Origin of the sequence: Caldibacillus thermoamylovorans, from assembly GCF_000751775.1 — a bacterium.
GTDB lineage: Bacteria > Bacillota > Bacilli > Bacillales > Caldibacillaceae > Caldifermentibacillus > Caldifermentibacillus hisashii.
This window is the reverse complement of record NZ_CCRF01000079.1, coordinates 1-57,122: the sequence shown is the minus strand read 5'-3', so window position 1 is coordinate 57,122 and position 57,122 is coordinate 1. Positions and strand designations below refer to the sequence as shown.

64 protein-coding genes, 2 pseudogenes and 1 riboswitch (1 of these 67 running past the window's edge) are annotated in these 57,122 nt (G+C 38.4%); of the genes and pseudogenes, 48 read left to right on the top strand and 18 right to left on the bottom strand.

From position 1 onward, the window contains the following. From BT1A1_RS13700 to BT1A1_RS13630, 15 genes are all read left to right on the top strand, one after another. Positions 1–157, top strand: the 3' end of a protein-coding gene (locus BT1A1_RS13700) for an ABC transporter substrate-binding protein (protein ID WP_034772225.1). The gene continues 809 nt to the left of window position 1, outside the view; only the last 157 of its 966 coding nucleotides appear in the window; the start codon falls outside the window, past its left edge; its stop codon occupies positions 155–157. Further along, a complete protein-coding gene (locus tag BT1A1_RS13695; protein ID WP_034772223.1) occupies positions 123–1,181 on the top strand; it encodes a FecCD family ABC transporter permease in 1,059 nt (352 codons plus the stop codon). Before BT1A1_RS13700 ends, BT1A1_RS13695 begins: the two co-directional genes overlap by 35 nt. Then, positions 1,178–2,656: an adenosylcobinamide amidohydrolase gene (locus tag BT1A1_RS13690; RefSeq protein ID WP_034772221.1), complete on the top strand. Its 1,479-nt coding sequence runs from the start codon at positions 1,178–1,180 to the stop codon at positions 2,654–2,656. Before BT1A1_RS13695 ends, BT1A1_RS13690 begins: the two co-directional genes overlap by 4 nt. After that, positions 2,653–3,636 (top strand): adenosylcobinamide-phosphate synthase CbiB, encoded by a 984-nt coding sequence (gene cbiB, locus BT1A1_RS13685; protein WP_034772219.1) that lies wholly within the window; start codon positions 2,653–2,655, stop codon positions 3,634–3,636. Before BT1A1_RS13690 ends, cbiB begins: the two co-directional genes overlap by 4 nt. Then, positions 3,593–4,678, top strand: a complete 1,086-nt coding sequence (cobD, locus tag BT1A1_RS13680; protein WP_034772217.1) for a threonine-phosphate decarboxylase CobD — start codon at positions 3,593–3,595, stop codon at positions 4,676–4,678. The genes cbiB and cobD overlap by 44 nt, the downstream gene beginning before the upstream one ends. Further along, a complete protein-coding gene (locus BT1A1_RS13675) occupies positions 4,648–5,232 on the top strand; it encodes a bifunctional adenosylcobinamide kinase/adenosylcobinamide-phosphate guanylyltransferase (RefSeq protein ID WP_034772214.1) in 585 nt (194 codons plus the stop codon). Before cobD ends, BT1A1_RS13675 begins: the two co-directional genes overlap by 31 nt. A 66-nt stretch (positions 5,233–5,298) precedes the next feature. After that, on the top strand, positions 5,299–6,090 hold the full coding sequence (gene cobS, locus BT1A1_RS13670; RefSeq protein WP_034772212.1) for an adenosylcobinamide-GDP ribazoletransferase: 792 nt from the start codon (positions 5,299–5,301) through the stop codon (positions 6,088–6,090). A gap of 105 nt (positions 6,091–6,195) precedes the next feature. Continuing rightward, entirely contained in the window at positions 6,196–6,621 is a 426-nt protein-coding gene (locus BT1A1_RS13665) for a bifunctional adenosylcobinamide kinase/adenosylcobinamide-phosphate guanylyltransferase (protein ID WP_034772211.1), read from the top strand. 16 nt (positions 6,622–6,637) lie between these two features. After that, the gene (locus BT1A1_RS13660) at positions 6,638–7,225 is read left to right on the top strand and encodes a cob(I)yrinic acid a,c-diamide adenosyltransferase (protein WP_034772210.1); all 588 of its coding nucleotides are present in this window, start codon (positions 6,638–6,640) and stop codon (positions 7,223–7,225) included. Continuing rightward, a complete protein-coding gene (locus BT1A1_RS13655; protein ID WP_034772209.1) occupies positions 7,222–7,701 on the top strand; it encodes an ECF transporter S component in 480 nt (159 codons plus the stop codon). The genes BT1A1_RS13660 and BT1A1_RS13655 overlap by 4 nt, the downstream gene beginning before the upstream one ends. 12 nt (positions 7,702–7,713) lie before the next feature. Continuing rightward, a complete protein-coding gene (locus BT1A1_RS13650; protein ID WP_034772208.1) occupies positions 7,714–8,427 on the top strand; it encodes a hypothetical protein in 714 nt (237 codons plus the stop codon). A 187-nt stretch (positions 8,428–8,614) separates the two neighbouring features. Continuing rightward, positions 8,615–8,851, top strand: a complete 237-nt coding sequence (locus BT1A1_RS13645) for an indolepyruvate ferredoxin oxidoreductase subunit alpha (protein WP_034772207.1) — start codon at positions 8,615–8,617, stop codon at positions 8,849–8,851. Positions 8,852–9,131: 280 nt separating this feature from the next. Continuing rightward, positions 9,132–9,917, top strand: coding sequence for an amino acid ABC transporter substrate-binding protein (locus tag BT1A1_RS13640; RefSeq protein ID WP_051989138.1), 786 nt, complete (start codon positions 9,132–9,134; stop codon positions 9,915–9,917). Positions 9,918–10,070: 153 nt separating this feature from the next. Next, positions 10,071–10,730, top strand: a complete 660-nt coding sequence (locus tag BT1A1_RS13635) for an amino acid ABC transporter permease (RefSeq protein ID WP_034772206.1) — start codon at positions 10,071–10,073, stop codon at positions 10,728–10,730. A 14-nt stretch (positions 10,731–10,744) separates the two neighbouring features. Next, on the top strand, positions 10,745–11,488 hold the full coding sequence (locus BT1A1_RS13630) for an amino acid ABC transporter ATP-binding protein (RefSeq protein ID WP_034772205.1): 744 nt from the start codon (positions 10,745–10,747) through the stop codon (positions 11,486–11,488). 155 nt (positions 11,489–11,643) lie between these two features. Here the strand turns inward: BT1A1_RS13630 and BT1A1_RS13625 are convergent, their stop codons facing one another. Both BT1A1_RS13625 and BT1A1_RS13620 read right to left on the bottom strand, forming a co-directional pair. Further along, positions 11,644–12,360 carry an anti-sigma factor gene (locus tag BT1A1_RS13625; RefSeq protein WP_231553338.1) on the bottom strand — a complete coding sequence of 239 codons (717 nt, stop codon included), beginning with the start codon at positions 12,358–12,360 and terminating at the stop codon, positions 11,644–11,646. Next, the gene (locus BT1A1_RS13620; RefSeq protein ID WP_034772201.1) at positions 12,360–12,941 is read right to left on the bottom strand and encodes an RNA polymerase sigma factor; all 582 of its coding nucleotides are present in this window, start codon (positions 12,939–12,941) and stop codon (positions 12,360–12,362) included. The genes BT1A1_RS13625 and BT1A1_RS13620 overlap by 1 nt, the downstream gene beginning before the upstream one ends. Before the next feature lie 226 nt (positions 12,942–13,167). On the opposite strand from BT1A1_RS13620, the gene BT1A1_RS13615 reads away from it, so the two are divergent. Genes BT1A1_RS13615 through BT1A1_RS13605 form a run of 3 tightly spaced genes read left to right on the top strand, consistent with a single transcriptional unit; the run spans position 13,168 to position 16,314 of the window. After that, complete coding sequence (locus tag BT1A1_RS13615) at positions 13,168–14,337, top strand: COG1470 family protein (RefSeq protein WP_034772200.1); 1,170 nt, start codon at positions 13,168–13,170, stop codon at positions 14,335–14,337. Positions 14,338–14,339: 2 nt separating this feature from the next. Continuing rightward, positions 14,340–15,305 (top strand): ABC transporter ATP-binding protein, encoded by a 966-nt coding sequence (locus BT1A1_RS13610; RefSeq protein ID WP_034772198.1) that lies wholly within the window; start codon positions 14,340–14,342, stop codon positions 15,303–15,305. Between the two features lie 13 nt (positions 15,306–15,318). Then, complete coding sequence (locus tag BT1A1_RS13605) at positions 15,319–16,314, top strand: ABC transporter permease (protein ID WP_034772303.1); 996 nt, start codon at positions 15,319–15,321, stop codon at positions 16,312–16,314. A 137-nt stretch (positions 16,315–16,451) separates the two neighbouring features. On the opposite strand, the gene BT1A1_RS18765 is transcribed toward BT1A1_RS13605, so the two are convergent. The 3 genes and pseudogenes from BT1A1_RS18765 to BT1A1_RS18760 form a co-directional block, all read right to left on the bottom strand. After that, positions 16,452–16,613 (bottom strand): hypothetical protein, encoded by a 162-nt coding sequence (locus BT1A1_RS18765; protein WP_156103242.1) that lies wholly within the window; start codon positions 16,611–16,613, stop codon positions 16,452–16,454. Then, positions 16,586–16,789 (bottom strand): annotated as a pseudogene (locus BT1A1_RS17995) (transposase); the annotation flags it as partial. The gene BT1A1_RS18765 and the pseudogene BT1A1_RS17995, both read right to left, overlap by 28 nt. Positions 16,790–16,826: 37 nt before the next feature. After that, entirely contained in the window at positions 16,827–16,991 is a 165-nt protein-coding gene (locus BT1A1_RS18760) for a hypothetical protein (protein ID WP_156103241.1), read from the bottom strand. Positions 16,992–17,085: 94 nt separating this feature from the next. On the opposite strand from BT1A1_RS18760, the pseudogene BT1A1_RS19345 reads away from it, so the two are divergent. Both BT1A1_RS19345 and BT1A1_RS13600 read left to right on the top strand, forming a co-directional pair. Continuing rightward, positions 17,086–17,193 (top strand): annotated as a pseudogene (locus BT1A1_RS19345) (ABC transporter permease); the annotation flags it as partial. Positions 17,194–17,456: 263 nt separating this feature from the next. Further along, positions 17,457–17,909, top strand: coding sequence for a YwnF family protein (locus BT1A1_RS13600; protein ID WP_051989137.1), 453 nt, complete (start codon positions 17,457–17,459; stop codon positions 17,907–17,909). Positions 17,910–17,972: 63 nt separating this feature from the next. Here BT1A1_RS13600 and BT1A1_RS13595 read toward each other — a convergent pair whose 3' ends face one another. From BT1A1_RS13595 to BT1A1_RS13580, 4 genes are all read right to left on the bottom strand, one after another. Next, positions 17,973–18,227 (bottom strand): DUF1450 domain-containing protein, encoded by a 255-nt coding sequence (locus BT1A1_RS13595; RefSeq protein ID WP_034772197.1) that lies wholly within the window; start codon positions 18,225–18,227, stop codon positions 17,973–17,975. Positions 18,228–18,397: 170 nt separating this feature from the next. Beyond that, the gene (locus tag BT1A1_RS13590) at positions 18,398–19,513 is read right to left on the bottom strand and encodes an AI-2E family transporter (RefSeq protein ID WP_034772195.1); all 1,116 of its coding nucleotides are present in this window, start codon (positions 19,511–19,513) and stop codon (positions 18,398–18,400) included. Positions 19,514–19,781: 268 nt separating this feature from the next. Next, positions 19,782–20,120, bottom strand: coding sequence for a spore coat protein (locus BT1A1_RS13585; protein ID WP_034772193.1), 339 nt, complete (start codon positions 20,118–20,120; stop codon positions 19,782–19,784). Positions 20,121–20,149: 29 nt separating this feature from the next. Then, entirely contained in the window at positions 20,150–20,428 is a 279-nt protein-coding gene (locus tag BT1A1_RS13580) for a hypothetical protein (RefSeq protein ID WP_034772192.1), read from the bottom strand. Between the two features lie 397 nt (positions 20,429–20,825). Between BT1A1_RS13580 and BT1A1_RS13575 the strand changes: the two genes are divergently transcribed. The 21 genes from BT1A1_RS13575 (at position 20,826) to yunB (ending at position 43,373) form a co-directional block, all read left to right on the top strand. Further along, on the top strand, positions 20,826–23,210 hold the full coding sequence (locus BT1A1_RS13575) for a 3-hydroxyacyl-CoA dehydrogenase/enoyl-CoA hydratase family protein (protein WP_034772191.1): 2,385 nt from the start codon (positions 20,826–20,828) through the stop codon (positions 23,208–23,210). A gap of 121 nt (positions 23,211–23,331) precedes the next feature. Continuing rightward, the gene (locus tag BT1A1_RS13570; protein ID WP_034772189.1) at positions 23,332–24,507 is read left to right on the top strand and encodes an acetyl-CoA C-acetyltransferase; all 1,176 of its coding nucleotides are present in this window, start codon (positions 23,332–23,334) and stop codon (positions 24,505–24,507) included. 83 nt (positions 24,508–24,590) lie between these two features. After that, on the top strand, positions 24,591–26,375 hold the full coding sequence (locus BT1A1_RS13565) for an acyl-CoA dehydrogenase family protein (protein ID WP_034772182.1): 1,785 nt from the start codon (positions 24,591–24,593) through the stop codon (positions 26,373–26,375). A 278-nt stretch (positions 26,376–26,653) separates the two neighbouring features. Continuing rightward, the gene (locus BT1A1_RS13560; RefSeq protein ID WP_034772179.1) at positions 26,654–27,016 is read left to right on the top strand and encodes an arsenate reductase family protein; all 363 of its coding nucleotides are present in this window, start codon (positions 26,654–26,656) and stop codon (positions 27,014–27,016) included. Positions 27,017–27,224: 208 nt separating this feature from the next. Further along, on the top strand, positions 27,225–27,611 hold the full coding sequence (gene gcvH, locus BT1A1_RS13555; RefSeq protein ID WP_034772176.1) for a glycine cleavage system protein GcvH: 387 nt from the start codon (positions 27,225–27,227) through the stop codon (positions 27,609–27,611). Positions 27,612–27,881: 270 nt separating this feature from the next. Then, positions 27,882–28,229, top strand: a complete 348-nt coding sequence (locus tag BT1A1_RS13550; protein ID WP_034772173.1) for a toprim domain-containing protein — start codon at positions 27,882–27,884, stop codon at positions 28,227–28,229. A gap of 33 nt (positions 28,230–28,262) precedes the next feature. Next, on the top strand, positions 28,263–28,568 hold the full coding sequence (locus tag BT1A1_RS13545) for a thioredoxin family protein (RefSeq protein ID WP_034772299.1): 306 nt from the start codon (positions 28,263–28,265) through the stop codon (positions 28,566–28,568). A gap of 186 nt (positions 28,569–28,754) precedes the next feature. After that, positions 28,755–29,084 carry an SCP2 sterol-binding domain-containing protein gene (locus BT1A1_RS13540; protein WP_034772172.1) on the top strand — a complete coding sequence of 110 codons (330 nt, stop codon included), beginning with the start codon at positions 28,755–28,757 and terminating at the stop codon, positions 29,082–29,084. Positions 29,085–29,350: 266 nt separating this feature from the next. Then, positions 29,351–29,460: riboswitch (SAM riboswitch) on the top strand. Between the two features lie 144 nt (positions 29,461–29,604). After that, complete coding sequence (locus BT1A1_RS13530) at positions 29,605–30,630, top strand: methionine ABC transporter ATP-binding protein (protein WP_034772167.1); 1,026 nt, start codon at positions 29,605–29,607, stop codon at positions 30,628–30,630. After that, positions 30,623–31,291, top strand: a complete 669-nt coding sequence (locus BT1A1_RS13525) for a methionine ABC transporter permease (RefSeq protein ID WP_034772165.1) — start codon at positions 30,623–30,625, stop codon at positions 31,289–31,291. The genes BT1A1_RS13530 and BT1A1_RS13525 overlap by 8 nt, the downstream gene beginning before the upstream one ends. Positions 31,292–31,308: 17 nt before the next feature. Beyond that, positions 31,309–32,160, top strand: coding sequence for a MetQ/NlpA family ABC transporter substrate-binding protein (locus BT1A1_RS13520; protein ID WP_034772155.1), 852 nt, complete (start codon positions 31,309–31,311; stop codon positions 32,158–32,160). Between the two features lie 528 nt (positions 32,161–32,688). Beyond that, on the top strand, positions 32,689–33,468 hold the full coding sequence (gene sufC, locus BT1A1_RS13515) for a Fe-S cluster assembly ATPase SufC (RefSeq protein ID WP_034772153.1): 780 nt from the start codon (positions 32,689–32,691) through the stop codon (positions 33,466–33,468). A 30-nt stretch (positions 33,469–33,498) separates the two neighbouring features. Beyond that, positions 33,499–34,809 carry a Fe-S cluster assembly protein SufD gene (sufD, locus tag BT1A1_RS13510; RefSeq protein WP_034772151.1) on the top strand — a complete coding sequence of 437 codons (1,311 nt, stop codon included), beginning with the start codon at positions 33,499–33,501 and terminating at the stop codon, positions 34,807–34,809. Next, on the top strand, positions 34,809–36,038 hold the full coding sequence (locus tag BT1A1_RS13505) for a cysteine desulfurase (protein WP_034772149.1): 1,230 nt from the start codon (positions 34,809–34,811) through the stop codon (positions 36,036–36,038). Before sufD ends, BT1A1_RS13505 begins: the two co-directional genes overlap by 1 nt. Further along, positions 36,028–36,468, top strand: coding sequence for a Fe-S cluster assembly sulfur transfer protein SufU (gene sufU, locus BT1A1_RS13500; RefSeq protein ID WP_034772147.1), 441 nt, complete (start codon positions 36,028–36,030; stop codon positions 36,466–36,468). The genes BT1A1_RS13505 and sufU overlap by 11 nt, the downstream gene beginning before the upstream one ends. A gap of 59 nt (positions 36,469–36,527) precedes the next feature. Next, positions 36,528–37,925: a Fe-S cluster assembly protein SufB gene (sufB, locus tag BT1A1_RS13495; protein ID WP_034772145.1), complete on the top strand. Its 1,398-nt coding sequence runs from the start codon at positions 36,528–36,530 to the stop codon at positions 37,923–37,925. Between the two features lie 267 nt (positions 37,926–38,192). Next, positions 38,193–39,275 carry a 3-phosphoserine/phosphohydroxythreonine transaminase gene (gene serC, locus BT1A1_RS13490; protein ID WP_034772142.1) on the top strand — a complete coding sequence of 361 codons (1,083 nt, stop codon included), beginning with the start codon at positions 38,193–38,195 and terminating at the stop codon, positions 39,273–39,275. Between the two features lie 12 nt (positions 39,276–39,287). Continuing rightward, the gene (locus BT1A1_RS13485; protein WP_034772140.1) at positions 39,288–40,457 is read left to right on the top strand and encodes a phosphoglycerate dehydrogenase; all 1,170 of its coding nucleotides are present in this window, start codon (positions 39,288–39,290) and stop codon (positions 40,455–40,457) included. Positions 40,458–40,715: 258 nt separating this feature from the next. Continuing rightward, positions 40,716–42,101: a bifunctional metallophosphatase/5'-nucleotidase gene (locus tag BT1A1_RS13480; RefSeq protein WP_034772138.1), complete on the top strand. Its 1,386-nt coding sequence runs from the start codon at positions 40,716–40,718 to the stop codon at positions 42,099–42,101. A gap of 62 nt (positions 42,102–42,163) precedes the next feature. Continuing rightward, on the top strand, positions 42,164–42,463 hold the full coding sequence (locus BT1A1_RS13475) for a YunC family protein (RefSeq protein WP_034772126.1): 300 nt from the start codon (positions 42,164–42,166) through the stop codon (positions 42,461–42,463). 70 nt (positions 42,464–42,533) lie between these two features. Further along, positions 42,534–43,373 (top strand): sporulation protein YunB, encoded by an 840-nt coding sequence (yunB, locus tag BT1A1_RS13470; RefSeq protein ID WP_051989135.1) that lies wholly within the window; start codon positions 42,534–42,536, stop codon positions 43,371–43,373. A 163-nt stretch (positions 43,374–43,536) separates the two neighbouring features. On the opposite strand, the gene BT1A1_RS13465 is transcribed toward yunB, so the two are convergent. The 6 genes from BT1A1_RS13465 to BT1A1_RS13440 form a co-directional block, all read right to left on the bottom strand. Then, complete coding sequence (locus BT1A1_RS13465) at positions 43,537–44,244, bottom strand: ABC transporter ATP-binding protein (protein ID WP_034772124.1); 708 nt, start codon at positions 44,242–44,244, stop codon at positions 43,537–43,539. After that, positions 44,237–45,034, bottom strand: coding sequence for an ABC transporter ATP-binding protein (locus tag BT1A1_RS13460; protein WP_197057104.1), 798 nt, complete (start codon positions 45,032–45,034; stop codon positions 44,237–44,239). The genes BT1A1_RS13465 and BT1A1_RS13460 overlap by 8 nt, the downstream gene beginning before the upstream one ends. After that, a complete protein-coding gene (locus BT1A1_RS13455; RefSeq protein WP_176458905.1) occupies positions 45,015–45,974 on the bottom strand; it encodes a branched-chain amino acid ABC transporter permease in 960 nt (319 codons plus the stop codon). The genes BT1A1_RS13460 and BT1A1_RS13455 overlap by 20 nt, the downstream gene beginning before the upstream one ends. An 11-nt stretch (positions 45,975–45,985) precedes the next feature. Further along, a complete protein-coding gene (locus tag BT1A1_RS13450) occupies positions 45,986–46,864 on the bottom strand; it encodes a branched-chain amino acid ABC transporter permease (protein ID WP_034772121.1) in 879 nt (292 codons plus the stop codon). A gap of 166 nt (positions 46,865–47,030) precedes the next feature. Beyond that, positions 47,031–48,230: an ABC transporter substrate-binding protein gene (locus BT1A1_RS13445; protein WP_034772119.1), complete on the bottom strand. Its 1,200-nt coding sequence runs from the start codon at positions 48,228–48,230 to the stop codon at positions 47,031–47,033. 292 nt (positions 48,231–48,522) lie between these two features. Further along, the gene (locus BT1A1_RS13440; RefSeq protein WP_244996661.1) at positions 48,523–49,512 is read right to left on the bottom strand and encodes a M23 family metallopeptidase; all 990 of its coding nucleotides are present in this window, start codon (positions 49,510–49,512) and stop codon (positions 48,523–48,525) included. Between the two features lie 173 nt (positions 49,513–49,685). On the opposite strand from BT1A1_RS13440, the gene BT1A1_RS13435 reads away from it, so the two are divergent. The 3 genes from BT1A1_RS13435 (at position 49,686) to BT1A1_RS13425 (ending at position 51,417) form a co-directional block, all read left to right on the top strand. Continuing rightward, complete coding sequence (locus tag BT1A1_RS13435; RefSeq protein ID WP_034772117.1) at positions 49,686–49,961, top strand: YutD family protein; 276 nt, start codon at positions 49,686–49,688, stop codon at positions 49,959–49,961. Positions 49,962–50,046: 85 nt separating this feature from the next. Further along, positions 50,047–50,487, top strand: coding sequence for a DUF86 domain-containing protein (locus BT1A1_RS13430; protein WP_034772115.1), 441 nt, complete (start codon positions 50,047–50,049; stop codon positions 50,485–50,487). A gap of 165 nt (positions 50,488–50,652) precedes the next feature. Beyond that, entirely contained in the window at positions 50,653–51,417 is a 765-nt protein-coding gene (locus BT1A1_RS13425; RefSeq protein WP_034772113.1) for a TIGR01457 family HAD-type hydrolase, read from the top strand. A 93-nt stretch (positions 51,418–51,510) separates the two neighbouring features. Here the strand turns inward: BT1A1_RS13425 and BT1A1_RS13420 are convergent, their stop codons facing one another. After that, positions 51,511–52,014 carry a phosphatidylglycerophosphatase A family protein gene (locus tag BT1A1_RS13420; RefSeq protein ID WP_043988675.1) on the bottom strand — a complete coding sequence of 168 codons (504 nt, stop codon included), beginning with the start codon at positions 52,012–52,014 and terminating at the stop codon, positions 51,511–51,513. Positions 52,015–52,154: 140 nt separating this feature from the next. On the opposite strand from BT1A1_RS13420, the gene yutH reads away from it, so the two are divergent. Together yutH and BT1A1_RS13410 are read left to right on the top strand one after the other, a co-directional pair. Next, positions 52,155–53,156, top strand: a complete 1,002-nt coding sequence (yutH, locus tag BT1A1_RS13415) for a spore coat putative kinase YutH (protein WP_034772107.1) — start codon at positions 52,155–52,157, stop codon at positions 53,154–53,156. 96 nt (positions 53,157–53,252) lie between these two features. After that, on the top strand, positions 53,253–54,242 hold the full coding sequence (locus tag BT1A1_RS13410) for a 2-hydroxyacid dehydrogenase (protein ID WP_034772104.1): 990 nt from the start codon (positions 53,253–53,255) through the stop codon (positions 54,240–54,242). A 71-nt stretch (positions 54,243–54,313) separates the two neighbouring features. Here the strand turns inward: BT1A1_RS13410 and BT1A1_RS13405 are convergent, their stop codons facing one another. Beyond that, positions 54,314–54,544, bottom strand: coding sequence for a NifU family protein (locus BT1A1_RS13405; protein ID WP_034772103.1), 231 nt, complete (start codon positions 54,542–54,544; stop codon positions 54,314–54,316). A 285-nt stretch (positions 54,545–54,829) separates the two neighbouring features. Between BT1A1_RS13405 and BT1A1_RS13400 the strand changes: the two genes are divergently transcribed. Next, positions 54,830–55,153 carry a YuzD family protein gene (locus BT1A1_RS13400; RefSeq protein WP_034772101.1) on the top strand — a complete coding sequence of 108 codons (324 nt, stop codon included), beginning with the start codon at positions 54,830–54,832 and terminating at the stop codon, positions 55,151–55,153. A gap of 94 nt (positions 55,154–55,247) precedes the next feature. Here the strand turns inward: BT1A1_RS13400 and BT1A1_RS13395 are convergent, their stop codons facing one another. Then, a complete protein-coding gene (locus BT1A1_RS13395) occupies positions 55,248–56,315 on the bottom strand; it encodes an NAD(P)/FAD-dependent oxidoreductase (protein ID WP_034772100.1) in 1,068 nt (355 codons plus the stop codon). A 325-nt stretch (positions 56,316–56,640) separates the two neighbouring features. Here BT1A1_RS13395 and BT1A1_RS13390 point away from each other — a divergent pair, with 325 nt between their 5' ends. Continuing rightward, the gene (locus BT1A1_RS13390; RefSeq protein ID WP_034772098.1) at positions 56,641–57,003 is read left to right on the top strand and encodes a HesB/IscA family protein; all 363 of its coding nucleotides are present in this window, start codon (positions 56,641–56,643) and stop codon (positions 57,001–57,003) included. The last annotated feature ends 119 nt before the right edge of the window (positions 57,004–57,122 follow it).

Below are 57,122 nucleotides of genomic sequence, written 5' to 3'. Positions count from 1 at the left end.
ACAAGTGCTCAGTCGAGAAGGATGGGAACAAGTGAAAGCTGTAAAAAATTCCCAAGTAGTCGATGTTAATTCCGATATGGTCACTCGTTCAGGTCCACGTCTCGCTGAAGGGGTAGAGGAAATTGCAAAAGCAGTTTATCCGGAAATTTTCCAATAAGAAACCTTTTGCGTATATGGCAGCATCCATCCTTTTGGTTGCTGCCATTCTCATCGGTATTTCAATCGGTACTGTAACGGTTCCGATTGGTGATATTGTCAAAATTATCGGATCACGTCTTTTTAATATATCGCATGTAAATGTCGATCCGATGTATACAACAATCGTTTGGAATATTCGCTTTCCCCGTGTCGTTTTAGCGGGATTGGTTGGTGCGTCCTTGGCCATTGCAGGAGCCGCCTTTCAAGGGTTATTAAAAAACCCGTTAGCTGATCCTTACACGCTCGGTGTTTCATCCGGGGCTTCGGTTGGTGCTGTTTTGACTATCTTTTTGCATATCACTATCCCTGTCATCGGTTCATATACGCTGCCGTTTCTAAGTATTTTATTTGCCCTAATAACCATTATTGCTGTCCTTATTTTTGCAAAAAGAATTGATCGCTCAATGAAAGTCGAAACGATTATTTTAACAGGTGTGATTTTTAGCTCCTTTTTAAGTGCTTTTATATCCTTGATGATTGCTTTGACAGGGGATGAACTTCGGCAAATTGTCAGCTGGCTAATGGGAAGCGTTTCGATGAGAGGTTGGGAATATATTCAGATTATTTTACCGTTTTTTCTTATCGGCTCGTTTCTATTACTTATGAATGGAAATGAACTAAATGCGATGTCCTTTGGTGAAGAGAGGGCGCAGCATTTAGGGGTAAATGTAAAAAGGCGGAAAATGCTTGTATTAACAGCGGGCTCAATTTTAACCGGGGCAGCTGTTGCGGTATCGGGAACAATTGGTTTTGTTGGTTTAGTCATCCCCCATTTAACAAGATTACTGTGGGGACCTGATCATAAGCATTTATTACCATTATCGATGTTAACCGGAAGTGCTTTTTTAATATTAGCGGATCTTACGGCAAGAACCGTCATTTCACCGACAGAGCTTCCCATTGGTGTGATTACATCTTTAATCGGCGCTCCGGTATTTGCTGCCATTTTAATCCGAAACAAAAGGAAAGGAGGGGAAAGATGACGTCCATAAAGGTTGAAAATCTATTCGGCGGGTATAGTGGCGAACCTGTTTTAACAGATGTTTCATTTACTGTTGAACAGGGAGAATTTTTCGGGATATTAGGTCCAAATGGCAGTGGGAAAACGACATTATTAAAAATGATCAGTGGAGTTTTGCCATTTTTAAAAGGAAGTATTTTTGTTGGGGACCGATCTATCCAATCATTTTCAGCAAAAGAGCTTGCCCAAGTTATTGCTGTTCTGTCGCAACATTCTTCACAGGCTTTTTCTTATACGGTCAAGGAGACGGTCGCACTTGGCAGATATGCGCATAAAAAAGGCTTATTTCAAACATGGAGTCAAAAAGATGAAGAAGTGGTTCAGGAAGTGATGCAATGGACCGGTATTGAAAAATTTCAAGAGCAATCACTTGAGTTTTTATCTGGCGGAGAAAAACAGCGGGTTTTTTTGGCACAAGCACTTGCTCAAGAACCGGAAATTTTGCTGTTGGATGAACCGACAAATCATTTGGATTTATCCTACCAAAAGGATTTATTGGATTTATTGCACAAGTGGACGAGGGAAAAAGGGTTGACGATTATTTCGATTTTTCACGATATTAATTTAGCCGGCCTGTATTGTGACCGTATATTGCTCTTGGAAGACGGAAAGGTCATCAAAAACGATACACCAAAAGATGTTTTGACGGAAAATACGATTCAACAAGTGTTTAAAACGAAAATTGAAATGCACCAGCATCCTAAAGTGCCGGCCCCGTTGATGGTTTTACTGCCGGATGATGCTTTAGAAAATGGTGGGACGGAAGAAGTAACGGAGAATCATGTCGGTGTTTTCGATGACTACATTTTGCTCCAATCCCCTATGATGTTAAAAACAATGTCCTCCGGCGTTATTGGCTCCGGTATTGGATGGTACAATACTTTTATCAATCGGTATGTTGATAAATCATATCATTCAAGAAACTATCGTGAAGAATTAAAACGTTTTGTTGTGGAAGAAGGTTTGGACCCGTCAAATACGGTTGGGATGATGACGGCGGTGAAGATGGAAAATGTTCAATACAAACAATACCTCGACAAGGACTTTTCCATACTAGTGGTTGTCACAGCCGGGGTCGGCAATGCAGTGGATGTATCGAGAAGTGTCGAACATCCTTTTGTTTATCGACCGGGAACAATCAATACGTGGATCATTGTCAATGGCAGATTATCTGAAGAGGCATTTATCCAATCCATCATAACGGCAACAGAAGCAAAGGTAAAGGCGCTGGCTGAATTGCAAATTCCCGACCAAGAGACAGGAACCATTGCGACCGGGACCTCAACCGACAGTATTTTAATTGCCGCGACACAAAAGGGAAAATACCAAGAGTTTGCCGGGACGATTACCCCCCTCGGAAAGTTGATTGGAAAAGGTGTATATGAGTGTACACTTGAAGCAATCCAAAAGAGCTTAAAACGGAGTCCCGACCTATGATTATCCAGCATGTATCTGCAATCACACTCGCTTATATTATTGATCGTATCGTCGGTGATCCACCTAGCTGGCCGCATCCGGTCAAATGGATGGGCTCGCTCATTTCCTTGTTGGATAAACATTGGAACCGAGGTAAGGCCCGGAAATGGAAAGGTTTCGCAATGGTGGTTCTTATTCTATTTCTTGTGCTTCTTGTTACATCCTGTATTACCTTTATTGCCTACCGCATCCATATCGTGGCGGGAGTTTTGATGGAAGCTGTTTTAATCTCAACAACAATTGCTCAAAAAGGATTACAAGATGCGGCTTTAGAAGTGTACCGGCCGTTACAAGATCATCAATTGGATGAAGCACGGAAAAAACTTTCCTATATTGTCGGCCGGGATACGAATCAGTTGGATGAACGTGAAATTACCCGGGGTGCGGTGGAAACGGTCGCAGAAAATACTAGTGATGGGGTAACAGCACCGATGTTTTGGGCTTTTGTTGGGGGTGCCCCGCTTGCTTTTGTTTATCGTGCTGTTAATACATGTGATTCAATGGTTGGGTATAAAAATGATCGCTACCATGAGTTTGGGTTTGCTTCAGCCAAACTTGATGATCTGATGAATTGGATTCCGGCCCGATTAACCGGAATGCTTATGATATTGGTCAATAAAACTTTGCAAGGGAGTAAAAAAGAAGCATGGCAACTTTTATTTCGGGATGCCGGAAACCATCCAAGTCCGAATAGTGGATGGTGTGAAGCAGCGGCTGCGGCACTTCTTGGCGTGCAACTCGGCGGACGGAATACATATAAAGGTGTTGTTTCCCGGCGTGCGCTCATAGGGAACCCGCTTCGTCCACTAACAAGTAACGATATTATTGAAACGATAAAAATTTTAAAAAGAACTTCCCTTGCGTTTTTAATACTATTATGGGTTGGAGGTGTTTTCATTGAATTGGCCAACACATGGTTCCAATCCGCATTATTTATATAAAGCGGCAGGAATCCGGCAACCGGCACAGATATATGATTTTAGTGCAAATATTAATCCCCTTGGTCCACCGAAGTCGCTTCGGGAAGATTGGGATGATTTTTTTCAAGAAATTATTTACTATCCTGATCCAAAAGCAACATCTTTAAGAACAAGGCTTGCTGAACAGGAAGGGCTGCATAAAGACCAAGTAATCATAGGCAATGGTGGGGCGGAAATCATTTCGCTGATTGGAAAATGGCTTACAGGAAAACGAGTTATGATTATTGAACCATCCTTTTCGGAATATGAACAGACATGCCGGGTAAATGAATGTTCGATTTCTTATTTTTTTATCGATCATAACGGAAAAATTGATGTGCCTCATCTATCTGAAGCACTGACTGATCAAGACGCTTTATTTCTTTGTAACCCGAATAATCCAACCGGAATTTATTTTGAAAAACAAGTGATTGAACAGATATTGACGATCTGTTCCGAGAAGAAATGTTATTTGATTGTTGATGAAGCCTTTTATGATTTTGTTGATGCATATCAATCACTCGTTCCTTTGTTAAATCAGTTTCCGAATTTGATCTTGATTCGGTCAATGACAAAGATGTATGCCATACCGGGGGTAAGATTAGGTTATATGATGGCTGATGCGGAAATCGTTCAATCCCTCCAAAATCAGCAATCCCATTGGAGCGTGAACGGGATAGCCTTAAAAGCGGGCGAACGATGCCTTGATGAAAAACATTATGTTGAACAAACAAGACTATTTGTAAGAAAAGAGCGGGAAAGACTGTTTCGTAATTTTCGAAAACACCGGTTTGATTTTCTTCCATCGGCGGTCAATTTTTATTTGCTAAGAGATCCAAGCATGGAGGATCAATCTACTTTCTTCCAATTTTTATTAAAAGAGGGAATTGTTCCGAGACATACATATAATTTCCCGGGAATAGAAGGCAAGTGGTTGCGTTTTGCCATACGCAGTGAAAAAGAGAACGATATCCTGCTTGAGGTGATGGAAAAATGGCGAGCGATTCATCAATCATCTTTATAACAGGCGGAGTTCGGAGCGGAAAAAGCCGTTTTGCCGAAAAAACCGCTGCAACATGTTGGCAACAATCACCAACCGGGACACTGCATTATATTGCCACGATGCAGGCAACAGATTCAGAAATGGAAAAAAGGATTGACCGTCACAAAAAGGATCGGACCAAAGGAGGCTTGCCTTGGCGGACATGGGAGAAACCGGTATCTGTCGGTGATTTAGCCTACCATTTTCGTCAAGAGGATATTGTTTTACTTGATTGTTTGACGACTTGGCTTAATAATGAGTTTTTCTTTGCTTCGGACGACTGGAAAGCCGCTCAATTTCATGATGACTTGTTTGATAAGATGTGGTATGGGATTGACAGAATCCGTTCCCATGTCAATAAATTAATTATTGTCAGTAATGAAGTGTTACATGAACCGTTAGCCAATAATGAACTTGTGCTTGCTTACAGCAGGATACTCGGTCTTTTGCACCGGCAAATTGTGACAAATGCATATCAAGCTATTCTTATAGAAGCCGGGATTCCGATTTTTATGAAAGAAGGCGAGGAAAGATGAAGGGTGTCATGAACATCCTTGATTGGGAAAAGGTGAAAAACATTGTCTTAACATGGGAGAACCACCATGAAGACGATTAAGGCACTGATCATGTGTATTCAATTTTTTACAAGTATTCCGGTTCCTTATGAAGTACCGATGGATCGGGAGCATATGGAACGAGCGATTCGCGTTTTCCCGATATTAGGCATTTTACAAGGGATTATCTATATGTTTATTACATTTGCTCTTCTGGAATGGACGCCGTTATCAACTGTTGCCGTAGCATTTTTTCTCTGGTTATCCTGGATCATTGTGACCGGTGGTTTGCATCTTGATGGCTGGATGGATGTCAGTGACAGTTATTTCTCGTTTCGTAACCCGGAAAAACGATTAGAGATTATGAAAGATTCACGAATCGGTGCTTTTGGCGTTCTCTCAGTGCTTGTCTTATTAAGTGCCCGATTTCTATTTATCTATGAAACGATTTCCCGGATGTCACTTTGGACTTACCCGCTTATTTTATTGATACCACTTTTTGGAAAAATAATGATGGGCGTCTTGTTGATTAAAGTCAAATCAGCAAAAGCGGATGGTCTTGGGGCCATGTTTCAACAGGCTGCATCAAAAGGGACTCTTTGGCTGTATCCCGTTTATCTTATCGTATTGCTCGGAATGATTTTGTTCATTTGGCCTGAATCCTTTTGGGGGCTGGCTTCATTCATTATAGGGTCGAGTTTATTCATACTGATTGCAAGAAAGAAGATAATTCGCTGGTTTGGCGGGATAACCGGTGACGTGCTGGGGGCAGCTGTTGAAGGAGGGGAAACGTTATTATGGCTAATCCTGTGGTTGTTACCCTATGTTGGTTTGGCCTGAAGCCGTTAGTTAAAGTGGAATTTCCCAACTTAAAGGAAGTTTGCGATTGGAATAGTGGCGATAAAATCATTTCACAGAACGTGATTGATATAGGAGGGAGGACCAATGCACTTTGTTACGGGTGGTGCTTTTAACGGAAAATCGAATTGGGTAAGGAAAACTTATCCTATCAATGATCAAAATAGTACTTGGGTTTCCGGTTATGCCGGCGAACAGATACCGGATTCCCTCCTGCCTGCAACTGAATATTGGATTGTGAGCGGAATTGAGCAATATGTTAAGGACTGGCTCATTGCTTGTGATGAAAAAGCTGTTCGGGAAAAATGGCTGGGTAAATTAACGGAATGGAGCTGCTTAGATGGGGATCAAACGATGATTCTCATTGGTTCCGATATTTCAAAAGGGATTGTTCCGGCAAGTCATGAAGAACGACTATGGCGGGATGTCACAGGAAGAATTTTTCAAGATACGGCAAAAATTTGTGACCGGGTTGATGTCATTTGGTATGGCATAAATATCCAAATCAAATAAAGAGGAGATGGGTGAAGTGCGAATTTATACACGTACGGGGGATCAAGGACAAACCAGTATCATTGGCGGTCGAGTAGATAAAGATAATATTCGGGTGGAAGCTTACGGAACGGTTGATGAGGCGAATTGTTTTGTCGGCAAAGCAATGACAGAACTGGATCCGGTTTTATTTCAGGATCTACTGGAAGATTTGGAAAAAATTCAACATGAGTTATTTGATTGTGGTGGGGATTTGGCAAATGTAACAAAGAAACGGGAACCGAAATTAACCGAAGAAGCGATAATCTATTTAGAAAACCGGATTGATCAAATCAATGAAGAATTGCCTGAAATTGAACGGTTTATTTTGCCCGGAGGAACGAGTGCAGCAGCAACATTACATATTGCCCGGACGGTGACAAGAAGAGCAGAAAGATTCGTCGTCAAATTAATGAAGGAACACTCAGTAATAACACCTTACCCATTGAAATTTTTAAATCGATTGTCTGATTATTTTTTCGTAGCCGCAAGATTAGTCAATTTTCGGCTCGAAGTAAATGATGTTGAATATGTTCGGAGCGCCCGTGTTTTTCGAAATGGAAAGAGGAAGGAGCAGACGGAATGAATGCGAAGAAAATCAGTTTGTTCGGTATCTTTTTAGCATTGGCTGTTGTCGGTGCTTCCATCAAAATTCCGGCCGTCATTGCCAGTGTTGCATTGGATATGGTTCCCGCGCTTATCGGGGCAGTCGTTTTAGGCGGGCGTGCCGGGGGATGTATTGCTTTTTTTGGTCATCTGTTATCGGCATTGATTGGCGGGATGCCACTGGGTCCGTTTCATGTGTTAATCGCTGTTGAAATGGCTGTTCTTGTTTGGGTATTTGGTTATTTTTATCAAAAGGGAAAACGGGTGTTGGGCGGTGTGTTATTTGTTGTGGGAAATACTTTTTTAGCCAGCCTCCCATTCCTTTTTATCATTGGCACCGGATTTTACGTCGGGATGATTCCGTCATTGTGTATCGGTTCCCTATTAAATACAATCTTAGCCATACTTCTGACACCAAGTTTATCAACGTATTTTGCAAAACGATTGCATGTATAAAGGAGAACAGCGATGAAAAGAGATATTACAGAAATTCCGTTAAATGACAAGAAGTCTCTTGTGATTGCTGCTGATAATAGCGGAGGCATCGGATTAAAGGCGCATGATATCGTTCAGACACCCTATGAAGTTGTTTCTTATTACGGGTTCCGTGTAGCTGTGATGGAATGTATGGCAGCTGGAGGAACACCGTTAGCTGTCGTGCTTCATAATTTTTCCGGGGATGATGTCTGGCCGTCGCTCATGAAAGGTATAGAGAGGGGCTTGGAAGAACTCGGTTTAGCAGATATTCCCATTACAGGTAGTACAGAGAGTAATTTTTCTCTCGTTCAATCAGCAATTGGTATTATTGTGATGGGGAAAAAAGACCGATTAGCTCATGACACCATTCTTTCTGTAGACAATATGAAATTGGCGGTAATCGGCTCTCCTTTAGTCGGAAATGAAGTTTTGGAGCGGGAACATGAAGTACTGTCTCTTTCGTTATTTCAGGAACTATGCCAATTGCAGGATGTCGTTCTTTTACCTGTCGGATCAAAAGGAATTTTGCATGAACTTCGAGTCCTGCTTAACTATGAATTCCCTAATCATCAAATCAATTGTGACGTCGATTTGGATAAATCTTCGGGACCGGCTACCTGTTGTCTAGTTGCTTATGATTCTTCTTTGGAACAAATTTTTCAGGATAAATGTGGACACTTATTTCATCAGATTTTAGTGAAGTGAATCGAGTAGGGATAAAGTGGCTGGATCCAAGAGGAATTTAACTCAAAGCTGACTGAAAAAAAGAAAAATGAAAATTGACTTTTATTGAATTTAGAATTAAATTTGATATAGAAAGAAAGGATATAATTGATTTAATCAAAAGGTTATGATTGGGTGAATATTTAATAAGATAAATGGAGGGGTTTTGATGGCTTTTGTTATAACAGCACCATGTAAGGACGAAAAAGCTGCCGAATGTGTGGAGGTTTGTCCTGTTGATTGTATAGAAGAAGGAGAAGATCAATTTTATATTGATCCGTCCATTTGTATTGATTGCGGAGCATGTCAAGCTGTTTGCCCGGTGGAGGCAATCTTTTATGAAGAGGACTTAACACCTGAAGAACAAGTTTATTTTGAAAAAGCCAAGAAATTTTTTGACAGATAATATCAATTTTGGGTAAGTGGTAGTGGTGCAATTCGCTATTGCTTTTTTATTGGAAACGGATAGAAAAAATGTGAAGAATAAGAATGAAAAACGATCTTTCCCTGACATAAAGGAGAGGTCGTTTTTTTTGAAGAATTCTTTAGTCTGCTAATGAAATAAAATGTTTTTATTGACAACTCTTCTTTCCGATGATATGATATGTTTATCGAATTCATATTTTAGTATATTAAAGAATTAAATTGCTAATAAGATAAATAAATTTGAATGGGAGAGGGCTTTTATGAAACGTCTGGGAAAAATAATATTCTTTATGTTATTCGTATCTCTATTAGCTGCATGCTCATCCGATGCCTCATCTAAAAATACAAGTAAAGAAGATAATCAATTAGTGATCGGGATTGATGATGCATTTGCCCCAATGGGATTCCGTGATGAAAACAATGAGATAGTCGGTTTTGATATTGATTTAGCAAAAGCGGCAGGTGAAAAAATGGGGAAGGATGTCGTTATTCAACCGATTGACTGGAGTGCGAAAGAATCGGAATTGAACAGCGGTCGCATTGACTTAATTTGGAACGGTTATACGGTTACAGATGAAAGAAAAGAAAAGGTATTATTCACGAAACCATATTTGGCTAATGCCCAAGTGATTGTCACATTGAAAGATTCCACAATTGAAAAACTGGATGATTTAAAAGGGAAAAATGTCGGTCTTCAAGCACAATCTTCCGCAAGCGATGCACTGAAATCCGCTCCAATTGCTTCAGATATCAAGCAGGTTACAGAATATAAAGATAATGTCCTTGCTTTAAGTGATTTAAAAAATGGTCGTGTCAATGCGGTTGTGATTGATGAAGTTGTTATCGATTATTACATGACGAAAGAACCGGATACGTATAAAATTTTAAAAGAATCCCTTGCACCTGAAGAATATGCGGTTGGTGTGAAAAAAGGGAATGACGCCTTATTAAAAGAAGTTCAAAAGGCACTGGATGAACTGATTGCTGACGGGACCGCAGCTAAAATCTCGGAAAAATGGTTTGGTGAAGATAAAGTATTAAAATAAAAAAAGTTTAATAGTTGCAGTAATACGTTTCGGCTGATTGCTCTTCCATGTATGTACCCTATCAAAGCGGAAGAGCAATAACCGATTTCATATGCATTTTTCCCTTGCTTTCTTCTACAATATAAATAAACATTCCAAACTTAGGAGGACCTTATGTCATTTGATTACATCAATATGGTTTTGAAACCGATGCTTGATGGAACGAAGGTAACGCTTTTGCTTTTTTTGATCGTTATCATTTTTTCCATTCCTCTTGGTTTTTTATTGACATTAGCTGTTCGAAGTAGGTTCAAACCATTATCATTAATTGTCCATGCCTATATTTATGTCATGCGCGGGACTCCACTATTGTTGCAATTATTGTTTATTGTTTTTGGACTGCCTCTGTTACCGGTGATCGGTGATTATTTAGTTCTTGACCGGTTTGTTGCGGCATGTCTTGGTTTCGTATTAAACTATGCGGCTTATTTTGCGGAAATTTTCCGCGGCGGGTTACTCGCAATCGATCGAGGTCAATATGAAGCTGCCCAGGTGCTTGGTTTTAATAAATGGCAAACGATGACCCGAATCATTTTGCCGCAAATGTTTCGTGTTGCTTTACCAACCGTGGCTAATGAATCGATTACGCTAGTTAAAGACACCTCTTTATTGTATGCTGTTGCAGTACCGGAATTGCTCCATTATGCACAAACGGCTGTTAACCGGGATTTTACAATCGTCCCGTATTTTGTCGCAGCAGTTATTTATCTGGTCATCACCTTGCTTTTGACAATGATTTTAAAGAGAATCGAGAGAAAATATCAATTTGAATAAGAGAGTGTGATATTGTGGCGCTTATAGAAGTTACTAATTTGATAAAGTCATACGATCGACTGGATGTATTGAAACAGATTAGTTTTACCGTTGAACGGAATGAGGTTGTTGCGATTATCGGTCCATCGGGTTCGGGAAAAAGTACATTATTAAGAAGTCTCGTTCATTTAGAAACTATCGATAACGGAACCATTACGGTAGATGGCAGCAGCTTAGTAAAGAATGGTGTGTATGCAAAGCCAAAAGAAATTAAAGAAATAACTGCGAAAATGGGAATGGTTTTTCAACATTTTAACCTGTTTCCTCATTTAACGGTAAAACAAAATTTAGAATTGGCTCCGAAACTTGTGAGAAAGGAAGCAAGCGGTGACTTGGAAAAAAGAAGTAGCGCATTGTTGGAAAAAGTCGATTTAGCTGATCGGGCAGACGCATTTCCGGCAAAGCTATCCGGCGGTCAAAAACAGCGGGTTGCCATTGCCCGGGCATTAATGATGAACCCGGAAATTTTGCTTTTCGATGAACCGACGTCAGCACTTGATCCTGAATTAACCGGTGAAGTATTAAAGGTTATGAAAGATTTGGCCGATGAACAAATGACCATGGTCGTCGTAACCCATGAGATGGCCTTTGCTAAAGAAGTTGCCGACCGGGTTATTTTTATGGATAAAGGGGAAATTATTGAATCCGATTCTCCTGCTCAAATTTTTAAAAACCCGAAAAATGAACGGACAAAAGCGTTCTTAGGTCTGCTTGAATAAATCAGTTTCAGAGCGGGCGATTAGTATTAAATGGGTTAGTCTTCTTAAATAAATCGGTGTCAGAACCCGGAAACGAAATCTGACACCTTATGGAAATTCAACAATGAATGTATCGGGGCATAATGCTTATTTTGATTTGCAAAAAGAAGGCCTGTTTATTGAAATTCAACAATGAACGTATCGGGCCCTGTCTGTTCAATGCTTCCGCCTCTAGGTTCGACACTTGCTTTCAATTTTTTAAATTCATCTACATCAATATCTCTAAATAACATTCTTGTCATTCCGTTTTGAGTCGGTAGGATTTCATGATCGATCGAGTTATCCATGTAAATGATCCATAATTGATAATCCTGATTGATTAACTCTTCAAGCCCGTCTACCTCCAACAACATTTCATTTCGATTACGATTTACCCAGACATAACCGTTTATTTGATTAAATTCAGATACCGGAGTGACTTTTATTTGTTGGGTATGAGGTGCGCTTTGAATTGTTTCCGGTGGTATTTCATCATTTTCGGCAATTTCATAATTCCTCGTGTTGATATCTTGATAATAACTGTGAACACTATAAAAAATTAGGAATACACATGCAATTGTTGCAAAAAGGAGACCGGGTTTCCCAATCACGGTTCTTCGTTTAAATGATTTTCCTTCCATCTGATTGATACTATGTTGAATACGATCTTTCATTGACTGAGAAGGTTGAAATTTCTTATGATCTTGACTTAATAAAAACTGCCAATCGCTCAATAAATATTGACATTTTTTACAATGGTACAGATGAGCTTTTATTTGTTTCGCATCCCATTCCCCAATGTTTCCCAATAGATAGTCAACCAGTTGTTCTTCAGGGATGTGCTTAGATTTCATCATTTTTTCTCACCTCGATCAATACCTACCCATTGCATCAGTGCTTTTTGCTTTCGTAAATTATTCAGTCCATATCGGATGAGTGATTTTACTGAGCCTAACGGTTTTTTCATAGTCATTGCAATCTCATTATGTGTTTCCCCATTATAATAGGAGCGAATAATTGCTTCCCGCTGTTCAATCGGGATTGCCTTTAATGCTTCAACAATTAAATGCTTTTCTAATGAATGTAAAAATTGTAAATCTGCTCCCGGTTCCATTTTTTTGCTCCCCGATAAATTTTCAAGACGATGAATAAGAAGAGGTTTATTTTTCCGTAACCGATCCAGTGAACGGCTCTTTGTTTTTACGGCAAGCCAAGCTTTGATACTTCCTTTTTCCTCTGAATACTGCCTTGCTTTTTGATAAACTTCCAAAAATACATCGTGACAAATATCTTCAGCCTCTGCGTGATTATGAACGATGGAAAAAGCAATTTGGTAAACAAAGGAAATATATTTTTCATAAAAAATATCAAAAGCTTGTCGGGAGCCGGCTGCAATATCCTTTAATAATTGGATATTTTCCTGATCATTACTCATCAGAAACGCCCCCCTTAAAAGCTAAAACGTTGTTGAAAGGTTCATTTGCTAATTAGCCCTAAAAGGTTTAACCATATTTTGCTGTGTTTCAAAGTAAGTCCATTCAAAAAAATGCTCTTGCTAATTCGATCACAACTTTCATAAAAAATTTATCACCAAATTTTTAAAATGACAAATCTAAAATTGATATTTTTGCGTATTAAATATGAAAATCTAAAAGGAGGGAATGAAAATGACAGGTAAATTGAAAAAGATGATTTCGATTATCGCAGTTGGCTTCATCCTTCTTACTTTTATCAAGCCCGGACAAGTTTTGGCTGTAGAAGGTGTATCATTATTTACACCGTATACAGGATTATCTGCAACGCCAGGTGAAACAATCAATTACTCTATTACCGTTATCAACAGTAGCCCGAGTATAAAAAATATGTCTTTTTCCGTTGAAGGCTTACCCGACGGCTGGCAGTATAAAATAACAGCAGACGGTAGAGAAATTAAGGAGCTGTCCGTCCGGGGAAACAGTGAAGAAAAAATATCTTTGGACATTACTTCACCGCTCGATGTCCAAAAAGCAGATTATCGTTTTTCGTTAGTTGCATCGGACGGAAACAGCAATTCAAAACTACCATTTTTAATCTCAATCAGTGAACAAGGAGCACTGGCATCAGCATTGACAAGCGACCAGGCAAATTTACAAGGGAATGCTGATTCTAAATTCACCTATACGGTCACATTGCGAAACCGAACAGCCGATACTCAAAATTATGCATTAAGTTCTTCTGCCGAGAAAGGATGGGGGGTAAGCTTTAAAACAGGCAGTGATTCAGTTACATCTGTAAAATTAGAGCCGAATAATACACAAGATATTACTGTCGAGGTGACACCGCCGGAAAAAGTGAAAGCCGGAACCTATAAAATCCCAATCAAGGCAACGAGTGGTAATACGTCAGCAGAACTTGAACTGGAGGCAGTTATTACCGGTACTTACGAATTAGAATTAACCACACCTTCAGGAAAATTGAGTACAGATATAACTGCCGGTAAAGAAAAAATAGTTGATTTAGTTATTAAAAATACCGGTACTGCACCATTGACAGATGTCAGTATTACAGCGAAAACTCCTCCAAACTGGGAGTCGGAATTTGACAGAAGCACGATTCCCGAAATCGAACCCGGAAAATCGGCAACTGTAAAGGCAAAAATAAAAGCCTCTGATGATGCGATTGCCGGTGACTATGTAACAACATTTACTGCTACAGCGGCAGAAAAATCGGCGGATGCCACCTTCAGAATTTCGGTTAAAACATCAACACTTTGGGGAATTGTTGCTGTCCTCATCATTGCAGGAGTAGTAGCGGGATTATACTACATTGTTAAAAAATATGGGAGGAGATAGCTGTGACAACCCCAATTATCCAATTGGACAAACTCACGAAAAAATATGAAGAACAACTTGCGGTTAATAACTTATCTCTTTCCATTCATAAAGGTGAAATCTTTGGGTTACTGGGACCAAACGGTGCAGGCAAAACGACAACGATATTAATGATGTTGGGATTAAGTGAACCAACTTCAGGAAATATTACGGTCTGTGGAATAAACCCGACCCGAAATCCGATTGCAGTTAAGAAAAAAGTTGGGTATCTTCCGGACGATGTCGGTTTTTATCAACATATGACCGGTTTGGAAAATTTATTGTATACAGCGCAATTGAACGGAATTCCTTTAGATGAAGCGAAAAAAAGGGCCCATCATTTATTACAAAAAGTCGATTTACTGGATGCTGCCGATAAAAAAACAGGAAAATATTCACGGGGGATGAGGCAAAGACTCGGACTCGCCGATGTACTCATGAAAAAACCGGAAGTCATTATTTTGGACGAGCCGACTTTAGGGATTGATCCTGAGGGCGTTCGAGATTTTTTAAAATTAATCCGGGAATTAAACGAAGAGGAACAAATGACCGTTCTTCTATCCTCCCACCATTTACATCAGGTCCAACAAATCTGTGATCGAGTCGGAATTTTTGTCAAAGGAGAATTATTGGCTGCGGGAGATATGGAAAGCTTGGCAAAGCAATTGTTTGTTGAAGATACATTTGTGATTGAAATTAAAGCCCAACCTATTCATAAGGAATTCATAGAACGATTGCAGACCATCCCGAATGTCAATAAAGTAGAAACCGTTCCTAGTGGTATAGAAATCTATTGTAAAGAAGATGTTTCTGCCGCAATAAGTAGAGCGATTATCGAGTCAGGCGCTTCCCTTTATCAATTACAAAAGAAAAATTTTGGACTTGATGAAATTTACCATCGTTATTTTGAAGGAGGTAATCCGGATGGAATTGGCCTCACTAAAAAATAAATGGTCGTTACTTATGAATAAGGAACATACGGAAAAGCATAGGAACAACAACACATTTTGGGTCATTGTCCAAAAAGAATTCAGCGATTATATATCAAGCTGGCGAATTATTATTTTATTGGCGATTATTCTTTTAACATGCGTTGGTTCCCTTTATACTGCTGTTACAACTATTCAAGATGCTATTGACGCCAATGAATCGGCCGAGGAAATTGGGCGGAGTTCGTATTTATTTTTGCAATTATTTACAACGAGTGATGGAACTTTACCTTCGTTTATCACTTTTGTTGGATTTTTAGGCCCATTGTTAGGAATTGCTCTTGGTTTTGATGCGATTAACTCAGAACGAAATAAGGGAACATTGAGTCGGTTAATGGCCCAACCGATTCCAAGAGATTATGTCATTAACGGCAAATTTGTCGCTGCCTTATTACTAAGTAGTTTATTATTTTTCACTTTAGGATTATTAGTTATGTCTATGGGCATGTTAATTTTGGGTATACCGCCAACTTTAGAAGAATTCTTCCGGATCGTGTTTTTTCTTATTTCATGTATCGTATATATTGCCTTTTGGTTAAACTTAAGTATATTGTTTTCAGTCATTTTTCGTCAGGCGGCAACATCGGCTCTTTCTTCAATTGCTGTTTGGTTATTTTTTAGTGTATTTTATACGATGATTATCAATCTGATTGCAAAGCCGCTTTTAAACAATGATTCCATTACAACAGTTGAACAGGCAGTCGGCAGGCAAGAATTCGTACTTAACTTGCTCAGACTATCGCCAAACTATTTATTTAGTGAAGCAACGACAACCTTGCTCTCGCCAACCGTGAGAAGCTTGGGGCCGCTAACCATGGAGCAAACGGTTGGGGCAGTAGCGAGTCCGTTGCCGTTATCTCAAAGTCTATTATTAATTTGGCCGCAGCTAACCGGAATGATTGCTGCAACAATGATTTGTTTTGTCATTGCCTACATTTTATTCATGCGGCAAGAAATACGCGCGAACTAATTTTGCGTATGTTTTGACAGTATGTAAATTAGATAGTATTCTGACTTCTGCACCTTATATGGTAAAAAACCAGCCCTAAACCTAGTAGTAACAAATGTTTAGGGCTGGTTTTGTCTGTCACAGTGTTGTAAGGAAAATTATTCCTTTTTCACGTCTCCTAAAATTTTTTTGATTTCTCCGAGTGACATGTATTTCTTCCCAAAATCGATTCCCAATTCCTTGCAGATGTCGACAAGCACCTCATCTAAATACTCAAGCAGATAATAGTTTAACCATTTTTGGACGAAAGGGTGTACCAAATGTTATCTCCCGCGGTCATCCCCTTATCCGCCACCACAATGATGCGCCCGAGAGAAAAGTTGCGCTGAATGTTTCCAAGCATTGGGATCAGGGTTTGCTTATCCAACATATTCCCGGGATAGAGGCCGTAAGTAATCGGAATCCCGCCGGTGTCCATAAATAGCCCTATCTGTAGGGTGCTTGCTTTTATAATTTAACACCATACTTGTATATTACCTTTTTTTACATAATCTATTTACGACTGCACCAATGACAAGACCAATAATAGTTGCAAATAAAAATATTTTCAAAGTATCCAAAGTAATATCGATTCCAATAAGCAGTAAAACACCGAATCCAATTAAATAACCTAAAATAATACCAAAAAATTTCCTCATTGACAAAGACCTCCAAATTTAAAAAAAAACCATGAATAGTATTACAGTATTTCTAGTATTATGATAATGTATTTCTGTAATAAAATAAATATTTAGTCTATTATTAATTTGGCCGCAGCTAACCGGAATGATTGCCGCAACATTGATTTGTTTTGTCATTGCCTACATTTTATTCAGGCGGCAAGAAATACGCGCGAACTAATTTTGCGTATGTTTTGACAGTATGTAATTTATATAGTATCATAACTGTAATCAATAATTAATCTGTTTTTGATAAGGGGAGTAGCTTCTACAGCGAGGTCGTCATTACGGAGATTTGTTCTCTCGGCTTTGTTGGCAATATTGATTGTTAGCGAGACCTTACCTCCATTATTGAATGAAGGTAGGTCTCTTTATTTCTCTTTTGCATGTTTAACCGTGTGATTGAATAGGTATGTTAGGAATATAATTATAAAAGGTGATTATATGGACAACTTTTTAATGAATAGTTTTCCAGAGAATATTAAGAAAGAAATAGAACAGATTCAAAAGCTTATTTTACCATTGGCGAGGAAAACTTCGAAATATATGTTTTGGACATTTCCACTTATTGGTATTGCGATGATTAATCTTATCTATTTATTGTTTTTTACAACAAGAGACGGAGATTTTTATATACCGGTAATTATTTATGCGGTCATCGGTGCATTTGGATTTGCTCTTTTACGGGAAACAAAACTAACCAAAAAGGAAATAGAACGTATCGGCGTTCGCTATATTATTGAACGGATGAAAAAAAGCCGCTATTTAACAAGTGAAAGAAAAAACCAGTATATTCATCTTGTTAATGAGAAACCGGTTATGGCTATGGAGAATTTTATTAAGTTTCTTCAAGAAGAAGATCGTTTGAAAAGATTGACAACAGATGATGAAGATTAGCATATACAGGACGGATCCATAGGGGTCTGTCCTTTTTTGTTAAAATAAAAGATTATCCACAGCTTATGTATTCTTTTCCTTCAGCTTCATGATTAATTCCCGCGGTGTTTCCGCTTCAACAAAAGTCGAATTAACTAAAACATAGGGAGAACATGTACATTCATCACAATAACTTAAGCAATCCATCTCTTTCACTTGATAGTCTTGTTCATTGACCAATTCCTCTAATTCGTCAAACAGATCATCATCATAAAATTGGTTTAAATTATTGGTACAGAACTCCAATATAACCTTTTTCTTTTTTTTAAAAAGCCCCATAACCGATTTCCCCATTCGTTCCGTTTTGTCCTTATTATACAAATGTTTTACTAAATTTAATAGCAACATGCTTTATGGAATGTGTTTCACTTATGGATGAGGGGCATTATTTTTCAGTCAGGGTTGTTTAGTAATAAAGAACTCCCTATTTTTAGGATAGGGAGCATTTGTTATTCTTTGTTTAATCCGATAGTAGCCTCTTTTCTATGCTCGCGGTGTAGCCGGACAAGTCGAACGATGTTTAAAACAATCGTTTTTGAAACGGCATAGACCGGAACACCTAAAATCATACCCAAAATCCCCGCAATGTTTCCGGCTACCAATAAAATAATAATGATCGTCGCCGGATGGGTATCCAGAGCTCGCCCAATGACTAGCGGTGAGATAAAATTGCTCTCGAACTGCTGAGCGACTACGGCAACGACAACGACCAATATAGCCGTCCATGGGGAAATAAATAGCCCGACGATAAAAGCAGGAGCTGCCCCTAAAAACGGTCCGACATATGGAATAAAATTGGTCACCGCAACTGCTAATCCTAATAATAATGCATAAGGTAAGCCAATGATCATGTAACCGATAAATGACAATGTACCTACACATAGTGAAACGATTATCTGTCCTTGAATATAGGTTGCTAAAGTGTTTGTTGTATCTTTTAAAATAACTAAGCCTTCTTTACGATACGATTTCGGCAAAAACCGTAAAATTGCATTCGGCAGTTTATGCCCATCTTTTAATAAATAAAAAAGTAAAAATGGTACCGTCACAATGACTAAAGTAATATTCGCAACCGCACCAATTAAGCCGGATAGACTATTTGTGACAGCTGTTGGAATATCCGAAAGATAACTCATTAAATTATGTTGAATTTGATCAAGATCTACATACTCTTGATTTTGAATCCAATGGAACGCGTCTGACTTGGATATATCATTGATGATCTCTGGAAGCTTATCGATATATTTTGGAATATTTGCAAAAAGCTCGCGAAATTGCTGTGATAAAATTGGGATTACTAATGCTACGATAAGAACGACGAGCCCGATAAATAATACATACAAAATAAAAATGGCCAAAGTTCGTGGAATTTTTATTTTTTCCAATAAAGAAACGATCGGATTAAAGAGAAAATAAAGGAAACCCGTTATTAATATCGGGAAAAACAAAGTGGATAAAAAGACGACAATCGGATTAAACAGAAACGAAATTTTGGTACATATGTAAATAATTCCGACGATAAGCAGAATCTCTAATGTCCAAAAATGTAATTTAGTTTTAAACAACCGAACAAACTCCTTCCGTTTATGTATAAGTTAATATTATAGAATACGGATGGAAATTTCCATAGGTTTCAAATATTCATGTAGAAAATTTTAATGGGATCAATTTTATTGTGTTGATTAAAGGGGAAGAGTGATTAGGCGGGAAGAAAAATGTTTTATCCGGCACATATTTTTTATTGAAGAAGTTAATGGCAATGAGCGATTTTTCCGTTTAACAAAATCAACAAAGGCAATTTCCCGTCAAGAAATTGCCTCATTAAAAGCAAATTTATTGAATTTGTTGGTTGTTGTAAGGAAATTGGTTGCTATAGCCTTGAAATTGTTGGTGAGATTGTTGCAATTTTTGCTGATCAGCTGCCTCAAAACCGTACCAGCCTTTTTTGAACATGATTTCAAACAGTTCACGTTGGCAATTTTGTGTTTCAGTAAAAATGTCCAAAACATCTTGATATAAATCGGAATAACTTGTTTCATTCAACGCAGTGCTGTAGGCCCAAGTCATATATTTCTCCGTTGCCAGCATATCATTAATAAAATCCCGGTCATTCATATCCGGAGTTTTTTGTAATTGGACAGCAGGATTTTGAATTTTATTTTGTTGGCTCATTTATGTAACCTCCCTAGATTCGATTATGTTTAGTGACTGCCGCTGAAACCGGTTTGTTGACTGCCGGATGTATTTAAGTGGGTTAAGATCGTCTGATAATGCTTTTGATGCATTTCCCCGGCATGATGAAGAGCGGCTTTAATTTCCGGATCTTGACATTGATTTGCAAAAAAATGAGCTTTTTTCATAGCAATCAAATTCCAAGACAACATGTCAGTTAAATATAAAGAATCTTTTACGGTTACGACTTTAGGCGGCTCTTGCATAATTTGCCCGCTTTGATTTTGCTGTGTTTGTTGCTGTTCCATATAGTGGCCTCCTTTATTTTTACTACTCATATCTTTCCACTGTTTCCTTAATTTATGTAAAATATGCTTTTATACACTTAAACCGAAAAATTATTTATCCTACTTCGGTCGGCGGGAAAACTCCCCCTACAAATTTAAATTGTTCAAGACAGGCAAGAGAGGGGATGCACACATACTTTACCTAGTTCAATAAAGAATTATTTGGGATATTGCTGCCTCAGCTGATTGAAATTTACTACATTTATATAAAATTTCGTGATTCTAGATGATTATATATTGCAATGTTGGGAAAAATTATGTATATTAAAAACATGGATGGAAAATTATTTTAGAAATTTTTTTTCGACTAAAAATGAATGAGTGTTCATTCAAGACTGAACAAAGGGGGAAAGAAGTTTTGGTTAAACAAATTAAAAAAGCCGCCGTACTAGGTTCCGGTGTCATGGGTTCCGGCATCGCAGCACATTTGGCAAATGTTGGGATCCCGACATTATTGCTCGATATTGTACCAAATGAATTAACAAAAGAAGAAGCTGCAAAAGGACTGACATTAAATGATAAAGTCGTCCGTAATCGAATTGCAGAAGCAGGTAAACAAAAATTACTTAAACAAAAACCGGCACCGTTGACTACAAAAGATAATCTATCCCTGATTGAAGCAGGAAACTTAGAAGATGACTTAGAGCGACTCAGTGAAGTTGATTGGATAATTGAAGTCGTTGTCGAAAGATTGGATATTAAGAAATCCGTTTTTGAAAAAGTTGACCAATATCGGAAACCGGGAACAATTGTAAGCTCAAACACATCCGGAATTTCCGTCAACGTAATGGCGGAAGGTCGCTCAGAAGATTTTAGAAAACATTTTCTCGGCACGCATTTTTTCAATCCGCCGCGTTATTTAAAACTATTGGAAGTCATTCCGACAAAAGATACCGATCCGGAAGTCGTTCATTTCATGGAAAAATTCGGTGAAGATGTCCTTGGCAAAGGGGTAGTCATTGCCAAAGATACACCGAACTTTATTGCCAACCGCATTGGAACATACGGGTTATTAATCACCTTACAGGAAGTATTAAACAATGGTTATTCCATCGGTGAAGTCGATTCCATTACTGGACCGATGATTGGCAGACCAAAAAGTGCCACATTCCGTACCCTCGATGTTGTCGGACTGGATACATTTGTTCACGTTGCCAACAATGTGAAAGATCAAGTAGAAGGAGAAGAGAAAGAAGTATTTACCGTTCCACCGCTACTTGAAAAGATGTTAGAAAGAAAATGGTTAGGTGCGAAAACAGGTCAAGGATTTTTCTTGAAAAAAGGGAAGGAAATTCATGAGTTAAATCCAAACACGTTAGAATATGAACCGGTCAAAAAACTGAGAACGCCTTCTACGGAACTGGCAAAACAACAAAAGGGTTCAAAGGCAAAACTCCAAGCATTGGTTTATGCGGATGACCGTGCCGGAAAACTATTATGGAGTGTGTTCTCTAAAACATTGGTTTACTCTGCAGAATTACTTTATGAAATTGCCGATGATATAGTTGCTGTTGATAATGCAATGAAATGGGGCTTCGGCTGGGAACAAGGTCCGTTTGAATCTTGGGACGCTATTGGTCTTGAAAAATCAGTTCAGCGTATGGAAAGTGAAGGGTTGACTGTTCCAAGCTGGATTAAAGAAATGATCGCAAACGGTGCAACTTCTTTCTATAAAGAAGATAACGGTACAATCCTGTATTATGACCGTGGAGAATATAAACCGGTTAAACAAAACGAGAAATCTATCAATCTTAAACTATTGAAAAAGCAAAAAGGCGAGATTATGAAAAACTCCGGGGCCAGCTTGATCGATATCGGTGATGGTGTAGCATTACTTGAGTTCCACTCACCAAACAACGCCATTGGACTTGATATCATTCAAATGATTAACAAATCCATTGAAGAAGTGGAGAAAAACTATAAAGGTCTTGTCATCGCAAACCAAGGGAAAAACTTCTGTGTCGGTGCGAATATTGCAATGATGCTAATGGAAGCACAAGACGATAATATTTTTGAGCTAGATTTTGTGATTCGCCAATTCCATAAAGCGATGTTAAATATTAAATACAGTAAAAAACCGGTTGTGGCCGCACCACATCAAATGGCTCTCGGTGGAGGAGCTGAAGTAATTCTGCCGGCTGCACGAATTCAAGCATCACCTGAAAGCTATATCGGCCTTGTGGAAGTCGGTGTTGGATTAATCCCGGGCGGTGGCGGAACAAAAGAGTTATATATCAAACATTTAAACAGCATGCCTAAAGGAGTCAAATTCGACTTACAAGAAGTTGCAAACAAAGTATTTGAAACAGTTGCGACTGCAAAAGTATCCACCTCAGCTGAAGAGGCAAGAGAATTTGGGTTCTTAAATAATCTTGACGGAATTAGCAAAAATCCGGATCATGTCATTTATGATGCCAAACAAGTTGTTATCGAACTTTATGAAAGCGGTTATCAGCCACCTGTGCGTAAAAAAGTACCGGTCGTCGGTGAAACCGGTTATGCAACATTACTCCTTGGTGCACAAGGGATGCATTTATCCGGTTATATTTCCGAGCATGATTTAAAAATAGCCAAAAAGCTTGCATACGTATTGGCTGGCGGTAAAGTGCCGTTCGGAACAGAAGTAGATGAAGAATATATTCTTGACTTGGAAAGAGAAGCATTTTTAAGTTTAATAGCAGAACCGAAAACGCAAATGCGGATGCAACACATGTTGGTAAAGGGAAAACCGTTACGGAATTAATAGAATAGAAGAGAAGAAGGATTGCTGTCAAAGCTTTCATAGTGGAGCCAGGCAGGAAAACTTGTCAAAGGTTTAATCCAATTACTATACTTTTTTATTCGAGTACAAAGGGGGAAACGATGTGAGAGAAGCAGTAATTGTCGCCGGTGCGCGGACACCTGTGGGAAGGGCAAAAAAAGGAACACTTCGTCATACGCGACCGGATGACTTAGGTGCACTGGTTGTAAAAGAAACATTAAAAAGAGCAAACCATTATGAAGGCCCGATTGATGATTTAATTATCGGCTGTGCAATGCCGGAAGCCGAACAAGGATTAAATATGGCAAGAAATATTGGTGCATTGGCAGGTCTCCCATATACAGTACCGGCAATTACCATTAATCGCTATTGTTCATCGGGATTGCAAGCAATTGCCTATGGCGCGGAAAAAATCATGCTTGGTGGGGCAGAAGCTGTCTTAGCCGGTGGTGCTGAATCCATGAGCATGGTGCCAATGATGGGACATGTGGTTCGCCCGAATGCAAAATTAGCTGAAACGGCACCGGAATATTATATGGGCATGGGTCATACAGCTGAGCAAGTTGCGGAAAAATACGGCATTACTCGGGAAGAACAAGATGCTTTTGCCGTGAGAAGCCATCAAAGAGCGGCAAAAGCGATTGCAGAAGGGAAATTCAATGAGGAAATTGTCCCTGTTGATGTCACTTTCCGCTCCGTCGATGAAAACAATAAACTCGTTGAAAAAACTGTTCAATTTACGACTGATGAAGGTGTTAGACCGGATACCACCTTGGAAGTTTTGGCGAAATTACGCCCGGCTTTCAATGTCAAAGGTACGGTTACGGCCGGTAATGCTTCACAAACAAGTGACGGTGCGGCAGCGGTTCTCTTAATGGATCGGGAAAAAGCAGAGGCAGAAGGGTTAAAGCCGCTTGCCAAATTCCGTTCTTTTGCAGTGGGAGGTGTGCCGCCGGAAATTATGGGAATTGGTCCTGTCGTCGCAGTTCCAAAGGCACTGAAACTGGCCGGGTTAGAATTGTCTGATATCGGATTAATTGAGTTAAATGAGGCCTTTGCTTCTCAATCGATTCAAGTGATTCGGGAATTAGGCTTAGATGAAGAGATTGTCAATGTCAATGGCGGAGCAATCGCTTTAGGTCATCCACTTGGTTGCACCGGTGCAAAATTAACGCTTTCTCTTATCCATGAAATGCGAAGAAGAGATGTTCAATTTGGTGTCGTTACAATGTGTATCGGAGGCGGAATGGGTGCAGCAGGTGTGTTTGAACTGCTGTAAGGAAATTGGAAACAATAAGAATATGAGAGTTGCTCCTTTCATATTCTTTTCAACTAAATATAACTTTTAGGGAGGAATTTTTCATGGCAAAATCTGTTGATGAAATTGTAAAAGGTGGTAGTTTTATAATTGAAGAAATCGGTCCGGATCAAGTATTTACACCGGAAGATTTTACAGAAGAACATTTAATGATTGCAAAAACAACAGAAGACTATGTTGCAAATGAAGTCATGCCTGTCGTAGAAAAATTGGAAAATCATGAGTTCGAAAACTCTGTGAAACTGTTAAAGCATGCCGGGGAACTTGGTTTACTTGGGACAGACGTACCGGAAGAATACGGTGGTCTTGGTTTAGATAAAATTACTTCTGCGCTGATTGCTGAAAAAATGTCTCGTGCCGGTGGTTTCTCGATTTCTCACGGAGCCCATGTCGGAATCGGATCATTGCCGATTGTTCTATTCGGTAATGAAGAACAAAAACAAAAATATTTACCGAAACTTGCATCCGGGGAACTGCTTGCCGCTTATGCATTGACAGAACCCGGATCCGGATCGGACGCATTAGGTGCAAAAACAACGGCAAAATTAAATGAAGCAGGTACCCACTATATTTTAAACGGTGAAAAACAATGGATTACCAATGCCGGCTTCGCTGATGTATTTGTCGTTTATGCTAAAGTCGACGGTGAAAAATTCACTGCATTTATTGTTGAACGCACATTCCCGGGCGTATCTACCGGTGCAGAAGAAAAGAAGATGGGAATTAAGAGTTCGTCCACTCGTACATTAATTTTAGAAGATGTTCCGGTCCCTGTTGAAAATGTTTTAGGTGAAGTTGGCCGCGGTCACGTGATTGCCTTTAATATTTTGAATATTGGCCGCTATAAATTAGGTGTTGGGGCAGTCGGCGGTTCCAAATCTGCATTTGAACTAACAGTAAAGTATGCCAAAGAACGGAAACAATTTAACCGTACAATTGCCAGCTTCAACTTAACCAAAGAAAAATTAGCGACATTAGCTTCTGAAATTTATGCCGCAGAAAGTTCTGTTTATCGCACAGTCGGCCTATTTGATGAAAGAATGGGCAGTTTTAGTGAAGAAGAAGCAAGAGACGGAAAAGCAATTGCCGCTTCCATTGCGGAATATGCCATTGAGTGCTCCTTAAATAAATTCTTCTCCACAGAGGTATTGGACCATGTTGTTGACGAAGGGGTACAAATCCATGGCGGTTACGGATTCATGCAAGAATATGAAATCGAACGGGCTTACCGTGATTCTCGAATCAATCGTATTTTTGAAGGAACCAATGAAATTAACCGTTTACTCGTCCCGGGCACCTATGTGAAAAAAGCAATGAAAGGTGAACTGCCTTTATTTGAAAAAGCACAAAGCTTACAAGAAGAACTTATGATGCTGATGCCGGAAGAACCGGGTGATGAACCATTAGCATTGCAAAAATATTTAGTCCGTAACGCAAAGAAAATCGCATTAATGGCAGCCGGTCTTGCAGTTCAAAAATTTGGAGAAAAACTGGAAGAGGAGCAAGAAATCCTTGTAAATATTGCTGATATCGTTTCCTTTACCTATGCGATGGAATCTGCAGTATTACGCACAGAAAAGGCGATTGCCCGTGACGGTTTAGAAAAGAGCAAACAAAAACTGCTTTATACAGAAATTTTTGCTCAAGCCGCCTTCAACCGAATCGAAGCGGATGCAAAAGAAACATTAATTGCTGTATCCGGCGGTGATACTCAGCGGATGTTATTATCTTCATTACGCAAATTAACCCGTTACACACCAATTAATGTGATTCCGAAAAAACGGGAAGCTGCAGATAAATTAATTGAAGCAGAAAAATATATTGTATAATGTGATATTAAACAATCATAATTAACAAAATTCATTCTCTTACATGTAAAACAGTTCATGGTGGGACGGATTCAAAGGTCAGGTCTTGTAACTATTTTTGCAAGATTTACTTGAAAGGATCCACTCACATGAACTGTTTTTTCTTTCCGGCTACTATTACACAAACTATTTTTCCTAAACAGGAGATTTACGAATCGGTAAAAGGCTGATTCTTTTCAAACTAACGCTACGTGCTATAATAGAAAAAGAAGGATTGTAAATGATAAGGTGGTGTTAAAATGTCGATAACATTTTATTGGTATCCGAACTGCGGGACATGTCGTAAAGCCAAAAACTGGTTAGATGCACACGGGGTTTCCTATAATGCTGTCCATATTGTGGAAAATCCCCCCAATCGTGATGAAATTGAGCAATTATATAAAAAAAGCGGGTTGGAATTGAAAAGACTTTTTAATACGAGTGGTCAAAAATATCGTGAATTGGGCCTAAAAGATAAAGTAAAAACTTTAGAAGAAGGGGAGCTACTTGATCTTTTAGCTTCTGATGGCATGCTTTTAAAAAGGCCGATTGTAACAAATGGTGAGAAAGTGACTGTCGGTTTTAAAGAAGAAGAGTTCGAAAAGGAATGGTTAAATAAATAGTTATTGTTCGCGTTAATTCGCGATGTGTGCGTGAACAAGTTTTAATAAGAATCTTAAGATAAATAGTCGTTTATTGTACGAGTTAATTCGCAATAAGTGATAACAAGTTCCAAAAAGAACGGGTAAATAAATAGTCGTTTACTTGTACTTTTAACAATCGCTTTTGTATGATAAATTTGTTCTATACATCATTTTTGGAGGGATTAGCATGGGAACAGCAAAAGATTTTCGTTTTTCCAAGGAGCATGAGTGGGTAAAAGTAGAAGGGGATAAAGTCCGGGTCGGTATCAGTGATTTTGCTCAATCAGAACTCGGCGATATTGTTTTCGTGGAACTTCCTGAAGTTGGAAAAAAATTACAGGTGAATGAGCCATTTGGAAGTGTGGAATCGGTAAAAACAGTTTCTGAATTGTATGCACCGATCAGCGGGACAATTGTTGAAGTTAATGAACAATTAACCGACAGTCCGGAATTAGTTAACGAATCTCCATATGAACAAGCTTGGATGGTTGTCATTGAACCGAAAGACCTTTCTGAATTAGAAACATTAATGAACGCCGACGAATACGATCAAATGATTAATGAAGCAAAATAAATGAGATACATATTTTGGAGGGCATCTGAGTTTAGATGTCCTTTTTTTAATTTTGTCAGGGGAAAATTGGAATTTCATGTACAATCTGATTCGTTCCTTTTATATGTTTCGCATACAGATAAAGGAAAATAGGGGGAGTCAAGCTAATGTGTTCTTCCTTTTTTCCCTATTCCTTCAATAATTTTTCAAAGTTGCATAGTAATATAAAAAGGAACATATTAGTTGTCTATCTTGTTGTTTCTTTGTATCATGTTGGATAGGTGATCGAAAATGGAGGAAGCTGTTGAGAAAGTTATAATTGTAGAGGGAAAATCGGATAAGAAAAAAGTACAAGAGGTAATAAATGAATCTGTAGAAATCATCTGTACAAATGGAACGATTGGGCTGAGCAAATTGGATGAACTAATTGATATGTTATATGATAAAGAAGTATTTGTGCTTTTTGATGCTGATGACTCAGGAGACAAATTGAGAAAACAATTCAAACGTGAATTTCCGGAAGCAAAACATATATACATTGATCGTACCTATCGGGAAGTTGCTTCAGCCCCGGAAAATCATGTTGCGACTGTTCTTTTACAAGCAAATATACAAGTACATTCAAAATATTTATTGTAATCTTAAGCCATATGGAAATAAGGGATGAATCAAATGGAACAATGGACTGGTGAAACATTTTACCAATATTTAAAGAGCGGGAAGAAAGGTGCCTTTTACTTATACACCCCTTTATGTGGTACTTGTCAAGTAGCAGGAAAAATGTTAGAAGTGATCACGAAATTATTGCCGGACTTACCGATTGGGAAAGCCGATATAAATTATTTACCGGAAATTGCGGAGACATTTTTTATCGAAAGTGTTCCCTGTTTAGTCCTCTTCAATGAACATCAAGTGAAAGAAAAAATTTATGCCTTTCAAGATGTTCCTTACTTATATGAAAAATTAAAAAAACTTTAATCCGATGCTGTCCTAAAAGGTTTATGTGAAATTGACAAAATAACCTTTTGAAAGGGCGGCTATTTTATTTTTTTTAAAAAAGGAGAATTTTAACATATAGAGAATTAATATAAATAGAGCCTGATTATGAACGTAACATTGCTACAAAACGGTACTCGGCTCAATATTGCTCGGGGGTATCTCAGTATGGTGGCTGTCGATAATTTTCTAAAGAGGATCAATCATCAACCGGTTGTTCGAATTTTAGTTCCGAACGAGCCGGTCACTGTTCTGATTCGGAACCGAAAAGACGCTTGTTATCTCATTTTTTCTAAAGACAAGGTTGAATTCATAAAGGAATATAATGGTGAAATAGATTGTGAGTTGTCAGGAGAGGAAAAGATGATTCAATCTATCCTTGATGGAAAAATACGGCTGCAAGAAGCAATAAAGTTACGTCATGTTCAAATTGAATGTAATTACCGAACAATGCTTTTGCTTGAATCATTTTTCTGGCTCCAACGGGTAGAAGGATAAGGAATCGATCGGGTTCGGGGGAATCTATTTGGTGGATAACCGGCTAGAGCGGGTGCGGTTCTTGGATAAATATATCCTAATTGGTGGATATAGTCGAAAAAGCCCGTGTTTCAAAAAAATGAACACCGCAATTACCGAGTTTTGGGGTTACCGAAAAAATTTAGTTGGAAATTTTTCATTAGTATATAAAAAAATCTTTATTGACTCAACTATTTTTTAATGATAATATGAATTTTATATTAAATAAAATAAATACTAGCGTCTAACTCTTATCAAGAGAGGTGGAGGGATGTGCCCGATGAAGCCCGGCAACCGTCAATTTTTTATTGAAATGGTGCCAATTCACACAAAGTTTAAAGACTTTGAGAGATAAGAGAAAGGACATTCGATTATATTCGCGTGCCTTTCTACTTATCAGTGTAGGAAGGCTTTTATTTTTAAACAAGAAATAAAATAATTCGTCTCACATTTTGATCATTTCCTACAAAAAGGAGAAGTTTAGACTGAAGGAGGGTGTGAAATGATCAATGTACAAAATATCACGAAAGTTTTCACAACCAAATCCGGGCCATTAACGGCTGTAAATCATGTGAATTTTACGATAGATGAGGGAGAAATCTTTGGAATCATCGGTTATAGCGGTGCCGGGAAAAGCACATTGATCCGTATGTTCAATGGACTGGAAACACCTACGGAAGGTTCACTCACCATTGCCGATAAAGATATTACAAATATTCGCGGGAAAGAATTACGCTTGGCCCGTCGAGAAATTGGTATGATTTTCCAACATTTCAATCTTCTCTGGTCGAGAACGGTACGCGGTAATATATCATTCCCACTGGAAATTGCAGGTGTTCCAAAGGCTTTAAGGGAAAAACGGGTAGAGAATTTAATTAAACTTGTCGGCTTAGAGGGTAGAGAAGATGCTTACCCATCCCAACTAAGCGGCGGTCAAAAACAAAGGGTCGGCATTGCCCGGGCACTCGCTAATAATCCAAAAGTATTATTATGTGATGAAGCAACATCAGCACTTGACCCGCAAACGACGGACGCAATTCTTGATCTGCTTGTGGATATTAACAGGAAATTAGGTTTAACGATTATTTTAATTACCCATGAAATGCATGTCATTCGAAAAATCTGTCATCGTGTGGCCGTCATGGACAGTGGAAAAATTGTTGAAATTGCACCTGTTCTTGATATATTCCGACATCCAAAAGAAGAAATTACAAAACGCTTTATTGGTCAGGTGACAGAACCGGAAGAAACGAAAGAGACAATTGACCATTTATTAGAGAAATATCCGGACGGGAAAATTGCAAAATTATCGTTTATCGGTGATGTAGCTGAACAAGCGATAATTACACGATTAATAAGAGAGCTGCCGGTTACTGTTAATATTTTGCAAGGAAAAGTATCACAAACACGAAACGGTGCCTATGGAACTTTATTTATCCATATTGAAGGAAATCCAAGTGATATTGAGGCGGCAATCGACTTCCTAAACAAAAATCAAGTCGGGGTGGAGGTGGTACAAAATGATTGAAACACTCTTCCCGAATGTTGATTGGGAAAAAGCCTGGGAAAAGACGGTTGAAACTTTATATATGACCGGGATCTCTCTTGTTTGGATTTTCATTATCGGTATTATTTTAGGATTATTACTGTTTTTAACATCAGAAGGAAATTTATGGCAAAATAAATTCATTAATTGGATCATCTCAGCAGTTGTCAACATCTTTCGGTCCATTCCGTTTGTTATATTGATTGTTTTACTTATTCCGTTCACGAGGGTATTAGTAGGCACCATGATCGGTATGGAAGCGGCATTACCGGCTTTAATCATTGGTTCCGCACCATTTTATGCAAGAATGGTTGAAATTGGCTTAAGGGAAATTGATAAAGGAGTCATTGAAGCTGCAAAAGCGATGGGGGCCAAGACAAGTACCATTATTTTTAAAGTATTGCTTCCGGAATCAATGCCTGCGATTATCTCCGGAATTACAGTTACAGCGATTGCGTTAGTCGGTTACACTGCGATAGCCGGTGTCATCGGAGCTGGCGGCTTAGGTGATTATGCCTATTTAGATGGATTTTCTCGTAATCAAAATGATGTAACTTTATTTGCAACACTATTAATCTTAATTATCGTATTTATCATCCAATTTATTGGAGATATAATAACAAAAAAAATTGATAAAAGATGAATGAGGGGGAAACCAAAATGAAAAAATTACTTACATTATTGTTCAGTACAATTCTTGTTTTCACTCTGGCAGCTTGCGGAGGGAAGGACGACAAAACAGCGGGTGAAAGTGACGGAGACAGTGGAAAGGATACAAAAACATTAGTCATTGGTGCAACGAATGAACCACATGCAGTAATTTTGGAAAAAGCAAAGCCGATTTTAGCTAAACAAGGGATTGATTTGAAAATTAAAACATTCAGTAAGTATGAATTAATTAATCCGGCATTAAAAGATAAAGATCTGGATGCAAACTTTTTCCAACATATTCCTTACTTAGAAGCACAAAATAAAGAATTTAACTATGATTTCGTCAATGCAGGCGGGATTCATATTGAACCAATTGGAATCTATTCCAAAAAATATAAATCATTAGATGAGGTTAAAGATGGGGCTACTGTCATAATGAGCAGCAATGTTCCTGATCATGGTCGTATCCTTACATTGTTTGAAGCAAAAGGATTAATTAAATTAAAGGATGGAATTAATAAATCGGAAGCAACCCTTGATGATATTGCGAGCAATCCGAAAAACTTGAAATTCGAATATGACTATGCACCGGATATGCTACCGACAATTTATAATAACGGTGAAGGTGATCTGGTCGTTATCAATTCCAACTATGCGCTTGATGCTGGATTAAATCCGGTTAAAGACAGTATTGCAATTGAAGACAGTGAATCTCCTTATGTAAATGTCATTGCAGTAAGAAAAGGCGATGAAAACAGAGAAGAAATTAAAGCTTTGGTAGATGTATTGCACTCTGATGAAATTCAACAATTCATACTTGATAAATGGGGCGGTTCAGTCGTTCCGGTCGACGGGGAATAAAAAGGAATCAAATAAACTTTTGAATAAGTACAAATAATTTGGACAGAAACTAAATGTAAAGTGAGCAATTGGTTCATCGTTTGTAAATTGAAAATATTGGGTGTAAAATGAGAGGGTCGGAATGTTTTCCGGTCCTTTCTTATAGTATAAGAAAGTATAAAAATACAGGTAAATAACTCGGGATCAGTTTTATTGTCTAGCTCCGGGCGCCAGCGACTAGCAAACTTCACTCCCCTCCACTACGATAAGTCAACATCGGCTCGTCCCTCGCCGTGTTTCCTTTATCTCATTGCGGGGCGCTCCAGTTTGTACGTCGCTAAGCGGGCGCTCTGCGCTTTTCTTAATAAATCCCCACGAAAATCCCCTTATCATTTATCCCAATTGATTCTCATTATCTGTAAAAAGGTATATAATAAATTTATATATACAATAAGTACTCAATCAGTTGATTCTAATTTGAATTTGCTATAAAATTAGAATGATAATAAATTGAGAATAACATCTTATATATAAATGGAGGTTAGCAAAATGGCAGGATCAACATTAGTCATTAAAGATTTACATGTAGCAATTGAAGATAAAGAGATTATCAAAGGACTTGATTTAGAAATAAAACCCGGTGAATTTCATGCGGTCATGGGGCCGAACGGTGCAGGTAAATCAACGTTAGCTTCAGCCATTATGGGCCATCCTAAATATGAAATTACAAGCGGTACTGTTACAATGGATGGAAAAGATGTTCTTGAAATGGAAGTCGATGAACGAGCAAAAGCAGGCTTATTCTTAGCAATGCAATACCCAAGTGAAATTAGCGGGGTGACAAATGCAGACTTTTTACGTTCAGCGATTAATGCAAAACGCGAAGAAGGTAATGAAATTCCGTTAATGCAATTTATAAAAAAACTAGATAAATCAATGGAGTATTTAGAAATGGATTTAAATATGGCTCAACGTTATTTAAATGAAGGGTTTTCAGGCGGGGAGAAAAAGCGTAACGAAATTCTTCAATTAATGATGCTTGAACCAAGTATTGCCATCTTGGATGAAATCGACTCCGGTCTTGATATTGACGCGCTAAAAGTTGTATCAAAAGGGATTAATGCGATGCGCAGCAATGACTTTAGTTGCTTAATTATTACACACTACCAACGTTTGCTGAACTATATTACTCCTGACTTCGTGCATGTGATGATACAAGGAAGAATTGTTAAATCAGGCGGCCCTGAATTAGCTCAACGTCTGGAAGCAGAAGGTTATGACTGGATTAAAAAAGAGCTTGGTATCGAGGACGAAATAGAAGTCGGATAATAAAGAATTGCCATAGTTAGGAGGATAAACATGACTACACAAGTACAATATCCATTCGATCAAGCCCTGATTGAATCATTTTCTGTACAAAATAACGAGCCTGATTGGTTTAAAAATTTACGTCTCGCTGCATTGGAAAAAATTGACGTATTACCGTTGCCTAATCCGGACCGGACAAAAATCGATAAATGGAATTTTACTCACTTTCAACAACACGCTCAGGCAAGCTCTGTCTATACTAATGTCGATGATCTTCCTGAACAAGTGAAGTCGTTGATTAATGTTGAAGGTGGTGTAAAAAATCTTTATGTTCAACATAACCAAACGGCCGGTTTTGTTTCTTTATCGGACGAATTGAAACAAAAAGGGGTTATTTTTACTGATCTATTAACGGCAGTTAAGGAACATGGAGATCTTGTTCAGAAATATTTTATGACGAATGCTGTGAAAGTTGACGAAAATCGGTTAACTGCTTTCCATACGGCTTTAGTAAACGGCGGAGCATTTCTTTATATTCCGCAAAACGTTCAAATCAATGAGCCGATCCAAACCATTTTTGTCCATGATAATGCGGATGCCCCACTGATTAACCATGTGTTAATTGTTGCGGATAAAAATAGTGCAGTAACCTATGTGGAAAATTATTTTTCATTAAATGATGAATTGGAGGGCATTGCCAATATCATTACAGAAGTGATTGCACAGGATAATGCCAATGTAAAATTTGGTGCAGTTGATACGTTGGCAAAAGGAGTCACCACCTATGTCAACCGACGCGGTTATGCTTGGCGGGATGCTCGAATCGAATGGGCTTTAGGATTAATGAATGACGGGAATACGATTTCTGATAATACGACCAATTTACATGGTGACGGTTCCTTTGCTGACACAAAAACAGTTGTTGTTGGTCGTGGGAAACAAATTCAAAACTTTACAACAAGAGTTATCCATCATGGAAAAGGTACGGAAGGATTCATTTTAAAACATGGTGTGGTTAAAGATAATGCCACCACAGTGTTTAATGGAATTGGCAAAATTGAACATGGCGCTTCAAAATCCAACGCCGAACAAGAGACACGTGTCCTTATGCTAAGTGATAAAGCACGCGGAGACGCAAATCCGATTTTGTTAATTGATGAAGATGATGTTATGGCAGGTCATGCTGCTTCGGTAGGCAGGGTTGATCCGACTCAACTTTATTATTTAATGAGCCGTGGTATTTCGAAAGCCGAAGCAGAACGATTGATTATATACGGCTTCTTGGCACCTGTTGTCAACCAATTGCCGGTTGAAGGGGTAAAAAAACAGTTAACAGAAGTTATTGAAAGGAAAGTAAAATGATGGATATCGAACGAATTCGTAAAGATTTTCCGATTTTGCACCAAAATGTCAATAATCATCCCCTTGTCTATCTGGACAGTGCGGCTACTTCGCAGAAGCCGTTATCGGTGATTGAAACATTAAATCAATACTATCGTGAATATAATTCCAATGTTCACAGAGGGGTTCATACACTTGGAACAAAAGCGACGGATGCTTACGAAGGTGCACGGGAAAAGGTAAAAAATTTCATAAATGCGAAGTCAACGAAGGAAGTCATCTTTACGAGAGGTACGACAACATCCATCAACCTTGTGGCAACTAGTTTCGGACGGGAAATTGTGAAAGAAGGTGATGAAATTGTGCTCACTTATATGGAACATCACAGCAATCTCATCCCTTGGCAGCAAGTGGCCAAAAAGACGGGAGCTACGCTAAAATATTTTCCGCTTCAAGAAGATGGTACGCTTTCTCTAGAAGAGGTTCGTCATACCATTTCGGAAAAGACAAAAATCGTCGCCATTACTTATGTCTCCAATGTTTTGGGTACAATAAATCCGATTAAGGAAATTGTTGAAATTGCCCATAGTAAAGGAGCCGTTGTTGTCGTGGATGGTGCCCAAAGTACACCTCATTTAAAAGTAGATGTCCAAGATTTGGATTGTGATTTTTATGCTTTTTCCGGGCATAAAATGTGCGGTCCGACGGGAATCGGTGTATTATATGGAAAAGAACATTTATTGGAACAAATGGAACCGGTCGAGTTCGGCGGAGAAATGATTGATTTTGTTGAATTGTATGATTCAACATGGAAGGAATTACCGTGGAAATTTGAAGGCGGCACCCCGACTATTGCCGGTGCGATTGGTCTGGGGGCAGCAATTGATTACTTAGAGTCCATTGGAATGAATGAGATTCAAAACCACGAACATCAACTTGCCGAATATGCGATCGATAAATTATCCGAAATCAACGGGTTGACGATTTATGGTCCAAAAGAAATAAGTAAACGTGCCGGAGTTGTAACATTTAACATTGATGGTGTTCATCCCCATGATGTTGCGACAGTCCTTGATACAGAAGGAATTGCCGTTCGGGCGGGACATCATTGTGCTCAACCGTTAATGAAATGGTTGAATGTAACGGCGACTGCACGGGCAAGCTTTTATTTATATAATACAAAAGAAGATGTGGATCGGTTGGCTATGGGGCTCGTCAAAGCAAAGGAGTTTTTCAGTGATGTCTTTTGAACAATTAGACGCGTTATACCGCCGTGTGATTATGGATCACTATAAAAAGCCTCGGAATAAAGGGGTTTTACCGGATGGAAATGTAACGATTGACATGAATAATCCGACATGTGGTGATCGTATTCGCTTAACAATGAAAGAAAAGGACGGCATTATTGAAGATGTAAAATTTGAAGGAGAAGGTTGTTCCATCTCCATGGCTTCTGCCTCAATGATGACTCAGCTTATAAAAGGAAAAGATATCAATACCGCCCTTAAATTATCCCGTATTTTTTCATTAATGGTCCAAGGAAAAGACTATGATGATGAACAGTTGGATTTAGGTGATATCGAAGCATTACATGGTGTTTCCAAATTTCCGGCACGAATTAAATGTGCGACACTTGCCTGGAAAGCAATGGAAAAAGGATTACTTTCGACTAATGAATAACAGGCAAAAATTTTCGTAGGAAGCACAACGAAATTATCGGACGAATGGAGGAAGGAAGAATGGCAAAAAAAGCGCCTGAGATTGGCGATTACAAATATGGATTCCGCGATAAAGACGTTTCTGTTTTCCGAACAGAACGAGGATTGACACGGAAAGTCGTTGAAGAGATTTCAAAAATGAAAAATGAGCCGGAATGGATGCTTGAGTTCCGATTGAAAGCATTGGAACATTTTTATGCAAGACCAATGCCACAATGGGGTGGAGATTTATCCGAATTGAATTTTGATGAAATTACTTACTATGTCAAACCGTCCGAAAAACAAGGTCGTACTTGGGATGAAGTACCGGAAGAAATCAAGCGGACCTTTGATAAATTGGGTATCCCTGAGGCAGAACAAAAATATTTAGCGGGGGTGTCCGCCCAATATGAGTCTGAAGTTGTGTACCATAATATGAAGGAAGATTTGGAGAAAATGGGAATTATCTTCAAAGATACCGATTCAGCATTAAGAGAAAACGAAGATATTTTCCGTAAATATTTCGGAACAGTCGTCCCTTATACAGATAACAAATTTGCAGCTTTAAACTCTGCCGTTTGGTCGGGAGGTTCGTTTATTTATGTTCCACCAGGTGTAAAAGTAGATACACCGCTGCAAGCCTACTTCCGGATTAATTCGGAAAACATGGGTCAATTTGAACGTACGTTAATCATTGTTGATGAAGGGGCTTCCGTCCATTACGTAGAAGGATGTACAGCACCTGTTTACACAACAAACTCGCTTCATAGTGCCGTTGTAGAAATTATTATTAAAAAAGACGCATATTGCCGTTATACAACGATTCAAAACTGGGCAAATAACGTTTATAACTTAGTAACAAAACGGGCAGTTTGTGAAGAACGGGCAACAATGGAATGGATTGACGGCAATATCGGTTCGAAGTTGACTATGAAGTATCCTTCCGTGTTATTAAAAGGTGAAGGTGCACGAGGCATGACACTTTCCATTGCATTTGCAAGTAAGGGTCAACGCCAAGATGCCGGGGCAAAAATGTATCATTTAGCACCAAATACTTCTTCCACGATTGTTTCAAAATCCATTTCAAGACTCGGTGGAAATGTAACCTATCGTGGTCAAGTGCACTTCGGCCGTAAAGCAGATGGTGCCAAAGCAAATATTGAATGTGACACAATTATTATGGATAATCAATCAACTTCTGATACGATTCCATACAACGAAATCTTAAACGATAACATCTCTTTGGAACACGAAGCAAAAGTGTCGAAAGTGTCTGAAGAACAATTATTCTACTTGATGAGTAGAGGAATATCTGAAGAAGAAGCGACAGAAATGATTGTTATGGGCTTTATTGAACCATTTACCAAAGAACTGCCAATGGAATATGCCGTTGAAATGAATCGATTGATCAAGTTTGAAATGGAAGGCAGTATTGGGTAATTGGATTTATAAATGAAAGAAGCATTCGACTAAGTATTGTTTTACTTGGCCGGATGCTTTTTTTGCGATTCACCAGTGCCTCCCGTCAATTCGCTAGGGTCAACAGGAAAACGCAAAAAATTCTTTATTTCCCATATCCTTTTTCGTATTAAAATGATAATATATTAATTAAATAAATTATTGGTTTTATAATTGTATTATCAATTTTTATGTTATACTATATTTTATCAAATTATTATTTTTGTCAGAGAAAAGGAGAAATTATACGTGGGAAGAGTATACAATTTTTCAGCGGGTCCTGCACAACTACCGGTATCAGTTCTTGAACGGGCTCAGGAAGAATTATTGTCCTATCAAGAGAAGGGTATGTCCGTAATGGAAATGAGCCATCGTTCTTCTGATTTCAAAAAAATTATTGAGCGGACAGAAGAACTAATCAGGGAATTAATGGAAATACCTGAAACATACCGGGTGCTGTTTATTCAAGGGGGAGCATCATTACAATTTTCTATGGTTCCGTTAAATTTATTAAAGGACGGCGGACATGCCTACTATGTGAATACGGGGTCATGGTCAAAAAAAGCCCTTTCTGAGGCGAAAAAAATCGGAGAAGCAAAAATTTTGGCTTCCTCTGATGATCAGAATTTCACATACATTCCGGAGCTAGATTTACAACAAATTAATGAACAAACAGACTATGTGCATATTACAACAAATAACACAATTGAGGGTACTCGGTTTACAAAATTTCCAAATACCGGTCATGTTCCTTTGGTAGCTGATGCATCATCGAATATATTATCAGAACAATGGGATGTGTCAAAATTCGGTTTAATCTATGCCGGTGCTCAGAAAAATTTAGGTATATCGGGGTTGACCATTGTCATCATTCGTGAAGACTTGATTGGACATGCGAAAGCAGATATTCCAACCATGCTCAACTATGAAACATATACGAAAAATAATTCCTTATATAATACACCACCAACTTTTGCAATTTATATAACAATGCTTTTGATGGAATGGTTAAAAGAACAAGGTGGAGTCGCAGCCATAGAAGAAAGAAACAAAGAAAAAGCCAATCTTCTATATAAGGCAATAGAAGATTCCAAATTATTTTATTCAAACGTGAAAAGAGAAGACCGTTCATTAATGAATATTCCGTTTATGACGGATTCCGATGAACTGAATAAATTATTTGTAAAAGAAGCTGAACAAGAAGGATTACATCAACTAAAAGGTCACCGTTCCGTAGGGGGAATGCGTGCGAGCATCTACAACGCGATGCCAATTGAAGGTGTCAAGGCGTTAGTCGATTTCATGAATGAATTTGAGAGAAAACATATTTAAGGGGTTGAAAGCATGTATTCCATCCGCACATATAATTCAATTGCCAAAAGAGGTCTTGATGTTTTTACCGATAACTATGAAATAAATGCAAGTGATTATCCGGATGCCATTTTATTACGTAGCTATAACTTACATGAAGAAGTGATTCCCGAATCTGTCAAGGCAATTGCCCGGGCAGGTGCCGGTGTAAATAATATTCCTGTTGATCGTTTGACAGAGGAAGGGATAGTGGTCTTTAATACGCCCGGTGCCAATGCCAATGCGGTGAAAGAATTATTACTTATGAGTTTAATAGCAACTTCCAGGCATTTAGTGGAAGCAGTTAGCTGGACGAAATCATTAATTGGTGAGGGAGAAAATGTTCCAAAGCTTGTTGAAAACGGGAAAAAGCAATTTGTAGGAACGGAGATTTCCGGGAAGAAACTTGGTGTGATTGGTGTTGGAAAAGTTGGCGTGCTAGTTGCTAATGATGCACATGCATTAGGAATGGAGGTTATGGTTTATGACCCGTTCATTTCGGTTAATGCAGCTTGGCAATTATCGCGAAATATAAAGAGAGCGGAAAGTGTCAATGAAATTTTCCAATCATGTGACTACATTACCATCCATGTGCCTTTGACATCAGAAACAAAAGGGATGCTTAACCAAAATGCTTTCGAAATCATGCAAAATCATGTGCATATTTTTAATTTTTCCCGGGGTGAGTTAGTAAACGAAGACGACTTGGAGATCGCTCTTCAAGAAAGGAAAATTGCCGGCTATATAACCGATTTTCCGACAGAAAGAATTTTACAAATGAAAAATGTTGTCGCACTTCCGCATTTAGGTGCTTCAACAACGGAAGCCGAAGAAAATTGTGCCTATATGGCTGCCAACCAAATTAAGGAATATTTAGAAACCGGCAATATTCAAAACTCTGTTAATTTCCCAAACATCAGCATGCCGTATGTCGGGAATAAGAGACTTTCGATTATTCATAAAAACATACCGAATATGGTCGGTCAAATTACGAGTTATCTTGCTAATCATTCGATCAATATTGCAAATATGGTTAATGGCAGTAAAGGAGCATTTGCCTATACAATGATTGATATTGATAATGGTATTCCAAGCGAAGTACGGAATGAACTAACGGTGAATATTAGCCGAATAAATGGTGTGATAAAAGTGAGGATTATTTAATTGTAATTTGGATAGGTTTTTCGGCAGGGTGCAAAAACAAAGATTATAACAATCTAAATATATCATTGCTTTTAATGGATATGTTTTCGGCAGGGAAGGGAATGCGAACGGTAAATTGGAAATACCCTTCTCTTTTTTTGTATGATACAAATTACCTAAACATGTACGAGGTGGATATTCACATACTAAAATGATAGAATTTAAGTAAGAGCAGGCCTCTTTCAGCCTCAAAAATTGCTAAACATTGAGGGACATAAGATGAATGAAAAGATTATAATTTATCATACGAATGACTTACACAGTCATTTTCAATATTGGCCAAGAATCCGCCAAAAACTATTAAAGCAAAAGAAAATCCATAAAGAGTTGCATGAATCAATGTTTTTATTTGATATCGGTGACCATTTAGACCGGTTCCACCCATTTACAGAAGCAACTTTAGGGAAAGGGAATGTTCGCCTGCTCAATGACGTTGGTTTTCATGCTGTTACCATTGGCAATAATGAAGGCATTACCTTATCACATCAAGATTTACTCCACCTTTATGATGAAGCACAATTTGATTGCATTGTCGCCAACTTATATGATAATGAAGGAAACAGACCACATTGGGCGAAACCATATACCATTTATGAAACCTTGCAGAAAACGAAAATCGGTGTCATTGGTGTGACGATTAACTTTACTAATTTTTATGAACCACTGGACTGGGTGGTAACGAATCCATTTGCAGAGTTGGAAAAGTGGATTCCGATTGTGCGGGAAAAAGTGGATGTTTTAATCATACTATCCCATTTAGGTCTGTCTGATGATGAAAGGATTGCCGAACAATTTCCACAAGTCGATGTCATTTTAGGTGCGCATACTCATCATATTTTGCCTGAAGGAAAATGGGTTAATGGTTGTTTATTATGTTGTACCGGTAAATTTGGCTTAAACTTAGGTAAAGTAGAATTATTGCTAAATCATGAAAAGAAAACGATCAAAAAAAGGGCTGAACTAATCCCGTCAAGAAATTTGGATAAAGAAGATCAGGAAGAAAATTTTGACCAAAGATTGATTGAAGAAGGAAAGGAACTTCTGTCTAATCCGGTTGCCTATTTGCCAAAAAAACTGGAAACAGACTGGTTTCATCATACAAAATTGAATCAATTGTTATGTGCGTCTTTAACAGAATGGTGCGAGGCAGATTGTTCCTTTCTCAATGCAGGTGTTCTGTTAGATCATTTAGGTCCGGGCATAGTGACCGATTATGATATTCATCGGATCTGTCCGCATCCGATTAACCCGTGTACTGTGCGATTAACCGGTGCTGAATTAAAAGAAGTCATCGTCCAAACGGTAGATGATAAATATACAACTTTAGAAATCAAGGGATTTGGTTTTCGCGGGAGTATTTTTGGGAAAATCATTTATGATCAAATTGAAATCAGCTGTCAAGGATCAGCGATAAAAATCCAAATTAATGGTGAAGACCTTCAAATGGAGCAAAATTATACGGTTGCCACGCTGGATATGTTTACATTTGCCCGCTTTTATCCGGAAATTACCCGGGCTGAGAAAAAATATTACTTACCGGAATTTTTAAGAGACCTGCTCAGATGGAAACTAAAGTGTAATTATCCGGTAAAGAGCGAATACTAACCGGTTATATCTGCACATATCGTCCCTATTTTCATAATGTAATATGGAAAGGGGCGAATAAAATGATTGATATCAAACCTTTAACAATAGAAAATCGGACTTTTATTGCGGTTGTCGTAAAGTTGCCAAAAACAACATTATTGGTTGTCACAAGTGAGAAAGGTTATATTATGTGTGGTGCTTTAGATGTTCACTTGCTTAATAATCGTTTAAAGGATCGGAAAATCATCGCCGCCAGAGCAGTTGGTGTTAAAACGATTGATGAATTGTTAAATGCGCCACTGGAATCTGTAACAGAGGAAGCGGAAAGCCGGGGAATTAAAAAGGGAATGATTGGGAAGGAAGCACTACTATTCATGTAAAATATTTTAAAAATAAGCGTTAAATCCCCCTTTGCAAGCATAAGTATAATTTGTAAGGGGGGATTTATTATTGGTAAAATTTCGCCGATATCCACGACGTTCTCTGTTTTTTCGAACATTTAGGCCATATAAAGTATATAAACCTTATAAACCGATAAAACCGAAACCACTCCCGTTTCGCTATGTTGTTTTACTGTCCTTTGTCTTTTTTCTATTATCAACATCACTGGGATTATGGATAGTCAACAGTGCCTTAAAGCCAACACTTATGGCGTACGCAGAATCACAATCAATCAATTTGGCTACATATATTATAAATAAATCAATCAGGCAAGAAATTGATAACGGACTCGATTTAAATGACATTATTAAAGTAGATCCGTACGGAAATTCAACATTAACTTCTTTTAATATGGGAAAAATAGAAGATACAGCAAACCGGATCACAAATCAAATTTTAAAAAATATTAATTCAATGGAGCATATGGATGGATTTTCGCCGGCCGTTGCGACAGATGGGGAAATTAAAGAAGTTGAACCAAGTGCTGCGGGTGGGATTCAATTTAAGGTTCCTTTTGGTAGAATTACAGATCATATTTTATTGGCAAATTTAGGACCTGATATTCCGGTTGAATTTAAAGCCATCGGTGATATTGAATCGAATATTGAGACAACGACAAAAGAACATCAAATTAATAGTACATGGTTTGAAATCCGCCTCCATATTAAAGTCGGCATTCAAATGCTTGTTCCATTTACATCGGAAATGAAAATGATTGAGCGAAATGTACTATTAGCTTCAGGTGAAATGAAAGGTGATGTCCCGCAGTTTTATAATAGCGGCGGCGGACAACTGACACCTTCGATTGTGTTGCCTGAGGAGAAGGAAAAAAAGGATAAAAAGGAATAAAGGGATCTTGCCGTTTTAGTTATTCACTTCGAATAACGAAAGACTAGAAATTTTTTGATCGATAAGAATTATTTAACGAGAAATGTGCGCTACATTATCATCTTTATTTTGAAATGTAGATGAAAAGGACCGAGGAAAAACTTCCCCGGTCCAAGCCATTTATTTATATTCCGCCCAAGTAGGCTTCTTTTACTTTTTCGCTGTTTTGCATTTCTGATGCATTCCCGGATAAAACAACGGAACCGGTTTCGATAACATAAGCCCGGTTCGCGATGGAAAGGGCCATATGTGCATTCTGTTCCACAAGCAAAATTGTCGTTCCGTCCTTATTAATTTCTTGGATAATGTTGAAAATTTGTTTTACTAAAAGTGGAGCCAAGCCCATGGACGGTTCATCCAGCAACAGTAATTTTGGTTTTGCCATAAGTGCACGACCGATTGCCAGCATTTGCTGTTCTCCGCCGGATAAAGTTCCGGATAATTGGTTCCGCCGTTCATGCAATATTGGAAACAACGAAAATACCTTGTCCAAATCTTGTTTTATTCCCTTTTTATCCTTCCGTAAATAAGCGCCGAGGTCAAGGTTTTCCTCCACAGTCATATTGGCAAAAACTCTTCGCCCCTCGGGAACATGGGAAATCCCGGCTTTCACAATCGATTGAACGGGTTTTACACGAATGGATTCACCTAAATATTGTATTGTTCCGGCAGTTGGTCGCAATAATCCGGATAATGTTTTTAAAAGCGTTGTTTTTCCTGCTCCATTTGCCCCAATTAGGGTTACAATTTCTTTTTCTTCCACGGTTAACGAAACATTTTTTAACGCTTGAATATTGCCGTAAAAAACATCAATCCCTTCCACTTTAAGCATGGTCTTCACCAACCTCTTCACCTAAATATGCTTCAATAACCTTTGGATGTTTACGAATTTCTTCAGGTAACCCTTGGGCAATTAATTGACCGTGGTCGAGTACAAAGATTCTTTCACAAATTCCCATAACCAGTTTCATGTCGTGCTCAATAAGCAGAATCGTTAAATTAAATTTTTCTCGGATAAAAGCGATAAGTTCCATCAATTCTTTCGTTTCCTGCGGGTTCATTCCGGCTGCAGGTTCATCCAATAATAACAGCTTAGGTTCAGCGGCCAGTGCCCGGGCAATTTCCAATCGTCTCTGCCCCCCGTAAGGAAGATTTTTTGCTTTTTCATCTTTTAAATGATCAAGTCCGAAAATTTTTAAAAACCCAATTGCTTTTTCTTCCATTTCCTTTTCGTTTGTAAAATGGGAAGGAAGGCGCAATATGGAACTGAAAATACTATGTGTCGCCAAAGGATGATAGGCAATTTTTACATTGTCCAAAACGGATAATTCTTTAAACAAACGGATATTTTGGAACGTACGACTAATTCCTTTTCTTGTTACTTTAAAAGGCGGAAGTCCACTAATTTTTTTACCGGTAAAAATAATTTGACCCTCTGTTGGGGCATAGACGCCTGTTAACAGGTTGAAAATTGTCGTCTTTCCGGCACCGTTCGGACCGATTAAACCTAACAATTCTCCTTGGTTAATGGTCATATTGAAGTCAGATACAGCTTTCAAACCGCCAAAGCGGATACCGAGATTTTGAACATCGAGAAGAGGCTCAGCTTTCGAAATGACCATATTGTTTGCCCCCTTTGAAACTCTTTTTCTTTTGAAAAAGTTGGGTAATTTCTTTTGTCCCCATTAACCCTTGTGGTCGGTATAACATAACAATAATTAGGACAAGGCTGTAAATAATCATCCTTGTTTCTGAATATTCTTGTAAAAATGTTGAAATAATGGTTAATAAAATTGCGGAAATGACAGCACCGGACATACTGCCTAGACCACCTAAAACAACAAAAATTAAAATATCAAAGGACTTAAGAAATCCGAAGTTACCCGGCTGGATAATATAAAAATTATGGGAATACAATCCGCCTGCAATACCGGCAAAAAAGGAACCGAGTACAAAGGCAATGACTTTATAGTATGTCGTATTAATTCCCATTGCATCAGCGGCTATTTCATCTTCGCGGATGGAAATACAGGCTCGTCCGTGTCGGGAATTTGTAAAATTGGCGATCACAAGTATGGTGAGAATGGTACAAATAAAGGCAATGGTCCAATCTGTCATCCGGGTGATCATCATTCCTCGGGCACCACCGACAAAATCCCAGTTCAAGAAGACAATGCGAATAATTTCAGCAAAACCTAATGTGGCGATGGCCAAGTAGTCTCCTCGTAAACGCAGGCTGGGAATACCGACAATCAGTCCGGCAATGGCTGCCGCAAGACCTGCCGCAATGAGAGCCACAATAAACGGCATTTGTAATTTCATCGTAAATATAGCGGCAATATAAGCGCCAATCGCCAAAAATCCGGCATGACCGATGGAAAACTGACCGGTAATCCCGATGACCAGATGGAGGCTGACTGCCAGCATAATATTAATTAATATGGTAATCAATGTATTTTCATAAAACGGGTTTAATATTCCGTTATATAATAAAAATTGAATAACGGCATAGATCACAACCGCAAGCCCGAACATGAGAAAAAAGCTTTTACTCTTTTTCATATCCATTTCACCTACACTTTCTCCCGCGTATTTTTTCCAAAGATGCCGGATGGTCTAAAAATGAGAATCAGGATTAGGATAATGAAAGCTGCGGCGTCTCGCCATGAGGAAAAACCAAAGGCACTGACGATAACTTCCACAATTCCAAGGATGAAACCGCCGACCATAGCGCCGGGAATAATCCCGATTCCACCCAATACAGCTGCGATAAAAGCTTTTAATCCCGGGATAATCCCCATTAAAGGATCAATTTTAATATAATATAGTCCGAATATGACTCCGGCGGCACCGGCCAAGGCAGAACCGATGGCAAATGTTGCGGAAATGGTTGTATCTACATTTATTCCCATAAGCTGGGCAGCATCTTGATCATGACTCACTGCTCGCATAGCTTTGCCGATTTTGGTACGATGAACAATAAATTGAAGGAGAACCATTAGGACAATTGTAATTAGTAATATATAAAGCGATTGACTGTCGATTTTCGCTCCAAACAGTTCAAATGATTTAGCAGGCAAAATTTCTTTCGGATATGCTTCCGGTTGGGCTCCACGGAAGTAGATGACTACGTATTCAATCAACAAAGATACACCGATTGCGGTAATTAAGGCGGCAATTCTAGTTGAGTTTCTTAACCGTTTATAAGCAACCCGTTCGATAATAACCCCGAGAATTGCACAAACCGTCATCGATAATAATAAGGCGGGAAAGAAACCGAGGTTCCAGCCGGTAATTGCGAAAAAGCCGACAAATGAGCCAATCATGAATACATCACCATGAGCAAAGTTAATTAATTTAATAATTCCATATACCATCGTATAACCGAGAGCAATCAATGCGTAAATACTACCGAGTGATATGCCGTTAACAATCTGCTGTATCCATTCCATTATGTTCACTCCCTATATAAGTCATGTTGGCTTAAACGGAAAAAGGTCAAAGTTGAAGTTGCAGTTATTAAGCTGCACTCCCTATATTTTAAGTGCTTGTTAGCTTAACTGGAAAAAGGGAGGAAAAGACCTCCCATTTTGCTGTGCGTGAAAAGTCGTCTCACCATTATTCCGGATCAACTTTTGCTTTAAATTTTTGCTCTCCGTCCACATATTCCAAAATGGTTGCAGATTTTATCGGATTATGCTTTTTATCAATCGTAACAACACCGGTTACAAGTGAAATGTCTTTTGTTTCTGCCAACGCATCCTTAACGGCTTCCCGATCTAAGCTTCCTGCACGTTTAATTGCATCCACTAATAGATAAACAGAATCATAACCTAATGCGTTAAATGCGTCAGGTGATTTATCTTTATATTTTTCTTTAAATTTTGTTACGAATTCCTGGATCTTTGTATCCGGGTCTTGAGCTGAATAGTGGTTGGTAATAAATGTATTGTTTAACGCATCTTTACCGGCCAAATCAACAAGTGTCGGTGAATCCCAACCATCAGCGCCCATTAACGGCACAGTCACACCTGATTCACGGGCTTGTTTAACAATTAATCCAACTTCTTCATAATAGCCGGGAATAAATACGAATTCCGGATTGGCAGATTTAATCCGAGTTAAAGTGGAACGGAAATCTGTATCACCGGCTACATAAGATTCCTCGGCAACGATTTTTCCGCCGGCCTTCTGGAATGTTTCTTTAAATGCGGCAGCCAGACCCTTTGCATAGTCACTGGCACTGTCACTATAAATGGCAGCCGTTTTTACACCTAATTCCTTTGCGGCAAAGTTTGCAGCTACCGTACCTTGGAACGGATCAATATAAGACGTACGGAACACATACTCATTAATGGAACCATCTTCATTTTCAGTAACATTTGGAGCCGTTCCGGATGGTGATAACAAGATTGTTTTCGTATCATTTGCGATTTGTGCTTGTGCAATCGTATTCCCACTGGTTGCCGCACCGATAATAGCCAGTACATTTTCTTGGCTTGTTAAGCGGGTAGCAGCACTGGCAGCCTCAGCGTTGTCTGATTTATTATCCACTTTAACCACTTTTATTTTTTTGCCGTCTACACCACCGCTAGCGTTGATTTCTTCAATTGCTAATTCCATGCCTTCAGAAATTGATTGACCGTAGGAAGCTACTTCTCCTGATAACTCAAGGTTTGCGCCAATTTTTATCGTATCTCCTTTGGCATCACCACCACCGGAATTACCACCGGAAGAATTGTGCCCCCCGGAACAACCGGCCAATACACCGGCAAACAATGTAGAGGCCACCAAAATTTTCTTAATACTACTTTTCATACATATCCCCCTTTTATAATTCAGTGATAATTCTGACAAATGATGTTAGATTACTAGATTTAAACCAAGTAGATCTAGCAACAGATAATTGTCAGAAGTGAGCGAATAAAATATAATTATATTAATATATAGATATTGTAAATCATAAACTTCATTTCGTCCAGTTGTTTTTTAAAAATAAAAATATTTATCTGAAGTGGGTATATTTTTTAAGGAAGGAAATATTCCATTAATAGAAAAAAACTACAGTATCTGATAACTGTAGTTTTATATAAATATTATGTAAAAATAATTATTTTTTGTTTTTTGTCTCTCTTTCCCATCTTTTTAAGTGTGGAAATGGATCAAAAGACCATTCGGTTTTTCCGTTATCTTTATACATTCCATAGTGAAGATGCGGGGGGAATTTCCCTGCTGTGCCCGGTGGTCCATATCCGGAACTTCCGACACTGCCGATTAATTGCCCCGGTTTTACCATATCGCCTAACTTTAAATCTTTTGCAAATCCGTTCAAATGGGCAAAATAATGATACGTATTGTTTATATCACGAATCCCGAGTCGCCAGCCTCCATATTTATTCCAACCTTTCATTTCAATCACACCGTAACAGGTTGAATAGACATTAACGCCATAATCGGCAAAAATATCTGTTCCTTCATGAATCCGTCGGCCGCCCCAACCCCTAGCATCTCCCCATGTATCACGGTAACTAAAGTTTGCCCGAATCGGGAGAGGAAAGTGATGTTCCTCCAAATTTAACGTTTGCCAGGTATGATACATTTTTGCAAAACTGACTATTATTCCTACCGTTTTATCTCGTTTATAATACTCCCAAAGCCCTATTTTAATATGGTCTTCATCTGTTCCGAAATTCAATAAATAATTGGCCATAGTATATAAAACATCTTCATCATTTGTTCTTTCCGCTTTGCCGTCACCATTACCATCCTGACCAATCCCGCCAAAAATTTTTATACTTAGAGGATTCGTATCTTCTTGATCCGGATTGAGAAGACCGCACCACTTTTCAGCCGGAATATAAATCCCCGTTAATCCGGTTGGCTTTGGTAAATCTTTCCGGACTGAGCGAATATTTCTTTCATATTGATCGATGGCAGCTAAATAATACCAAGGTATAAAAGTAACGCTTTCGATCTTTTTATAAAGCACCATTCGCCTTTGATATAATTCCTCTCTTTCCGAATCGGCAGCGAAAACATTTCCGGGATAAAATAAGGTGAGGAGAAAGCAGATTGTGATTATATGTATAAAATTGCGCAAATACTACACCTCCCAATTGTATAATGCTAATTTTTGCATCCGATTGAACATTCATGATTGATATATTTTGGTAAAAACAGTGTGTTTTCTAAGCAAACGATATTAGTGATTGAACACGAAAAATGGGGTATAATCATTTTATAGGCTTTGTCAAAGATGAGGGTGATATACATATGGTTTGTATCCACAATTTTTGTTATGAATTGGTGGAAGAAAGAAAAAACGGGTTTAATGAACAAGCTTTTCGTGAACGATACAGTGAGATACTAAGTCGCTATGATTATATTGTTGGTGACTGGGGATATGGTCAATTAAGGCTAAAAGGTTTTTTTGATGACCAGAATCAAAAAGCAACCTTTGATACGAAAATTAGTACATTATCGGAATATCTTTATGAATATTGCAATTTTGGCTGTCCCTATTTTGTTTTAAAAAAAGTGGACAAGTAATTAAAGTTTTAAAACGATTGATTCTTTCAACATAAAAGAAGATCGTAATCAAATAAGCTGTTGTTATAAAAGGAGATGACCCATCATGTTTTTTGTCGATCGGGAAAAAATTGAAGATACCCTTACCTTTTTAGAAGGACAAATCAACATTTTTAATCAATTGGATCAGATTGAAAACCAAGTGCAAAAAGCGGCACTGGAGCGGGTGGCCCAAATGATGTTAGAATCCGTCATCGATGTCGGTAACAGCCTTATCGACGGTTTTATTATGCGTGATCCGGGAAGTTATGAGGATATTATTGATATCCTTTTGGACGAGCAGGTAATTGGCGAAAAAGATGGGGAACAGCTGAAAAAACTAATTCCTTTTAGAAAAAGTTTAGTTCTCTTTTTTACATCCATTGATCATGAAGAATTGTATCGGCTTGTAAACGAAAACTTGCAGGCATTTATAGATTTTCCAACCCATGTCAGAACATACTTAGCAAAAGAACTGGGACCGGTATCTGCATTTAAAAGTAAGTGAAAAAAGGAAAGCTGAAAACTGGTCATTAGAAAATCATAACAAACATGGCGGTCAACATCATACCTCCACCAAACACAATAAAAAAGGTTTATTTTCATGGTAAACCGGTTTGCTAAACGAATTTTATTTTCAAACATAGGTTCGTAAACATTGAAAGGAGAACGAATGAAAAAGTATCAAGGTTATTTGATTGATTTAGATGGAACGATGTATCGGGGATCCGAAAAAATTGAAGCGGCAGGCAGATTTGTTCAACGTTTAGTGAAGCATAACATTTCATATTTGTTCGTAACGAATAATTCAACAAGGACGCCGGAACAAGTCGCCGAGAAATTGAGATCCTTTGATATTCCTGCAACAAAAGAGCAAGTATTTACGACAAGTATGGCAACTGCTAATTACATAGAAGAAATAGATAAAAATGCAACGGTTTATTATATTGGAGAAGAAGGACTTCAAACCGCCTTGGAAGAAAAAGGATTTCGTTTCGCCGGAGAAAATGCCGATGTTGTCGTTGTCGGTCTTGATCGCGAAATTACGTATGAAAAATTAGCGGTAGCTTGCCTGGCTATACGTAATGGTGCCAAGTTTATTTCGACAAACGGTGATTTTGCTTTGCCGACAGAACGCGGATTTATGCCCGGTAATGGTGCGCTGACGGCTTTAATTAGCACTTCAACGCAAGTACAACCAATTTTCATTGGAAAGCCGGAAACGATTATTATTGAACAAGCTTTAAAAGTAATCGGTTCGGATAAGACGGAAACGTTGATGGTTGGTGACAATTACGATACGGATATTGCTGCAGGGATTCGTACCGGTCTTGACACGTTAATCGTTCATACCGGTGTAACGAGTAAAGAGAAATTGAAGGAATTCCGTGAACAACCGACCTATTCAATTGATTCACTTGATGAATGGGAGTTTTGATTGGAGATGTTAAAAAATCCCTAAAAAAGGGATTTTTTAACATTTTACCACATATTTTGAACTGCCGATATTTCCGTCAATTTGGAACGTATGTTACTCTACATTTGCTGCTCTGTGGGCAAGACGGCTGGATGCTGCGGCAGCAATCGCCCCAACAAGATCATCTAAAAACGTATTAACTTTCCCTGTTGATTTATCGTTCAAATACTTCAAAATTCCCGGTTTTAATTTGTCAATATAGCCATAATTCGTAAAACCGATTGAACCATAGACGTTCACAATCGAAAATGCCAAAATTTCATCCACTCCATAAAGACCTTCATCCGTTTTAACAATCGACAACAGTGGTTCTTCCAATAATCCCTTTTCTGCAAGAACATCTAATTGAACCCCGGTAATCACCGCATTTTGCACTTCCCGTTTTTTCAATACAGCTTCAACGTTTTCAATGCACTCTTGTAATTGTAATTCAGGATGATAGCCCTTTTGTAGAAAATAGACTAATTCCGCAATATTTTTAATGGTTACACCCCGATCTTCCAACGCTTTTTTTGCAATATCTCCTATTTGTGGAAACATATTTGATTGTTCATTCATATCATTCACCAATCCTTATTCATTAATTTGAAACAATACCTGATATGTATAGTTAGGTAAAAGAAAATATATTTGGTAAATCCATCATAATATTAATTATAACAATGATTTTAAAAAAATGTTAAAAAGGGGAACAGCGCATGATTCAGTTCTTGCAACAGGAGTTTGGCATTTTCCCGGGCCAATCTTTTAAAATCCGCCAATATGATGCTTATTATGATGGTCATCATATTTATATTTTGATAAAAGTATATGAACAGGAGCAGGAAGAATTACAGGTTCGCTATGAAATGACAAATTATCTTCGGCAAAATGGCGAAAAATTTGTTCCTGCTTTTTTCGCTGCCACGGACGGGAGATTTGTTAAACAGCTGGATGAAAATTATTATATTGTTTTAAAGTTAGAACAATGGCGAAATAAACCATATCAATTTCCGGGCAGGCGGTTGGCTTACTTTCATAACCATGGGAAATATTTTCGGTCAGAAAAAGATGTACTAAATCGGCTTGGTAAATGGAAAGAGTTATGGGAAAGCCGCATTGATCGGCTAGAAAAAATATGGCAACAGAACGTAATGAATCAACCGAATAATGACTTTGAACGACTTTTTATTGACTCTTTTCCTTATTATGCCGGGATGACTGAAAATGCCATTCAATATTTTGTAGATACGACGATCGATGAGCAACCGACCGGTTTTGATGTTGCGACCGTTTGCCATGAACGATTTACCATGGATACTTGGACAGATCCGATCATTTTGAAAGATCCTTTTGATTGGATTGTTGATCACCCGGTGCGGGATATTGCAGAATGGATTCGGCATGTGTATTTCAGCCAGCCGCAAATGGTCCAGAAACCAATTCAAAAATTTATTCAAGATTACGAAACACAGACGTCTTTATCTCCTTTTGCTTGGCGGTTACTGTATTCCCGTTTAGTTTTGCCAATTCACTACTTTCAATGTATTGAATTGTATTACGCCCGTTTGGCAGATAATTTTGACAATAGCATGACAGGAGAAATAAAGAAAATTCTCAATCAATCCGGTGATTATGAACGTTTCCTAGCTCATTTTTATGATATGGCAGGAGCTCCTCATCGTTCACTTCAATTACCAAAGCTCGATTGGTTCAACTAACCATCCGTGGGAAAAACCCCCACGGATGGAAATTTCACTTTATTTTTATGATATAATAATGGCAGTAGAATAGATTGAAGTTTTGGAGGGTTAGTTATGTCATCGAAACCGTATATATACATAACAAGAAAACTGCCGGAAGAGATAATTAATAATCTTTGTACATTTGCCGATGTTGGCATGTGGGAAAAAGAAGAAGAACCGGTTCCACGGGAAATATTATTGCAGGAAACGAAGAAAGCGGACGCACTGTTAACGATGTTATCTGACCGTATTGATGAAGAAATTTTTCAAGCAGGCGAAAAATTGAAAGTAATTGCAAACTTGGCGGTCGGCTATGACAATATTGATATTGAACTTGCCACAAAATACGGAATCGCTGTTTGCCATACACCCGATGTTTTAACCGATACGACTGCTGATTTGGCCTTTTCCTTATTATTAATGGTGGGGAGACGTTTAGCTGAGTCCGTAGAATTGGTAAAAAGTGGAGAGTGGAAAAGTTGGAGCCCGCTATTTATGGCAGGTACGGATATCCATCATAAAACAATTGGAATTGTTGGCATGGGGAAGATCGGTGAAGCTTTGGCAAAACGGGCATTAGGCTTTGATATGAACGTTTTATACCATAATCGTCATCGGAAAATGGATGTTGAAAAAGCATTAGGGGTTCACTATCGCTCTTTTCCTGATCTTGTAACTGAGTCCGATTATGTTGTTTGTTTAACCCCGCTGACGGAAGAAACAAGAGGAATGTTCACCAAAGACGTATTTCGAAAAATGAAAAAAACGGCATTTTTTATCAATGTGGCCAGAGGTGCGGTAGTGATAGAAGAAGATTTACTGTTGGCACTTAGAGAAGGAGAAATTGCCGGAGCGGGTCTTGATGTATTTGAAAAAGAACCGATTGATCCGCAACATCCTTTTTTAAAAATGAAAAATGTAGTTGCTCTCCCGCATATCGGCAGTGCATCAATTGAAACACGAACAGCAATGATGAAGCTTTGTTGCCGGAATATCGAGTTGATTTTGAAAAATGAAAAGCCGATTAGTATAGTGAATGAAGCAATGTTTTTAGCTAAATGATTGAAAATTTATTCCATGCGTTACGCTGAGAAAAAAGGGCTGGGGTAAAGATCCCCCGCCCTATAATCAATTTAAAACACTTGTTCAACTTCTACAACACCCGGGACTTCTTCAAATAATGCCCGTTCAATACCCGCCTTCAATGTAATAGTCGAACTTGGGCATGTTCCACAAGCACCAAGTAACCGCAATTTAACAACGCCATCTTCCACATCAACAAGTTCACAATCCCCGCCGTCACGGAGAAGAAACGGACGCAGTTTATCTAAAACCTCTTGGACTTGTTCTTTTAATTCAGGCATTCCATCGCACTCCTTTCTAAATCCTATTATAATAAGGATAGAGAGAAAAATCCATTTGTTAGTTTTGTAAAGAATCCCAGGTCTAATTTTTTTGACCCTTGATGCATGGTTCAGTGAAATCGGCTGTAAATGGATCTTTCGCAGCTTCCTTGTGGGCTTAACCTTAAGTCCTAAAATTTTCAACTACTTAGAATCTGGGAAATTTTACTTTTAGTGGTTAAAAAATTGTACTCATTGTCATTGTTTGAGATGATTGTAAAATGTAAGGGAGAAAGGAGAATACCTATGGAAATTTTCAATCCGGTTGTCATTACCATTTATGGTGCGGAACAAATTTGTGCAAGTTGTGTTAATCTGCCATCATCAAAAGATACGTATGAATGGCTGCAGGCTGCAATTTCAAGAAAATATCCGAATCAACCATTTGTGATTGATTATGTCGATATTATGAATCCGCCTGATGATGAGGAAAAGCGGCAATTCGCCGAAAAGGTAATTGAGGAAGATTTGTTTTACCCGGTTGTCGTCATTGGTAATCAAATCGTGGCGGAAGGGAATCCAAATTTAAAGGTAATTTACGCAGAAATGGAAAAATACGGATATAAGTAAGCTGGACTTTAAAAAAGGTTTATCCCGGCAAACAATGTATGTTTATAATAATTAAGACAATTTCCTCAAATCGAGGAAATTGTCTACTATATTTTCAACCGTTGTGAAATTTATACAGCCAGAGAATCCCGGATTTTAATAGTCTTGCTACACGTCCGGTCAATGGACGCTCAGCGACGAGACCGAATCCTTGTTTTTTCCCTAACGAACCAAGAATCCCTTTCAATTTTATTTCCGGCAACTCATCCGGCAAATCTTCCCCATTCCATCTTTTTAATAATACTTGAGCAATTTGGTCGCCTTGTGCTTCTGCAAGTTGGGCACTCGGTGCAAACGGCAAGCTTGCACAGTCACCGACTACGTAAACATGTTCATTTCCGGGAATATTATGATAAGGTGTCAAAACAACTCTCCCGGATTCGTCCTTTTCAACATCAAGTTCGCGAACAACTTTATTTGGGCGAATCCCTGCTGTCCAAACAATACAATCAAATTTCATTGGTTCATCATGATTATATAAAATGCCTTCTTCCACTTTTGTGATATTTGCATAGTTGACAATGGTGACTCCATGGTCTTGAAACCAATCGTTGACATATTTACTCAACTTCTCCGGAAACTTTGAGAGAACCATTTTGCCACGATCAAACAAAAATATTTTTAAATCAGGTCTTGATTCATGAAGCTCACTGGCAATTTCTACTCCGCTTAATCCGGCACCGACAATCGCCACTCTTGAACTTCTAGGCAAATTATTTAACGCATTATTTGTCTGTCTCGTTGCTTCAATGGATTGGATTCCGTACGTATACTGATCGGCCCCCGGAATATCATGGTACTTATCTTCACAGCCTAATCCAATAATAAGATCATCGTAAATAATTGCTTCATGGTTTTGCAATTCAACTCGGTTGTTTTGCAAATCGATATGACTCACTTCATCATTAATAAATTCCAGTTGCGGGTGATTCGGAAATGCTACCCGAATGTGGTTATCCGGGATAGTCCCGGCTGCCAGGGCATAAAATTCGGTTTTAAAACAGTGATAAGGTGCTTTATCCACTAGCACGATTTTAATGTCTTCTGGAACTCCGCTTTGGAAAAGTTTTTGCATAATCCGCATTCCACCGTAACCGCCGCCTAAAATGACAAGTTTTTTCATGGTATTTTCCCCTTTGTTTGATTCTAGTTACTCCTCAATTTTTGTTAAACTTTTATTTTTCTAATATTATAAAATTGGAAGTGAATCCCCTTTCATTTCTGAAAAACATATTCAATAAAATTATATTTGAATGATAAGAAATATACAACCGATATTTACTATTTTAGCGGGTTCACAACAAATTGGATAGGAAACCGACCCGGAACACGAAAAAACATTGTGAAATAATCAATTCCATTTCGTTGTGAATTACAGCAAGAATGTTTATACTAAAAGTATAGTTAAAAAAGGAAAAACATCCTTGATTCATGAAGGAGGTTTCAAAATGGAAAATGTGATTTTTTTATCGGAATCTGCCGCATACCAAGTAAAAGACATGATGGAACAAAATAATGAACAAGATGCGTATTTACGTGTTTTTGTTAAAGGCGGCGGCTGCAGTGGTTTATCCTATGGGATGACTTTGGAACATACAGTGAAAGAAACGGATATTGAGTTTGAACAACATGGTATAAAAGTTCTTGTTGAGAAAACAGATGCTGCCATCTTACAAGGAACAAAAATAGATTATAAACAGTCTCTCCTCGGAGGCGGCTTTACGATTGATAATCCGAACGCAATTGCCACTTGCGGATGCGGCTCATCTTTCCGTACCGCAACAAATGCCGGAGCACCCGGTGATTGTTAACAGTAAGATGACAAATCGGGATACGAATAAATGGTTGGGAAAAGAAAAGCGCAGAGCGCCCGCTTAGCGACGTACAAACTGGAGCGCCCCGCAATGAGATAAAGGAAACACGGCGAGGG

Excerpts from the sequence above, each read along its gene's own strand:
- BT1A1_RS13485 (WP_034772140.1), top strand. The coding sequence starts at position 39,288 with ATGTATTCCATCCGCACATATAATTCAATTGCCAAAAGAGGTCTTGAT.
- BT1A1_RS13435 (WP_034772117.1), top strand. The coding sequence starts at position 49,686 with ATGGTTTGTATCCACAATTTTTGTTATGAATTGGTGGAAGAAAGAAAA.
- BT1A1_RS13465 (WP_034772124.1), bottom strand. The coding sequence starts at position 44,244 with ATGCTTAAAGTGGAAGGGATTGATGTTTTTTACGGCAATATTCAAGCG.
- BT1A1_RS13655 (WP_034772209.1), top strand. The coding sequence starts at position 7,222 with ATGAATGCGAAGAAAATCAGTTTGTTCGGTATCTTTTTAGCATTGGCT.
- BT1A1_RS13545 (WP_034772299.1), top strand. The coding sequence starts at position 28,263 with ATGGAACAATGGACTGGTGAAACATTTTACCAATATTTAAAGAGCGGG.
- BT1A1_RS13520 (WP_034772155.1), top strand. The coding sequence starts at position 31,309 with ATGAAAAAATTACTTACATTATTGTTCAGTACAATTCTTGTTTTCACT.
- sufC (WP_034772153.1), top strand. The coding sequence starts at position 32,689 with ATGGCAGGATCAACATTAGTCATTAAAGATTTACATGTAGCAATTGAA.
- BT1A1_RS13690 (WP_034772221.1), top strand. The coding sequence starts at position 1,178 with ATGACGTCCATAAAGGTTGAAAATCTATTCGGCGGGTATAGTGGCGAA.
- BT1A1_RS13650 (WP_034772208.1), top strand. The coding sequence starts at position 7,714 with ATGAAAAGAGATATTACAGAAATTCCGTTAAATGACAAGAAGTCTCTT.
- cobS (WP_034772212.1), top strand. The coding sequence starts at position 5,299 with ATGAAGACGATTAAGGCACTGATCATGTGTATTCAATTTTTTACAAGT.
- BT1A1_RS13430 (WP_034772115.1), top strand. The coding sequence starts at position 50,047 with ATGTTTTTTGTCGATCGGGAAAAAATTGAAGATACCCTTACCTTTTTA.
- sufU (WP_034772147.1), top strand. The coding sequence starts at position 36,028 with ATGTCTTTTGAACAATTAGACGCGTTATACCGCCGTGTGATTATGGAT.
- BT1A1_RS18760 (WP_156103241.1), bottom strand. The coding sequence starts at position 16,991 with ATGAGGAAATTTTTTGGTATTATTTTAGGTTATTTAATTGGATTCGGT.
- BT1A1_RS13550 (WP_034772173.1), top strand. The coding sequence starts at position 27,882 with ATGGAGGAAGCTGTTGAGAAAGTTATAATTGTAGAGGGAAAATCGGAT.
- BT1A1_RS13640 (WP_051989138.1), top strand. The coding sequence starts at position 9,132 with ATGAAACGTCTGGGAAAAATAATATTCTTTATGTTATTCGTATCTCTA.
- yutH (WP_034772107.1), top strand. The coding sequence starts at position 52,155 with ATGATTCAGTTCTTGCAACAGGAGTTTGGCATTTTCCCGGGCCAATCT.
- BT1A1_RS13585 (WP_034772193.1), bottom strand. The coding sequence starts at position 20,120 with ATGAGCCAACAAAATAAAATTCAAAATCCTGCTGTCCAATTACAAAAA.
- BT1A1_RS13400 (WP_034772101.1), top strand. The coding sequence starts at position 54,830 with ATGGAAATTTTCAATCCGGTTGTCATTACCATTTATGGTGCGGAACAA.
- BT1A1_RS13565 (WP_034772182.1), top strand. The coding sequence starts at position 24,591 with ATGGCAAAATCTGTTGATGAAATTGTAAAAGGTGGTAGTTTTATAATT.
- BT1A1_RS13480 (WP_034772138.1), top strand. The coding sequence starts at position 40,716 with ATGAATGAAAAGATTATAATTTATCATACGAATGACTTACACAGTCAT.
- gcvH (WP_034772176.1), top strand. The coding sequence starts at position 27,225 with ATGGGAACAGCAAAAGATTTTCGTTTTTCCAAGGAGCATGAGTGGGTA.
- BT1A1_RS13560 (WP_034772179.1), top strand. The coding sequence starts at position 26,654 with ATGTCGATAACATTTTATTGGTATCCGAACTGCGGGACATGTCGTAAA.
- BT1A1_RS13405 (WP_034772103.1), bottom strand. The coding sequence starts at position 54,544 with ATGCCTGAATTAAAAGAACAAGTCCAAGAGGTTTTAGATAAACTGCGT.
- BT1A1_RS13615 (WP_034772200.1), top strand. The coding sequence starts at position 13,168 with ATGAAAATGACAGGTAAATTGAAAAAGATGATTTCGATTATCGCAGTT.
- BT1A1_RS13445 (WP_034772119.1), bottom strand. The coding sequence starts at position 48,230 with ATGAAAAGTAGTATTAAGAAAATTTTGGTGGCCTCTACATTGTTTGCC.
- BT1A1_RS13450 (WP_034772121.1), bottom strand. The coding sequence starts at position 46,864 with ATGGAATGGATACAGCAGATTGTTAACGGCATATCACTCGGTAGTATT.
- BT1A1_RS13625 (WP_231553338.1), bottom strand. The coding sequence starts at position 12,360 with ATGAAATCTAAGCACATCCCTGAAGAACAACTGGTTGACTATCTATTG.
- BT1A1_RS13665 (WP_034772211.1), top strand. The coding sequence starts at position 6,196 with ATGCACTTTGTTACGGGTGGTGCTTTTAACGGAAAATCGAATTGGGTA.
- BT1A1_RS13540 (WP_034772172.1), top strand. The coding sequence starts at position 28,755 with ATGGTGGCTGTCGATAATTTTCTAAAGAGGATCAATCATCAACCGGTT.
- BT1A1_RS13410 (WP_034772104.1), top strand. The coding sequence starts at position 53,253 with ATGTCATCGAAACCGTATATATACATAACAAGAAAACTGCCGGAAGAG.
- BT1A1_RS13475 (WP_034772126.1), top strand. The coding sequence starts at position 42,164 with ATGATTGATATCAAACCTTTAACAATAGAAAATCGGACTTTTATTGCG.
- BT1A1_RS13390 (WP_034772098.1), top strand. The coding sequence starts at position 56,641 with ATGGAAAATGTGATTTTTTTATCGGAATCTGCCGCATACCAAGTAAAA.
- BT1A1_RS13635 (WP_034772206.1), top strand. The coding sequence starts at position 10,071 with ATGTCATTTGATTACATCAATATGGTTTTGAAACCGATGCTTGATGGA.
- BT1A1_RS13675 (WP_034772214.1), top strand. The coding sequence starts at position 4,648 with ATGGCGAGCGATTCATCAATCATCTTTATAACAGGCGGAGTTCGGAGC.
- BT1A1_RS13595 (WP_034772197.1), bottom strand. The coding sequence starts at position 18,227 with ATGGGGCTTTTTAAAAAAAAGAAAAAGGTTATATTGGAGTTCTGTACC.
- BT1A1_RS13645 (WP_034772207.1), top strand. The coding sequence starts at position 8,615 with ATGGCTTTTGTTATAACAGCACCATGTAAGGACGAAAAAGCTGCCGAA.
- sufB (WP_034772145.1), top strand. The coding sequence starts at position 36,528 with ATGGCAAAAAAAGCGCCTGAGATTGGCGATTACAAATATGGATTCCGC.
- BT1A1_RS13525 (WP_034772165.1), top strand. The coding sequence starts at position 30,623 with ATGATTGAAACACTCTTCCCGAATGTTGATTGGGAAAAAGCCTGGGAA.
- BT1A1_RS13605 (WP_034772303.1), top strand. The coding sequence starts at position 15,319 with ATGAATAAGGAACATACGGAAAAGCATAGGAACAACAACACATTTTGG.
- BT1A1_RS13600 (WP_051989137.1), top strand. The coding sequence starts at position 17,457 with ATGGACAACTTTTTAATGAATAGTTTTCCAGAGAATATTAAGAAAGAA.
- cbiB (WP_034772219.1), top strand. The coding sequence starts at position 2,653 with ATGATTATCCAGCATGTATCTGCAATCACACTCGCTTATATTATTGAT.
- BT1A1_RS13395 (WP_034772100.1), bottom strand. The coding sequence starts at position 56,315 with ATGAAAAAACTTGTCATTTTAGGCGGCGGTTACGGTGGAATGCGGATT.
- BT1A1_RS13620 (WP_034772201.1), bottom strand. The coding sequence starts at position 12,941 with ATGAGTAATGATCAGGAAAATATCCAATTATTAAAGGATATTGCAGCC.
- BT1A1_RS13460 (WP_197057104.1), bottom strand. The coding sequence starts at position 45,034 with ATGGTCATTTCGAAAGCTGAGCCTCTTCTCGATGTTCAAAATCTCGGT.
- sufD (WP_034772151.1), top strand. The coding sequence starts at position 33,499 with ATGACTACACAAGTACAATATCCATTCGATCAAGCCCTGATTGAATCA.
- BT1A1_RS13530 (WP_034772167.1), top strand. The coding sequence starts at position 29,605 with ATGATCAATGTACAAAATATCACGAAAGTTTTCACAACCAAATCCGGG.
- BT1A1_RS13580 (WP_034772192.1), bottom strand. The coding sequence starts at position 20,428 with ATGGAACAGCAACAAACACAGCAAAATCAAAGCGGGCAAATTATGCAA.
- BT1A1_RS13420 (WP_043988675.1), bottom strand. The coding sequence starts at position 52,014 with ATGAATGAACAATCAAATATGTTTCCACAAATAGGAGATATTGCAAAA.
- BT1A1_RS13505 (WP_034772149.1), top strand. The coding sequence starts at position 34,809 with ATGGATATCGAACGAATTCGTAAAGATTTTCCGATTTTGCACCAAAAT.
- BT1A1_RS13455 (WP_176458905.1), bottom strand. The coding sequence starts at position 45,974 with ATGAAAAAGAGTAAAAGCTTTTTTCTCATGTTCGGGCTTGCGGTTGTG.
- BT1A1_RS13425 (WP_034772113.1), top strand. The coding sequence starts at position 50,653 with ATGAAAAAGTATCAAGGTTATTTGATTGATTTAGATGGAACGATGTAT.